The following is a 57,671-nucleotide window of genomic DNA, read 5'->3' as shown; positions in this document are numbered from 1 at the left end:
GAGCGCGAAGTAGCGGAAGTATGGGATGTACTAGACGAAGTAATTCGTGAACATCCAGTATTACTTAACCGTGCACCTACCCTTCACCGTTTAGGTATCCAAGCGTTCGAACCTGTACTAATTGAAGGTAAAGCAATCCATTTACACCCATTAGTATGTGCGGCTTACAACGCCGACTTCGATGGTGACCAAATGGCGGTACACGTACCGTTAACGCTTGAAGCTCAGTTAGAAGCTCGTGCACTAATGATGTCTACTAACAACATTCTATCTCCAGCGAATGGTGAGCCAATCATCGTTCCTTCACAGGATGTTGTATTAGGTCTTTACTACATGACGCGCGATCGCATTAATGCGAAAGGCGAAGGCATTGTATTTAAAGATCCTAAAGAAGCAGAAAAAGCATACCGTAGTGGTAACGCAGAACTTCACGCGCGCGTTAAAGTGCGTATTAGTCAGTCAATCACTAACGAAGCAGGTGTTGTTGAAGACACTGTAACGCTTATCGACACTACTGTTGGTCGTGCAATTCTGTCTCTAATTTTACCTAAAGGTATGCCGTTTGAGTCAATCAACCAAGCATTAGGTAAAAAGCAGATTTCTGGCTTATTAAACGAGTGTTACCGTCGTCTAGGTCTTAAAGACACTGTTGTGTTTGCTGACCAAGTTATGTACACCGGTTTCCACTACGCAATGAAGTCAGGTGTTTCAATTGGTATCGATGACTTAGTTATCCCACCAGTTAAAGCATCAATCATTGAATCAGCTGAAGCTGAAGTAACTGAAATCAACCAACAATTCCAATCAGGTCTTGTAACGGCTGGTGAAAAGTACAATAAAGTTATCGATATCTGGTCACGTGTAAATGAAAACTTATCACGTGAAATGATGGCCAACTTGTCAAAAGACACGGTTATCAATGCCAAAGGTGAAGAAGAAGAGCAACCGTCATTTAACTCAGTGTTTATGATGGCCGACTCAGGTGCTCGTGGTAGTGCCGCTCAGATCCGTCAGCTAGCAGGTATGCGTGGTCTAATGGCACGTCCAGATGGTTCAATCATCGAGACGCCAATCACGGCTAACTTCCGTGAAGGTCTAAACGTACTACAGTACTTCATCTCAACGCACGGTGCGCGTAAAGGTCTTGCCGATACAGCACTTAAAACAGCTAACTCAGGTTACCTAACGCGTCGTCTAGTAGACGTTGCACAAGATTTGGTAATTAATGAAGACGACTGTGGCACAGAAGATGGCTTAACAATGAAACCGCTTATTGAAGGTGGTGACGTTGTAGAAGCACTTCGCGAACGTGTACTAGGTCGTGTTGTAGCTGAGCCTGTGGTTATCCCTAATACAGATACTGTATTAGTAGAACGTAATATCATGCTTGATGAAAAACTGTGTGACCTTTTAGAAGAGCACTCAGTAGATGAAGTTCGCGTACGTTCTGTTATCACGTGTGATAACGACTTTGGTGTATGTGCTAAGTGTTATGGTCGTGACCTTGCACGTGGTCATATCATCAACGCGGGTGAATCAGTAGGTGTTATCGCGGCACAATCAATCGGTGAGCCGGGTACACAGCTTACGATGCGTACATTCCACATCGGTGGTGCGGCATCAAGAGCATCAGCTGAAAACAATGTACAAGTTAAAACTGACGGTACGTTAAAACTACATAACGCTAAGTATGTACTTAATACCGACGGTAAGATTGTAATTACTTCACGTTCAACTGAAATCACTATCATTGATAGCTTCGGTCGTGAAAAAGAGCGTTATAAAGTACCTTACGGTGCGGTACTAACAGTACAAGACAATGCAGAAGTTCAAGGTAACGACATCGTTGCTACTTGGGACCCGCATAGTCACCCAATCGTTCTTGAGCATAAGTCAAAAATCTCGTTCAGCGATGTTGATGACTCAAATACGGAAGCACAAACTGATGAACTAACCGGCTTAACCCGTGTAGTTGTTAAAGACCTTGCTAAAGTAAATGCGAAAGAGCCTAAGCTTATCATCGAAAGTGAAGAGCGCGGCTTGCAAGAAACACGTCTACCTTCATTCACTACGATTGAAGTGACAGATGGCGTTACAGCAAACCCAGGTGACGTACTTGCACGTATTCCGCAAGAAGGTTCGAAAACTCGTGATATCACGGGTGGTCTACCACGCGTAGCCGACTTATTTGAAGCACGTAAGCCAAAAGATCCAGCTATCTTAGCTGAAATCACCGGTACTATTAGCTTCGGTAAAGAGACTAAAGGTAAGAAACGTTTAGTTATTACACCAGCTGAAGGCGATCATTACGAAGAGATGATTCCTAAGTGGCGTCAACTTAACGTGTTTGAAGGTGAGCAAGTGTCTAAAGGTGAAGTTATCGCCGATGGCCCTGAATCACCACATGACATCTTACGCCTACGTGGTGTGACTCATGTTGCTAACTACATTGTTAACGAAGTGCAAGAGGTTTACCGTTTGCAGGGCGTTAAGATCAATGATAAGCACATTGAAACAATTATTCGTCAGATGCTACGTAAATGTACCATCCTTGACGGCGGTGATACTGAGTTCTTAGCGGGTGAGCAAATTGAAGTAGCTCGCGTTAATATCGCTAATCGTGACCTTGAAAAACAAGGTAAAATCCCAGCGAAGTTTGAAATACAACTTATGGGTATCACGAAAGCATCACTAGCAACCGAATCTTTCATCTCGGCAGCGTCTTTCCAAGAAACAACACGTGTTCTTACAGATGCCGCAGTGAATGGTAAGAGCGATGAGCTTCGTGGTCTGAAAGAAAACGTAATTGTGGGTCGTCTGATCCCAGCCGGTACTGGCTTTGCGTATCACCAAGACCGTATGGCTCGCCGCAAGCAGGGTGAAGTTGTTGAAGAGCAAACAGTAAGTGCAGAAGAGGCAACTCAAGCACTAACAGATGCTCTGAACGCAGATTTATCTGGAAATCAATAAACTCTTATTAATCAACAGATTAATAAATCGTAAGACAGTTATCTACTGTCTTACGATGAGTTTAGGTTGACAGGTTAAACTTTGCTCATTAAAATTCCGCCACCCATTTACTTGCATGTATGTTACAAGCTTGTAAAAAGGGCGGATTTTTTTATTTTTTTCAGTAGTAATTTTAATTTCAGGAGCTATTTAAATGGCAACTATTAACCAGCTAGTGCGTAAGCCACGTCGTAGCAAGGTTACTAAAAGTAACTCAGCTGCGCTTAAAGCGTGTCCGCAAAAGCGTGGTGTATGTACTCGCGTATATACAACTACACCTAAGAAACCAAACTCAGCGTTACGTAAAGTAGCTCGTGTACGTTTAACTAACGGTTTCGAAGTAACATCATACATCGGTGGTGAAGGTCATAACCTTCAAGAGCACAGTGTAATCCTAATCCGTGGTGGTCGTGTTAAAGATTTACCAGGTGTGCGTTTTCACACTGTACGTGGTGCACTTGACTGTGCAGGCGTTAGCGACCGTCGTCAAGCTCGTTCTAAATACGGTGCAAAACGCCCTAAAGGCTAATTGTTTTCCGTTAGTAAGGCCAAGCACTAAATATTATTAATTATTGTTTTGGGTGATTGTTCCAAAAGGACAAACCTGAATAAACCGGAGATACAAAATGCCTAGAAGACGCGTAATAGGTCAACGTAAAATTCTTCCAGATCCTAAGTTCGGATCGGAACTTCTTGCTAAATTCGTTAACATCGTAATGTTAGACGGCAAGAAATCTACTGCTGAAAAAATTGTTTATGGTGCGCTAGACGTGGCTGCTGAGAAATCAGGCAAGTCGCACCTAGAAATCTTTGAATCTGCACTTGATAACATCCGTCCACAGGTAGAGGTTAAATCTCGCCGTGTTGGTGGTTCAACTTATCAAGTTCCAGTTGAAGTACGTCCAGTACGTCGCAATGCATTAGGTATGCGTTGGTTAGTAGACGCTGCACGTAAGCGTGGCGAAAAATCTATGGGCTTACGTTTAGCTCAAGAAATCGTTGACGCTGCTGACAACAAAGGCACTGCGGTTAAGAAACGTGAAGACGTTCACCGTATGGCTGAAGCGAATAAAGCATTCGCACATTACCGTTGGTAATCTGTCCTTAACCTTTAAGAGGATCATATGGCACGTACAACTCCACTTGAGCGCTACCGTAATATCGGCATAGTAGCTCACGTAGATGCAGGCAAAACCACCACAACAGAACGTGTTCTGTTCTACACAGGTCTTTCTCATAAGATCGGTGAAGTACATGATGGCGCCGCAACTATGGATTGGATGGAGCAGGAACAAGAGCGTGGTATCACAATCACTTCTGCTGCAACAACGTGTTTCTGGAAAGGGATGGACGCGCAATTTGACGACCATCGTATCAATATTATTGATACTCCAGGACACGTAGATTTCACTATCGAAGTAGAGCGTTCTTTACGTGTACTTGATGGTGCGGTAGTTGTTCTTTGTGCTTCATCAGGTGTACAGCCGCAAACTGAGACAGTTTGGCGCCAAGCGAACAAATACGAAGTTCCAAGAATGATCTTCGTAAATAAAATGGATCGCACCGGCGCTGACTTCTTAACGGTTGTTGACCAGGTGAAATCTCGTCTTGGAGCAACGCCTGTTCCAATCCAGTTGCCAATTGGCGCTGAAGACGACTTTAAAGGTGTTATTGACCTTATAAAAATGAAAGCCATTAACTGGAACGAAGCGGACCAGGGTATGACTTTCTCTTATGAGGCAATACCGGCGGAACTTCAAGAGCTTGCTCAAGAATGGCACTCTCATTTAGTTGAAAGTGCAGCTGAAGCCTCTGAAGAACTAATGGATAAGTACTTAGAAGGTGAAGAGTTAAGTGAAGCAGAGATTAAATCTGCCTTACGTCAACGCACATTAGCGAACGAAATTGTTCCCATTACGTGTGGTAGTGCATTCAAAAACAAAGGCGTTCAAGCTGTGCTTGATGGCGTTGTTGAATACATGCCTGCACCAACACAAGTGAAACAAATCCAAGGTATCCTAGAAAATGGAACTGAGGAAGAACGTCCAGCTGATGATAAAGCGCCGTTTGCTGCACTTGCATTTAAAATTGCAACAGACCCGTTTGTTGGCACTTTAACCTTTTTCCGTGTTTACTCTGGTACTGTTAAACAGGGTGACGCGGTTTATAACCCAGTTAAAAGTAAGCGTGAGCGATTTGGTCGTATCGTACAGATGCATTCAAACTCACGTGAAGAGATCAAAGAAGTTTACGCAGGCGATATTGCGGCAGCTATTGGTCTTAAAGACGTAACAACAGGTGAGACACTGTGTGATCCGAACTCTATCATTACGCTAGAGCGTATGGAGTTCCCAGAGCCAGTTATCTCTGTTGCGGTTGAGCCTCGCACAATCGCTGACCAAGATAAGATGGGTATTGCACTAGGTAAACTAGCCGCAGAAGATCCGTCTTTTCGTGTACAAACTGACGAAGAATCAGGCCAGACTATAATCTCTGGTATGGGTGAACTTCACCTTGATATCATTGTCGACCGTATGAAACGTGAATTCAGTGTTGAATGTAACGTTGGTAAGCCGCAGGTTGCATACCGAGAAGCTATTCGTTCAACTGTTGAAGTTGAAGGGAAGTTTGTACGTCAATCAGGTGGTCGTGGTCAATATGGTCACGTCTGGGTTAAACTTGAACCGATGGATATTTCGGATGATGAAGCACCAATTTATGAGTTCGTTAACGAAACTGTAGGTGGTTCGGTTCCAAAAGAATTTATCCCTGCGGTAGACAAAGGTATCCAAGAGCAAATGTCTCAAGGTGTACTGGCAGGCTACCCATTACTTGGCGTTAAAGCGACTTTATATGATGGTTCATTCCATGATGTAGACTCGAATGAAATGGCATTTAAAATTGCAGGTTCAATGGCAATGAAAGCTGGGGCGCTTAAAGCTGACCCTGTACTTTTAGAGCCAATGATGAAGGTTGAAGTAATCACTCCTGACTCAAACATGGGTGATGTAGTTGGCGACTTAAACCGTCGTCGCGGCATAATCGAAGGCATGGAAGATGCAATAGGTGGACTTAAGCAAGTTAATGCTCAGGTTCCTCTTTCTGAAATGTTTGGTTATGCAACTGCTTTACGATCTGCAACACAGGGCCGTGCTTCTTACTCTATGGAGTTTTTGAAGTACGCTGAAGCCTCTAAAAATGTTGCAGATACAATAATTTCAGCTCGCGCTGTTATATGATTTTAGCTTGTCTGGCTCAATAGTGAGTCAGGCTTTAATTTCTTAATTAGGAATTTTTTAAGATGGCAAAAGAAAAGTTTGAACGCGTAAAACCGCACGTAAACGTTGGTACAATCGGCCACGTTGACCACGGTAAAACTACACTAACTGCAGCAATCACTAACGTACTTGCAAAAGTATACGGCGGTGTTGCTAAAGATTTCGCATCAATCGATAACGCTCCAGAAGAGCGCGAGCGTGGTATCACAATCTCAACTTCTCACGTTGAGTACGATACACCAACTCGTCACTACGCACACGTAGATTGTCCTGGACACGCCGATTATGTTAAAAACATGATCACTGGTGCTGCTCAAATGGACGGCGCTATCTTAGTAGTAGCTGCGACTGACGGCCCTATGCCACAAACGCGTGAGCACATCCTACTTTCTCGTCAGGTTGGCGTACCTTACATCGTTGTATTCATGAACAAATGTGACATGGTTGACGACGAAGAGCTACTTGAGCTAGTAGAAATGGAAGTTCGTGAACTTCTTTCTGAGTACGACTTCCCAGGTGATGACTTACCACTAATTCAAGGTTCTGCTCTTAAAGCACTTGAAGGCGAAAAGCAGTGGGAAGACAAGATCGTTGAGCTTGCAGAAGCACTAGATTCTTACATTCCAGAGCCAGAGCGTGACATCGATAAGCCATTCATCATGCCTATCGAAGACGTTTTCTCAATCCAAGGCCGTGGTACAGTAGTAACTGGTCGTGTTGAAGCTGGTATCATCAACGTGAACGACGAAGTTGAAATCGTTGGTATTAAAGAGACTACTAAGTCTACTTGTACTGGTGTTGAAATGTTCCGTAAGCTTCTTGACGAAGGTCGTGCTGGTGAGAACATTGGTGCACTTCTACGTGGTACTAAGCGTGAAGACGTTGAACGTGGTCAAGTACTAGCTAAGCCTGGTTCAATCAACCCACACACTACATTCACTTCAGAAGTATACGTACTTTCTAAAGATGAAGGTGGTCGTCATACTCCTTTCTTCAAAGGTTACCGTCCACAGTTCTACTTCCGTACAACTGACGTAACAGGTGACGTACAGTTACCAGAAGGCGTAGAAATGGTAATGCCTGGTGATAACGTTAAGATGACAGTAACTCTAATCGCGCCAATCGCGATGGACGAAGGTCTTCGTTTCGCTATCCGTGAAGGTGGTCGTACTGTAGGTGCTGGTGTTGTAGCAACTATCGTAGAGTAATAGTTAACGTTTAAGTTAATTAATACTATAAAAACCCGAGCTTAGCCTCGGGTTTTTTAATGCCTGAAGAAAAGTGATTAGCTATCAGCTTTTAGCTGCTTGGCGTTAATGTAAATAATGTTGGTTGGGTTGGCTTTACAAAGCCCGAGTAGAAGTGGTCACTGGTGTGTAAGGGGGTTTATTGAGTGAATAACTATCGACACTTACAGGGTATTAGCCTAAGCTAAAAATGGCTTAAATTTACAACAGGAAATGGGCGATGAATAATAAAAATAACTATCCGCAAGGTATATTTTGCTGGGCTGAACTGTGTACTCATAATTGGCAAGACGGGAAAGCTTTTTATACCTCGTTGTTTGAGTGGGGAAATGACGATCAGCCCATTGGCGATGATGAGTATTACACTATGCTACAAAAGCAAGGTGACGATATTGCTGCTATGTATCAAATGCCTAAAGAGCAAGTGGGCTCTACGCCTAGCTACTGGCTTACCTATATTGCCGTAGATGATGTTGATGCATGTGCAATTAAGGCGCATGAACTCGGTGCGCAAATTATAGCAGGCCCTCACAATGTTATGGATGCAGGGCGTATGTTAATGCTTAAAGACCCCGCGGGTGCCACGGTGGCATTGTGGCAAGGTAAAGAGCATATAGGATGTAAGCGTCCTTGTGAGCTCAACACGCCTTATTGGCATGAAATGGCAACGCGCGATAGTGAAACAAGCCGACATTTTTACTGTGAACTACTGGGGTGGAAAAGTGAAACAAAGCCTATGGAAGGTATGGATTACACCTTGTTTTTAGTTGCAGGTAAGCCGGTAGCAGGCATGCTACAAATGACTGATGAGTGGCCACAAGACGTACCTCCCCATTGGATGATTTACTTCGCCGTGGATAACTGCGATAGCTATGTAAAAAAAGCGGCGACTCTTGGAGGGCAAGTGTGTGTACCTGCTACAGATATTCCTGATGTAGGGCGTTTTAGTGTTATTTGCGACCCTCAAGGGGCTGTATTTTCTATTATTGAATCGGCAATGGATGATATTAAAGCTTAGTTATTAACAGCGCTTAAGGCTAAATTTTAGACTTTAGTGTGGTTATTTAGGCGCAGTAATTATGTGCTTTTTTGCTATAATGGCGGGTAATTACACCCTCAGTCAGCAAGAGAGCACAATGGAATTTGAACAAGATAGTAAATTAACCTTACCGTTATTTATTTTAAATGAGTCGCTTAGTGAGCGAGATGTAGAAAAGCCCGATTTAGACATTTCATTTGCTCTTGATGATGAGCTACTGACGCAGATATGCCAAAACCCAGCACCTGATAGCAGTATCGCTATTAGTTTAAAAGAGTATGAGCTTGCGCCGCATAGCAGCGAATTTAATGCGTTGTTAAACCAAGAGCACGATGCACAAATAACGCTGATCCACGGCCCACTGTTAAGTGTGGTGTTAAATACCCACGACAACCAAACTTTTGTCTCTCCACAAATGGATATGATGCCAACCTTCGACCTGGGTGATGAGGATGAAGAATGAAAAAAATTCTGATCAGCACATTCGTGCTTATTATCCTCAGCGGGTGTGCTTATTTAGGCAATGCTCACTACAACGACTTATTTGGTGATGAACAAACGCAGCAGCGTATAGTGCCGCATGATACAGGTGCTGGTGCCGAGTTTTTGCAAGAAGTAAAACCTGTGCTAGATACACGCTGTGTAGTATGCCATGGCTGTTATGATGCGCCATGTCAGCTAAAGCTTTCTTCCCCTGAAGGGATAGATAGAGGGCTAAGCAAAGAGCTTGTTTATGATGGTACACGGCTATTAGCAACTACACCAAGCCGGTTATTATTTGATGCAACCAGCACTGAGCAATGGCGTAAAAAGGGCTTTACTCCGGTACTTAACGAACGTGACCAAAACCCAGAAGCAAACCTTGCCGGTGGGGTGTTATTTAATTCATTAGTGCTTAAGCAAAGTGCACCCTTACCAGAGAATGAAATTCTTGATGATGAATTTGACTTTTCACTTAGCCGCTCTCAAACATGCGCCACTATGGGAGAATTCGATCGTTTAGCTGCAGAGCAGCCTCATGGCGGTATGCCTTACGGTTTACCGGGCGTGTCTAGCCAGGAATTTTATCATTTACAAAAGTGGCTTAAAGACGGTGGAAAAATGGCGCATATTAAACCGCCCACCAAAGCCGAGCTAACAAACGTTAAAAACTGGGAAGCGTTTTTAAATCAAGACAGCTTAAAATACCAATTAGCCGCACGTTATATTTACGAGCATTGGTTTTTAGCCCATATTTATTTTGGTTCTGATAAACCACAGAGCTTTTTTAAACTGGTTCGTTCAAGTACGCCGCCAGGCGAAGAAATTAAGTTAATTAATACGCGCCGACCATACGATGACCCTAAAGTAAGCCGTGTGTATTACCGTTTACTACAGGACCGCTCAACTGTTTTATCAAAAACACATTTACCGCTAAAGCTTGATGATGCAAAGCTTGCACGTATTTATGAGCAATTTATAGCTCCCGATTATACGGTTACTAAAATGCCAAGTTATAAGAGCGAGGCGGCATCTAATCCTTTTAAAACGTTTGAAGTAATTCCTATTAATTCTAAGTATCAATTTATGCTTGATGAAGCTGAGCTAATTATTATGGGCTTTATTAAGGGCCCTGTATGCCGCGGCCAAATTGCACTTAATGTGATTAACGATCATTTTTGGGTTGCCTTTGCAGACCCTGAAAAAGTCGCGACTCCAGCAGTGGAAGATATGTTGCTTCAGCACGAAGAAGCCCTTGAATTACCTGCAGCAGAAGAAAGCAATGCATTGCCTATCTCTAGCTGGGTTAAATACTCAGTGCGTGAGAAAAAGTACTTACAAGCCAAAGTTGAACTGGCTAACGAGATGTTTAAAAACGGAGAGCATTTAACAACCGACCTATTGTGGAAAGGTGAAGGGCATAACAAAAATGCAGCGCTTACAATATTTCGCCATTTTGATAGTGCCACGGTAGTGAAAGGCTTTATTGGTCAAGAGCCTAAAACTATGTGGGTATTAGATTATGCGCTATTTGAGCGTATTCATTACTTACTTGTTGCAGGCTTTGATGTATACGGAAATATCGGTCACCAATTAGTGACCCGCCTATACATGGACTTTTTACGTTTAGAGGGTGAGCAAAACTTTTTGGCTTTATTGCCTGAAGCGAAGCGCCATCAAATTAAAAAAAGCTGGTATAGAAAGTCTCCGCCAAGCTTATCTAAGTTTTTTAAAAACAACCGAGAGTTTAGCCAACCTAGCGGTATTGAATATAAAACGGATGATCCACAACACGAGCTGTATGGGCTAATTAAGCAAACTTTAGCGCCAGTACTGAGTGAGCACTACGACTACACAAAAGTATCCTCGCCATTAAATGCACTGAACAATATGCCAGCTAAGGCTATAAATTTATTACCGCAGTTATCGTATATTTTGGTTAAGCAAGACGATGCTTCACATAAAGCTTATACGCTTATTCATCACAACGCGCATTACAATATTTCCAGCTTATTAAATGAAGATGGGCAGCGCGCTTATGATGAAGATACCGCCACCCTAGTGCCAGGCTTTATTGGTGATTACCCTGCGGCTATTTGGTATTTAAATGATCAAAATGAAGTGGGTGAATTTGCACAGCTATTACCTATGATGCAAATTGAAGCAGATTATGCTGCAATAAAAGTAAAATTTGGTATTCGTCGCTCACATCCAGAGTTTTGGAAATACAGCGACATAATGCACCAAGTAGCTAAAGAGTATCGCGGCGTTGAATTTGGTATGTTTGACTACAACCGATTAGAAAATCGCTAACTGGTAATTACAAAAGTGTCGCAAGTATTGCCCTTTTTGCCTCACACTTAATACATTTAGCCCAGTCATGTTACTGGGCTTTTTATTTATATAATTACTAAAGCTGATGTTGAGTTTTCTATATATAGGCTACACTTAAAATAAAAAAGCGGCCTTGTATGTTTAAAATTATTGCCAATGTAAGACAGCGTTACCGATGGGCGCTTATTGCTATTGCTCTGTTAATAAGTGGCTCAGCATTGTTGCTGCAGTATGGCTTTTCTGTACAAAAGTACGATGCTAAAATTATTAATATGGCAGGTAAGCAGCGCATGCTCTCGCAAAAAATTGCTTGGCATAGCAATGCACTTCTTTCATCACGAATCGATGTTGCTACCCATACCAATTCCCTCGAACACTCTCTCGCACAATTTAAAACAGCTCATGAGGTATTACTTACCAAGCAAGGTAGTAGTTACCGTTATTTAACGCCAGAATTAGTAAAGTTATACTTTTCTGAGCCAGCTAATCTAGATAGCGAAGTGAATGAATTTATTGCCCAAGCTAGTTGGCTGCTGTACCAAAAAGGCGAGGTAGACACACAGGTGCTCAACGTAGCACATGTAGAAAACCTGCTAGCTAAGCTTGACCGCGCGGTTACTTTATTTGAGCAACATGCAGTAAAAAAAGTTAACCGCGTGTCTAATTTAGAATTGCTGTGCTGGTTAGTCGCCATGGTGTTATTGCTCGTTGAGCTAAGATTTGTGTTTATGCCGATGGAAAAAGAGGTGGAACGCACCTTAACAGCTCTTCAAAAACAAAAGGACTTTGTAGCGCAAATGAGCCAAAACAAAGAGCACTTTATTGCCAGAGCAAGCCACGAATTTAGAACACCGTTACAGGGATTAATTACGTCGATTGATGAGCTAACCATCAATGCCGAGCAGCAAAATATTAAAACGCAAGCAAGCTACTGTGCCCTTAGACTTCTATCTATGCTTGATGAGCTACAAGACCTACAAGCACTAAGCACAGGAAAGTGGGCGCCAATTCTTAAAAACGAAAACCTTTTAGAATCCATAAACAAAGTGGTGTTGGCGTATGAGTATGCAGCGCAGCAAAAAGGGCTAACATTAATCACTCATTTTGATGAGTCTCTTAATTGTTTTTGTAAATTAGATCATCAGCGCTTACAGCATGTATTAACCGAGCTAATTAGCAATGCAATAAAGTTTACCGACAAGGGCGAGGTTGAAGTTGCTGCAAACATGCAAAACTCGCAATTACAATTAACCGTTAATGATAGTGGGTGCGGTTTTTCTAGCGAAATAACAGAACTAGAGTTTGACTCATTTAAACAAACTAACCACTTTCAAGGCCTGAGAACGGGATTAACACGGGCGCAGTATGTTGTTAAAGCGCTGCATGGTTCGCTTTCATTTAAAAACAACGCAGCGAGTGGCGCTCATGTTACGCTTAACTTGCCGATTGAAATTACTAACCAGCAAACAGAAAGAGAAGTCGAAAAAAAGCTTTTTTGCCTTGTGGTTGAAGACAATGAATTAAACACCTTGTTACTCACACGTATTTTGGCAACGTTAGGTGTGGACTATGAATGCGTTGTAAATGGCCTAGAAGCCTGCGAAAAGGTAGGTAAGGCTGACTATGACGTGGTGTTTATGGATTTAAACATGCCGGTCATGGATGGCTTTGAAGCGACTAAAAAAATACGCAAAGAGCTAAATAAAACCATGCCCATAATCGTTGTGACAGCAAATACCTCAGCCGAAGACATGGACTTAATTTATGAATATGGCGCGAGTGAGCATATTCATAAGCCCATAAGTAAGCAGGCAGTGGCTGATGCATTGGTAAATGTATGCATAGCTAATGAAATAAATTAATACGCAATTAAATACGCTTGCTAAAGCAATTTACTATACGTTAAGTTGTTTATTTAGCTTATGGTGAAGGCAGTATTGTGCAAAGTATTGTATTTGAACAATTTAGTGGTTATTTAAAAGGGCAAGGTAAAAGCTGTTACACAATTAATGACTTAAGTTGGCAAGTGAATGCTGGTGAGCACTGGCTCTTATTAGGCGCTAATGGCGCAGGTAAATCGGCATTGAGCGCCGCATTAACGGGTGAAGCTAAGCAGCAAAGTGGTACTTTTAAAAGTACCTTTAATAGCACGCAGCTTGTGTCATCTGATGTGCAAAAGCAGTTAATCAAAAACGAAATTGAGCATGAACATCACAGCTTAGTAAAAGATTTTATCTTCCCTCAAAATAGTAGCTACAACCATGAGTTACGTACAAAACTAATAGATGCCTTTAATTACAGCGCCCTTTTAGACAGGCATTTTAGAGATCTCTCTACCGGCGAAACCCGTAAACTCCTACTTATAAATGCGCTAAGTAGTCATGCTGATTTAGTGGTACTAGATGAGCCATATGATGGCTTAGATAAACATTCGAGTGAGGTGCTAAACACTTTATTAGAAACACTTAGCTCAACAATTAACTTTGTGTTTGTGTTAAATAGGCTTGATGAAATCCCGCCGTTTATTACTCATTACGCTTATGTAAATCAGGGGCAATTGCTGCATGTACTTAATAATCCAAACGCAGAGCAGCGTGCTGACTTGCTTAAACTACTGCATTTAACCCATACCGCTTTAGAAATACCTCAACCGGATGACTCCCAAGGCCGTGCAGAGTATACCGCCGATACATTGGTTAAGCTTAGTAATACAAAGGTTAGCTACGCTGGGGTTGATGTATTTAAAAATCTCAATTGGCAAATTAATAAACATCAACACTGGCAATTGAGTGGTAAAAATGGCTCAGGTAAAACCTGCTTATTAAATTTAATCACTGGCGATAACCCTCAATGCTACAGCAATGATATTCAGGTATTTGGTTTTAAGCGCGGAAGTGGTGAAAGTATTTGGGATATAAAACAGCATATAGGCTATATATCAAATGCACTGCATATGGATTATCGAGTAAGTATATCGGCATTGAATACGGTTATTTCTGGATTTTACGACAGCATTGGTTTATATCAAAAGCCAACAGAGTCACAAGTAAATACAGCTAAGCAATGGTTAGCGCTGATTGGGTTAGGCGATAAACAAAATAGCTCATTTACGCAACTTTCATACGGCGATCAGCGCATGCTATTAATAGTGCGTGCTATGGTAAAACACCCCACGTTACTTATTTTAGATGAACCTTGCTTAGGGCTTGATGAAGCAAATAGACAGCGAGTACTAATTTTAATAGAGAAAATTTGTGCCGCAAATACCAGCACCGTTATTTATGTAAATCACCATGCGGCAGACAAAATTAAAGGGATTGAGCATTATTTAAAAATGGAAGATTTTAATTAAAGGCTGGGCTGAATATGCCCAACCTTTAACGCCACGTTATAGGCGAGTAATGGTAAAGCCTGCATCAGTTAACTGTTTAATTAAACCATGCTGCTCCGGTAAGTGCAGCGCGCCTACAGCAATAAATAGCTTTTCGTTAGTTAAGCGAGGCACTAATTGCTCCACCCATTTATTATTACGATTAACTAGCATAACTTGCTCGCTTATTTCACCGTAGTTACTCTCGTCAAAACTCATGTTGTAGTATTCAGTCAGCGTATCCATATCACCATTTTTCCAGGCGTTTACTAACTTAATAAAATAAGTATTAATATCGGCAAGCTGTTCAAACGTTTCTTCAATCATTTCATTACTGAGCAAAGCCATGCCATCAAACATTTGCAGTTGCTGCTCTAGCGTTTCTAACTCTCCAATCGTGATATTTTGCTTTTTAGCGTAAGCAAGTACTTGCTTGTCTATGCCTGTTTGGTCAGAAAATCCTGCATTTTGAAATTCAATCTGCATCATGGTTACCATTACAGCCCAAGGTTTGAGGCCATTAAACATAGCTATATCAATCGATTTTTTAGCAAAGTAGTCTTTAAGCTTATTGTAGTTTTGTTTTGAGAGTTCTGTTTGTAATGTTTTGCCATCTTTAAGCATCATAAAGGGCATTGAACGCTGCTGCATTTGCAAAGGCGTGAGTTTACTAATATCTACTTCAACAACAACTTGCTCGCTTTGATCTATAGCCTTAGTTACTTTTTCTGGTAAGCCTTTCATGCTGGCATCGCCTACGTGAACTGTGCCAAACAAGTAAGAGCTAGTACCGTTTTTTTCTACTTTAAATAATGCCGGTGCTGCGACACTATTAAAACTAGTTGCTATAAAAAGTGCCAATATAAAAAACTGACTAATTCGAGTGAGGGCTTGCATGGTTTGTCCTTAAATCTAATTGAGTTGCCTAAATACTAGCTTAAATTAAAGCGCTTTAATAAACCTATTTGGTTATATTCAACACTTTTAAATGCGCTTATGAATTTAGTTGCACTAGGGCACCTTATTTAAATAGGGTGAATGTAATTGAGTGGTGCGTAATAGGGCTTGCGGAGTAAACCTGCCTAATTAGCAAAGTTTTAAGTTATTTACCGTGCTGCGCTGTTATTTGTACTACAATGTATCAAAAATTAATCAAGCCCTATATGGCTATTATGTGGCTAGTGAATTTACTTGATGCAAATTAAGGTATAGATTTTTCATTTAAGCCTTTTTTTGTGAATTTAAAATCCGTTTAAAGTCGCTTTTTGCTCTTTTGTTGAATTAAGTTTGGTGTTGACTTACTCGCCTCAGCACGGTACAAATACATATACAGAGCGAAGAGTATTACTTCGTAACAAATGAACACATTTTGGTATTAATTTCATGCTTACAAATGCACTTAACCTAGTCCTGATTATTATCGTGGTGATTATTCCCGCGAGGGCTTCGTAGTGCTATAAACTTAAGCATTAAAAAGCCCTCCGCACCTAACCGTTCGGAGGGCTTTTTAGTTTTAAGCACAAAGTTTTAAAAATTTTATACCAATTCGCTTAATTAAGTGATCTATTTTGAGGATAGATAAACGTGTTGATAGCTAGGCAAAAAATTCGCTATTTAGTTGTTCTAAATGAGAATTTTTTAACGCAGATAGCGACACTTTTAGCCCTCTAAAAATAATTAAGTATTATTGCGGATTGGTATTAGCTATAAGTTTTTTAAGTAAAGTAGGTAATTGGGTTGTCACTGAGGAATGAGGATTAATTAATGACAGGCGCAGAACTAACAATCGATTTATTAGCCAAGCACGGCGTAAATGAAGTATTTGGCTACCCTGGCGGAGCTATTATGCCCATTTACGATGCGCTGTATGGCGCGCCTGTAAAGCATTACCTTACTCGCCATGAGCAAGGTGCTGGTTTTGCCGCAGTGGGTTATGCTCGCAGCACAGGCAAATTAGGCGTTTGTTTTGCTACCTCAGGCCCAGGCGCTACTAACTTAATAACAGCACTTGCCGATGCAATGATGGACTCAGTGCCATTATTAGCAATTACAGGTCAAGTACCGACTGCCGCTATTGGCTCAGATGCATTTCAAGAAGTCGATGTACTAGGTATGTCACTGTCGTGTACTAAACATAGCTACATGGTAGAGCGCCCAGAAGACTTAGCTGAAATATTACAAGAAGCCATGCACTTAGCTCAAAGTGGTCGCCCAGGCCCAGTGCTTGTAGATATTCCAAAAGATATTCAAATGGCGCAAGTACCTTTTAAACCTTGGTTAGCTGCTGATGAATATTTACCACAACTTGATTTAAACCAAGTAGCCATTGCAAACCAGTTATTAACTGAAGCAAAGCAGCCAGTAGCGTATGTAGGTGGTGGCGTACAAGCCGCCGATGCGCAAAATGAGTTAATGCAGTTTTTAAACAAAACACAAATGCCAGCGGTATCAACATTAAAAGCGCTAGGCAGTGTGTTACCAGATTACGAGCACTACTTAGGAATGTTAGGCATGCACGGCACACAAGCGGCTAACATAGCAGTACAAGAGTGTGATGTACTTGTATGTATAGGCGCGCGCTTTGATGACCGCGTAACGGGCAACTTAGCCAAATTTGCAGCCAAAGCAAAAGTAATTCACTTAGACATTGACGCGGCCGAAGTAGGTAAACGCAAACCTGCTAAAGCGTCCTTAATTGCTGATCTAAAAACCTCATTACCCGCACTTGAGTGTGTTGTAACACCTAAAGCATGGTGCGATACAAATAAGCTCATGAGCGAAAAACACGCATGGCGTTACGACTACCCAGGCGAAAAAGTATTTGCCCCGTATTTATTGAACCAGTTAAGCCAGCGTATGCCAAAAACAGGCGTAGTGTGCTGCGATGTAGGCCAGCACCAAATGTGGGTGGCGCAACATATGAAATTTAACCACCCAAGTAATCACTTAAGTAGTGGTGGCGCAGGCACTATGGGCTTTGGTTTACCCGCGGCTATTGGCGCGCAAGTAGCACGCCCAGACGATTTTGTAATAACGGTGTCGGGTGATGGCTCAATCATGATGAACATTCAAGAGCTTGCCACTATACGTCGTAATAATTTACCAGTAAAAATACTAATATTAGATAACCAACGCTTAGGTATGGTTCGTCAATGGCAGGAACTGTTTTTTGAAGGGCGTTACTCTGAAACCAATCTTTCAGATAACCCTGACTTTGTTCAGTTAGCGGCGGTATTTGGTATTCCTGGGCAAACTATTACTAAAGCCAACGAAGTAGACGATGCAATCACTGCACTGGTAAACAGCGAAGGGCCGTATATTTTACATGCCTGTATAGATGATAAAGAAAACGTATGGCCGCTTGTACCACCAGGGGCTGCAAATGACGAAATGATTACGGAGAAAGCACAATGAAACACAGCTTAACTATTGCATTGAAAAACCAAAGTATTGCGGTGGAGCGCTTTTTACGTGTTGTGCGTCACCGTGGTTTTGACCTTACGCATTTTCAGCTTAATACCGATGAAGCTCAATATACGATAGCAATGACGGTCGATAGCGATAAGCCTATTCATCTATTAACCAGCCAGCTAAATAAGTTGGTAGACGTGAAAGAAATCAGCTTAGAAAATTTACAGCAACAAGCAGTGTAACTGCTAACGAAACACATTTACGCGTTACTGAATATAACCATCAGTAACTCAACAATTTTTAGAATGAGGAATGCCCGCTTACACAGCGGCAAAACAGAGGTAACTATGGCTAAATTAAGAAGTGCAACAACAACTGAAGGACGTAAACGCGCAGGCGCACGTGCATTATGGCGCGCAACAGGCATGACCGACACCGACTTTGGTAAACCTATTATTGCTGTAGTTAACTCGTTTACGCAATTTGTACCAGGGCATGTACACCTTAATCAGCTTAGTGAGCTAATGGCTGAAACAATCACGCAAGCGGGCGGCGTTCCAAAAGAATTTAATACCATCGCAATTGATGACGGCATCGCAATGGGCCACGGTGGTATGCTTTACTCACTGCCTTCTCGCGACTTAATTGCAGACTCTGTTGAGTATATGGTTAACGGCCACTGCGCCGATGCGATGATCTGTATTTCTAACTGTGACAAAATCACCCCAGGGATGATGCTTGCAGCGCTACGTTTAAATATACCGGTTATTTTTGTATCGGGCGGGCCAATGGAAGCGGGTAAAACCAAACTTGCTAACATCGATATTAAACTAGATTTAGTTGATGCCATGGTAAAAGGCGCTGATGAAACAGTAAGTGATGCTGATTCAGAGCAAGTAGAGCGCTCTGCGTGTCCTACCTGTGGCTCGTGTTCGGGTATGTTTACTGCCAACTCAATGAACTGTTTATTAGAGGCTATTGGCCTTGCACTACCGGGTAACGGAACAACGCTTGCAACTCATAAAGATCGTAAGCAACTGTATGTAGAAGCCGGCGCTCGCATTGTTGATTTGTGCCGCGAGTACTACCAAAAAGACAACCACGACGTGTTACCGCGTGCAATTGCAAACAAAACAGCCTTTATGAACTCTATGGTGGTTGATATTGCCATGGGTGGTTCATCTAATACCGTATTGCATTTATTAGCAGCAGCACAAGAAGCTGGTGTAGATTTTGATATGTCGCACATTGACGAGCTTTCTCGTAAAACCCCATTTTTATGTAAAGTAGCCCCAGCTACACCTGAGTACCACATAGAAGATGTGCATCGCGCTGGTGGCATGATGGCAATTGTACGTGAGCTAGGTAAAGCAGGTTTAGTTGATTTATCGGTAAACCACGTAGCGGGTATGACGATGGGTGAGCTTGTTAAAAAGTGGGATGCGACAGATCCTACAAACGAAGCAGCACAAAAGTTTTACCGTGCAGGCCCTGCCGGTATTCGTACTACAAAAGCAATGAGCCAAGAGTGCCGTTGGGATGAAGGCGATAACGACCGAGAGCATGGTTGTATCCGTAGTGTTGAACATGCCTTTAGACAAGATGGTGGCTTAGCTGTGCTTTCAGGTAACTTAGCGGTTGATGGCTGTATTGTTAAAAGCGCAGGCGTAGTGGACGAAATGCTGCATTTTGAAGGCACTGCCGTGGTGTACGAGTCACAAGATGATTCAGTAGAAGGCATTTTAAACGACGAAGTAAAAGCCGGTGATGTTGTGGTTATTCGCTACGAAGGCCCTAAAGGCGGCCCAGGTATGCAAGAAATGCTTTACCCAACGAGCTACTTAAAATCAAAAGGCCTTGCTGAAAAATGTGCCCTGATCACCGATGGTCGTTTCTCGGGCGGCACCTCTGGTTTATCAATCGGCCACGTATCGCCAGAGGCGGCAAGTGGCGGTGCCATTGCGTATGTTGAAAATGGCGACAAAATTATCATTGATATCGCAACACGTGAAATCACCCTTGCATTAAGTGATGAAGAGCTAGAAGCACGTAAACAAAAGCAATTAGCGCGTGGTAAGCAAGCGTATAAGCCGCTTGATCGTGACCGCTATGTATCGTCGGCATTAAAAGCGTATGCATTACTTGCAACCAGTGCCGATAAGGGCGCAGTACGTGATTTAGCCAAACTGGAGGAGCTTAGCTAATTATGGTTTCTCAAGAGCTCGATTATTTTCGCGCTATTATTCAGGCCAATATGGAACCGCTAGCTAAAGTAACTGAGGTCAGCGAAATGCGCGACCTCAGTGATAAATTAGGCAACCATGTTTGGTTAAAGCGTGAAGATCAACAGCCCGTGTATTCGTTTAAGTTACGCGGTGCTTATAATAAATTAAACAAGTTACCAAAAGGGTCTGTTGTTATTACGGCATCTGCGGGTAACCATGCACAAGGTGTGGCGCTTAGTGCTTCACACCTTGGCCATAAAGCCACTATCGTTATGCCAGTTACCACGCCTGAAATAAAAGTAAGTGCGGTACGTGCGCTGGGCGGTGAAGTGGTTTTACATGGCCATCATTTTGATGCTGCAAAAGCACATGCACTTGAACTAACAGAGCAACGCAATGGCGTATTTGTACCGCCTTTTGATGACCCTGACGTAATAGTGGGGCAAGGCACAGTGGCTCGCGAGCTTATGCAGCAACTCAACGAGCTTGATGCGGTATTTATCCCTGTTGGCGGTGGTGGTTTACTTGCTGGTATGGCGGTTTATATCAAATCATTACGCCCCGATATAAAAGTCATTGGCGTAGAAGCTGACGAAAGTGCATGTTTACAAGCCGCGCTTAAAGCGGGCGAGCCTGTTGAGCTTGACCGTGTTGGCAGTTTTGCCGATGGCGTAGCGGTTAAAGTTATTGGCAGCGAAACATTTCGCTTAGCGCAAAAATTTTGCGATGAAGTTGTAACAGTCAGTGGCGATGAAATTTGTGCCGCCATGCAAGATATTTTTGTCTCTACTCGCGCAATTTCAGAGCCCTCAGGTGCACTTGCAACCGCAGGGCTTAAAAAGTGGAGCCAGCAATCGGGCTTAAAAGGGCTGCATTTAGCAGCGGTGCTTTCGGGTGCTAACTTAAACTTTGATCGCTTACGTTATGTGGCTGAGCGTACTGCGCTAGGTGAAAAAAACGAAGCGCTACTTGCGGTGACCATTAAAGAAGAAAAAGGCAGCTTTAAGCAGTTTTGCACCTCTTTAGGTGGTCGGGCTATTACTGAGTTTAACTACCGTTATGCAGGTCCAGGTGAAGCGCAAATATTTGTAGGTATTGCCCTGCGCCAGGGTGAGCAAGAACTCAACGAGCTAAAACAAGACCTAACTAACAACGACTACCAATTTTGCGATTTATCAGATAACGAACTCGCTAAATTACACGTACGTTATATGGTAGGGGGTAAAGCACCGGAGCAGTTACACGAAAGGTTATTACGGTTTGAATTTCCGGAATACCCAGGAGCCCTTGCGCGCTTTTTAGATACCCTAGGTAGCAATTGGAATATTACTTTATTTCATTATCGCAATCATGGGGGGTCTATCGGAAATGTACTGGCGGGCTTTGCTATTGAGCCAAGCCAATTTGATATGTTTAACGAGCACTTAAACCGCTTAGGTTACAGTGTACAAGATGAAACACATAACCCGTGTTTTACGCAGTTTTTAACCTCTCAGCCACAAAGCCCAAACGTTGACAATTTAGCCTCAGCTTAGGGTTTTTATAAGCAAGTATGCACGTTTGCATGCTTGCTTTATCGTGTGTTTTAAATATAGTTACAGCTAATGACTACTATTTGGAACACCCAGTTGCTTATTAAAGGATTAATATTTGTAATTTTGCTTTTTTGCAGCCAACTAATGGCTCAAGAATCAGTCACTTTACAACTAAAATGGACCCACCAGTTTCAGTTCGCCGGCTATTACATGGCTCAGCAACAAGGCTACTACAAAGACGCCGGACTTGATGTAACCATACGCGAAGCCAATCCTAAAATGCCTGACACTTTCACGCCTGTAGCAAGTGGAGAAGCCCAATTTGGCGTAGCGCATTCGGGTATTTTACAACAAAGAGTAAACGGCCAACCGTTTGTAGCAATGGCGGCTATTTTACAGTTTTCTCCGTACTGTTGGATGGTAAAAGACAGCTCTGATATTTTTCACCCTCGCGATTTTACCGCTAAACGTATTACCGAAGTGAGTAAAAAAGACAGTACCGAGCTGCTAGTTATGCTTAAACGCAGCGGTATTGATATTGCCACCTTAGAGGTATACGAAGGCGATGAGCCTGCGCTACAAGCGTGGCAAGAAAACAAACTTGATGCAATGCAAGTGTATGTCACCACTCAGCCTTACTTTATGACTCAGCAAGGGGTATCGCACCGCCTTATATGCCCACAGCGCTATGGCATGGATGTGTATGGTGATGTGTTATTTACCAGCGAATCAATGCTTAAAAAGCACCCGCAAACGGTCGAAAAGTTTTACCAAGCGAGCTTAAAAGGTTGGCGCTATGCGATGATGAATATGGATGAAGCCATTGCAATTACTCAGCAAGTGTATGCGCCAAACAAAAGTTTTCATCAGCTAGCTTATGAAGCCGAAGTATTGAAAGACTACATAATGCCGCCTACGACCCATTTAGGGAATATGTCGATGGCTAAGTGGCGCTTAATTGCAGATTATTATGGCATTAAGCAAACGCAATTTGACGAGCACAAAGCTGGGTTTGTTTATAAATACCAAGAGCCAGAGCGATTACAACTGTCGTGGATGCTAATAGCCGCCTTTATTGTGAGTATTATTTCGATCCCCCTTTATTTGCGTTTAATACTTGGAAAAAAATAACCGCTTAATGCTGCTCTGCGCAACTGGTATAATTAAACGTCTTTTTACTATTTTAAGTTGTTATGAACCTAGCTGAGCAGTTTGCAGCACTCGATGCAGTGCTAATGAATACCCGCGAATATTGGCAATGTACAGCATTTGATTTTGATGAATTACCGTGGCCTGAGCTACAAGCGGCGTTAAATAACTTATCAGATGAAGATGTTGCAAGGCTTGATAACGATCAGCAACAGCTTTATCAATTTTTTAGCCCGTTTATTGCTGGGGTAGAGCAGCTACCTGAGCTGTGCAATTTACCAAAAAGTCAGCAGCAACGCGGTGAATACCCGTTTTGGATAAGTAACGGTATTAAAGGGCGTAAGTTTGAGCAACTGCAAGACTTTGTTTCAGCATTAACGAGTAGCACGCAGCCTGTACTAGAATGGTGCGCAGGCAAAGGGCATTTAGGCCGAATGCTTGCTTATAACGGCGCGCAAAGCGTACATAGTGTTGAGCTACAAGGGCATCTTTGCGAGCAAGGAGAGCACAGTGCACGCAAGCAAGGTTTGGCGATGAAATTTAGCCAAGCTAATGTGCTTGAAGATGAAACACGCCATTTTTTTAATACCGACACACATGCGGTTGCACTGCATGCATGTGGCGCATTGCACCAAACATTTATGCAACACGCCAGCGCCGCTAGGGTAAAACGTATTAGTTTTTCGCCGTGCTGTTATCACTTATTTACCGATAGTCGTTATCAGGCAATGAGTGAGCTTGCCCTTGCTAGTAAGCTTAATTTAACGCACCGCGATCTCAAACTGGCGCTGCAAGAAACAGTTACAGCCCCTTCACGTGTAGCTAAAATACGAAAAACTGAGGTGGAATGGCGCTTAGGGTTTGACGCACTTCGAAAGTCACTCACTCATGAACAATATTACGTGAGTGTGCCTTCAGTTAACAAAGCCGTGTTTTCTGATACGTTTGCACAGTTTTGCGCTTGGGCGGGGGATAAACAGTCTATAATTATCCCTCAAGACACTGATTACGATAAGTTTTTATTAATTGGTAAGGCGCGTAAAAAAGTAACAGAGCGAATCGAACTGGTTCGACATGTGTTTAGAAGAGCAATAGAAGTTTGGCTTGTGCTCGATCGTGCTTTATATTTGCAACAGCAAGGTTATCACGTTTCAGTTACCACCTTTTGTGAGAAACAATTAACTCCTCGCAATATTTTAATTCTTGCAAACACCAACTAAAAAGGCGCTCATTATTTGTCTTTTCTGGGGTGTAATTTCTATCCCGTCCTAAATAAGAGATGCAATGAGAAAGCTAAAAAATTTATTCGAAAACAACAAACGTTGGGCTGCACGTACAACCGAAGCCAACCCTGAGTTTTTTAAAATATTATCAATGCAACAAAACCCAGAGTACTTGTGGATTGGCTGCTCAGACTCCCGTGTTCCTGCCAACCAAATTGTAGATTTACTGCCGGGTGAATTATTTGTACACCGTAATGTAGCTAATGTGGTGGTACATACTGACCATAACTGTTTATCGGTAATGCAATACGCGGTAGAGGTGCTTAAAGTAAAACATATTATGGTGGTTGGCCACTACGGCTGTGGCGGTGTACAAGCGGTATTAAATAACGCCAAATTTGGTTTTATCGATAACTGGTTACGCCATGTTGGCGACGTAAAAGAAAAACACTTAGAACAGCTTAATGCAATGGATGAGCAACAGCGTTTAAGCCGCTTAATAGAGCTAAACGTTATTGAGCAAGTACGCAATGTGTGCAGAACAAACATAGTTCAAGATGCATGGGATAAAGGCCAAGAGCTCACGATTCATGGTTGGGTGTACGGATTAGAGAACGGCCACTTGCACGACTTATCATCGGTTGTAACCTGCGCCGATGAAGAAGGCGATGTGTATAAAAAAGCCGTTGCACATGTACTCGCTAAAGCCGGTTGCGAGTAATTTAAACAATGACTAAAACGGCGATAATCATAGGGGCAACAGGGGTTGTGGGGAGTGAGCTATTAACGCTTTTACTGCAAAACCCTGCGTTTGGCCATGTGATTGCTATAACTCGCCGTAAGCTGGACGTTGAACATACTAAGCTCACTAATCAGGTTATTGATTTTGATTGTTTAACCAACTACTGCGCGTTATTTAAAGGGGATGTGTTTTTTTCGTGTTTGGGCACTACTAAAAAGCAGGCTGGCTCAACCGCGGCGCAGCGTATAGTTGATTTTGATTATCAGTTTATTGCGGCGCAAATGGCGGCAAACAATGCAGTGAGCCATTATTGCTTAGTGTCATCAAGCGGCGCCAATGCGCACAGCATCAGCCCTTACTTAAAAATGAAAGGCGAGCTTGAGCAGCACATAAAAACGCTGGGCTTTGCAAAAGTAAGTATATTCCAGCCGTCTTTATTAATTGGTGAGCGAAACGATACACGAATAGCTGAGCAAATAGGCGCATTTGTGTTACCTGTTATTACTCAACTTCCTTTTTTAAAACGTTATAAACCCATTACGGGTAAGCAAGTGGCGCTAAAAATGTGCGCTGTAAGTTTGGCGCAGCAACAACCACTGCAATACTATGTATTAGAGGCACTTTTTAATACATAGTGGGTAAATGTTAAAACTAAAAGCAAAAAAGCAGCCTTGGCTGCTTTTTTTGTGGCTGAGTATACAGACGTAATACGTGCTACTCGGCGTTATTTTTAGCATTTAGTTGTTGCTCTAGTAACACAACTTTTGCTTCAAGCTCTGTGAGTTTTTCACGAGTACGAATAAGTACTTGGCTTTGCACATCAAATTCTTCGCGGCTAACAAAGTCCATTTCAGCCAGCTTATTTTGTAAAACTTGTTTGGTTTTACCTTCCAGTGTATCTGCTAGGTTTTTTACACCTTGCGGCATGTTGTTGGTGATTTGCTTAGCAATTTCTTCAAGTTTTGCTGGATTGATCATAATCGTCCCTTGCTGTTGCCCTAAAATGATAATGACTAATATTACCTTATACCTAAGGTATTTAATACATGATCACCACAATGGAATTAATTAATCTAATGGCTATGCCTGTATCTGTGGTTACGGTAAAATTAGCTGCCTTTTAAAACTCCATGGTCGTTATGAAACTCAATCCAAAACAAGATGAAGCAGTAAAATATATTAGTGGTCCGTGTTTAGTACTCGCGGGTGCAGGCTCAGGTAAAACGCGCGTAATCACTAACAAAATTGCTTATTTGGTGCAAAAGTGCGAGTACAAAGCACGTAATATTGCTGCGGTAACGTTTACGAATAAAGCGGCCAAAGAGATGCGCGAGCGTGTATTACAAACGCTTAATAAGCAAGAGGCGAAAGGGCTGTGGGTATCAACTTTTCATACCCTAGGGCTTGAAATAATTAAAAAAGAGCTCAAAACGCTTGGCTTTAAAGAAGGTTTTTCGCTGTTTGATGACCAAGATACTAACCAGCTGTTAGGTGATTTAACCGAAGACGAGCTTAAAAAAGACAAAGACCTACTTAATCTATTAAAAATGCAAATAGGCAGCTGGAAAAACGAATTAATTTTACCAGAGCAAGCTATACGCGAAGCACGTGATGCGCAAAAGGCGTTATTTGCGCAGCTTTACGCGCGTTATCAAAATCAGCTGCGAGCATATAACGCACTGGATTTTGACGATTTAATAATGATCCCCACCTTATTACTGAGTAGTAATGCCACCTCACGAGAGCGTTGGCAGCAACGATTTAGGTATTTGCTGGTGGATGAATATCAAGATACCAATACCAGCCAGTACCAGCTTGTTAAGTTATTAGTAGGCGAGCGAGCGCGTTTTACTGTGGTAGGGGATGATGACCAATCTATTTATTCATGGCGCGGAGCCCGCCCCCAAAACTTGGTACTGTTAAGTAAGGATTACCCCGGCCTTAGGCTCATAAAGCTTGAACAAAACTACCGTAGTGCCCAGCGCATTCTAAAAGCAGCAAATATTTTAATTGCCAATAACCCGCACGATATCGAAAAAAAGCTATTTAGTGAGCTTGGTTACGGTGAGCCGATTAAAGTGATTGGCTGTAGGGATGAAGAGCATGAGTGCGAGCGAGTTGTTGCTGAAATAATTTCTCATAAATTTATGAAGCGCACCAGCTATAAAGATTACGCTATTTTGTATCGCGGTAACCACCAGGCACGCGGTTTTGAAAAATCATTAATGAGTAACCGCATTCCCTATAAAATTAGTGGCGGAATGTCGTTTTTTTCGCGTTCAGAAATTAAAGATATTATGGCGTATTTACGCTTGTTGGTTAACCAAGACGACGATAACGCCTTTTTACGCATAGTTAATACGCCGCGCCGTGAAATAGGCACCGTTACACTTGAAAAGCTAGGCACACTTGCAAACGAAAAACACCAAAGCTTATTTGCCACCTGTTTTGATAACGACCTAGGCTACCGCCTTAAAGGGCGTGGCTTAAATGCGCTTTCGGGGTTTGCACGTTGGGTTGTTGAGCTTTCAGATAATGCAGTGCGTAGCGATACACTCGAAGCGGTAAAAGACTTGGTACGTAATATTAACTACGAAGCGTATTTATATGAGTCATCGCCAAGTGCCAAAGCGGCAGAAATGCGCATGAAAAACGTCTCTGAGTTGTATCGTTGGATCACCGATATGCTCACCGGAGATGCCGATAACGAACCGATGACCTTACCTGAAGTGGTCAGCAAATTAACGCTTCGCGATATGCTAGAGCGTAACGAGGAAGAAGACGAGTCTGATGCGGTACAGTTACTTACTTTGCACGCATCTAAAGGCTTAGAATACCCGTATGTGTTTATGGTTGGTATGGAAGAGGGGTTATTGCCACACCAAGTAAGTATTGACGAAGAAAACGTAGATGAAGAGCGCCGTTTAGCATACGTAGGGATCACACGGGCCCAGCAAGAGCTGACACTAACATATGCAAAAATACGTCGTCAGTTTGGCGAAACCTCACAAACAGAGCTAAGTCGCTTTGTGCAAGAGTTACCGCAAGATGACCTAGCGTTTGAAAACAAAAAAGCCCCAAGCTCGCAAGCTGAGCGCATGGAAAAAGGCCAAGCACGGGTCGCTAACTTAAGGGCGATGCTGAAAAAACCTAGTTAATAGACTGTGCGGCGTTGTTATTAGCCGCTACTGACTCCGATAAGCCTTGCTGCTTAGCAACAAATAAGTTTAGTCCGTATTTATCTAGCAAGGCTCTAAAGTTAAGTATAGAAGGGCCTTTGGCAATGACTTTTATGCCTTTTAGCTGAGTGATTGCCAGTACACCTTGTAATTGCAAGTTAAAACTTTCTTGTTGCAGTACGCGTTTACTAAAGGTTGAGCTAAGTAGTACATAATCGAAGGTAATGTCGGTCAGTGCATTTAGCTCACAGCGGTCTTTTGCAAAGTTATTTAAGCCAATGCTGTAGCCAAGCTGCGAGAGCTTTTTAAGGTTTTCTAGTTGAGTTGCACAGGCGTAACGTATTTCTTGGTCGTCAAACAATAAACACAGTTGGCTTTGCCCTTGCAGCTTACTTAATACCTCAGTAAATAAATTGAATTCAAGCGCTTCTAACAGTAACCCTGAGCATGGCAATAATACCATGGCTACATTTGCCGCTAAGGCATGGGAATAGGCGTGTTGTAATAGTTCTAATTCAACTTGGAGGTGCTGCTCTTTATCGGTTGCAAACTTTTTCAGCACTTCAAAACTGGTATAGCCTAATACAGGGTGTTCACCAAAGGCTTCAAACAGTGATTCTGATTGCTGTTGTTCATCAAGGTTTATAATATCTGCACTTCTAAAACTCATCGGGAGTGAATCAAGATGGTGCTGTGCTGGAGATTCTGCACTTGTTAGTGTTTGCGTTAATAACGGGTGGAACAGCTCATAGCGGTCGCGCCCTGCATTTTTAGCGTAATACATAGCAGCATCGGCATCGCGAATAATTTCATCGGTATGCTGATAACTTGAATTTGAGTACGTTATACCAATACTTGCACCACTTTGAATGCAGGTACCTTTGCTGCAAAATGGCTTTTTCATTATATTAATAATGCGATCAGCTACATCTTCTGCTTGTTGTAGCTCTGTTAAGTGGGTAAGCAAAATTACAAATTCATCACCACCAAGGCGAGCGAGTAAATCGTGTTCGCGAATACAATGCGAAAATAAATCAGCCACACTTATTAAAAATTGATCGCCGGCATGGTGACCTAGTTGATCGTTTATATCTTTAAACTTATCTAAATCAATAAATAACACAGCAAAGTGATGATCAGGAAAACGATGGTAATGCTGCAGTGTTTTTTCTAGCTGGGTTAAAAACAAGCTGCGGTTAGGGAGGCCCGTTAATGAGTCGTGATGCGCATCATGATAAAGCTGCTGCTCTACTTTTTTACGCTCATCAATTTGCATTTGTAAATGTAGGTTAGCTTGTTGCAGCGCCTTTGTTTTTTCGTTAACTCGATACTCTAACTCTTGGTGGCTAGATTTAAGTGCTTGAGTGGCTAATTTAGTTTGTAAAACCGTGGCAATTTGGTGTGATACAAATGTAATAAGCTCGCAGTCGTCTTTGCTAAAAATATGATTATTATTATACGCTTGGCATGCAATTAAGCCGATAACCCCTTGCGATGTTTTAAGCGGAGCACCTAGCCAGCTGGTGGCCATTTGCTCCTCTGGTACTGGCTTATTTCGTTGTACATCACCACTTTCTAATAGCTCTTTGGCTCTACTAGGGTGTATAAGTTGGGTCTGCTCGCTGCTAATAACCAGTTCGCTATAACCTTTTGCAAACGGCCTTGGCTCGGTGTTGTCTTTAAATTCATCCACACAGTACGGGAAGCTAATCCAACCAGTCTCTTTGTTATAAAGTGCAATGTATAAGTTTTCTGCGTATGTAATGGTTTTTATTATTTGATGAATTTTTACATAGGCATCATCTAAGTTTTGCGCTTGCGTTGCCAACTCCGATATTTTAAACAAAATTTGTTGGCGTTGTAGTGCGCGTTTTCGTTGTTCAATTTCTAGGTTTAGCGCATCATTACTTTGCGTGAGCGCGCGGGTGCGAATTTTTACTTCAGATTCGAGCAGCTCTCTTTTTTTAACTCGCTCTATGGCTGTGGCTAAGTATAAAGACATTACTTCGAGTAAATGCACTTGCTGGCTGCTGTAATCTTGGTGTTTATCGTAACTTTGCGCAGCAAGTACGCCAATAATGTTTTGCTCTTGATAGATAGGAACACCAACCCAGTACTCAGCAGGTGAGCCTAGTGCTTTAAACAAGCCGTTTTGTGCAGCGCTTTGCATTTCTTGTTTGGTAAAGCAGGTGGTTTTACCAAGCTTATAAACGTAGCCTGTAGCGCCTTCTTCAAAACTATTATCTTGATTGAGGGCGACTGATATACCATCTTTTTCATCGCAAAAATAAGAAAGTTCCAAGGCATGAGTATATTGATTAGCAAGCACCACGTAAAAGCTTTTACTAGGTAGGTATGCTTGTAAAATGTCATGGATAGCGGGGTAAAGTAAGGTTAATTCGGCAACAGAGCTTGCTTGCTCTGATAGCTGGATCAGGGCATTTTGTAAGTGGTGAGATTGCTTATACTTTTCTAATAGCGCTTTAAGACGTTTATTTTGGTGCGCTAGTTTACTCGGTGCCGCGGGCTTATCTTCCGATGACATGAATCATATTATTTTATTATTGTATGTTTATTAAACGTATAATTTCACTTTTAGTTGCGATCGTCAAGTAACTAATGCCCTAAAACAGCAACTAAAAAGTTTATTTTAGGAATAAAAAAAGGCCTATTATAAAAATAGGCCTTTTTAAATTAATCACCCTAGTTATCAGGGGTTTAATTAAATTATTTAGATGTCATGAAATCAATAGCTGCGCTAATCTCATCATCAGAACAATCCATACATGTTCCTTTTGGCGGCATCGCATTAAAACCGTTGATAGCGTGATCAAGCAGTACATCTTTACCTTTAGCGATACGCGGTGCCCAGTCATCAGCTGATTTAGGTGCACCTAGTGCGCCAGTACCGTGACAGGCAAAACATGCGCCTTGGTACACTTGCTCACCAGAGCGAGGGCCAGTAGGAGCTGCGGCTGCAGCAGCTTTCTCGCCTTCAAGATAAACAGCGCCAACTGGTGCTAAACGTTTTTTAATCGCATCTTCAGTCATAGAGTTATCATATGGCTGTGCGTATGCGGTGGTTGCTAGCACTAATAATGCTGCAGCTGATAGTTTTTTCATTTTGCCTTGCTCACTTCGATTTGAACGTGATCAATCACGATTATAGATGACGGAAATTAAACCGATTATACCTTTGTGTAACAATTTATAAAACGCCCACTGGTGTTTTTATCAATAAAACTGACTAATTTTTGCGTTAACGCAATAAAATTGCATGTTTCAGTTAACAAACATTTATAATCGGTGGCTTAGTAAATCACTATTTAAGCTAATGCTAGTACGTTTTTAACCAATTTCTCGATCCCCGCATCGGCATCTAAAATAGACTGCGCCAGCATATATGCAGGGGTGGTAACGAGTTTATTGTCCTCATCAATCACAATATCATCAACCGCACAGGCTGCGTGAGTAGAGCCTAGCTGGGTTAAAGCGCTTGCGGTCTGTTCATCATTACCTATGGTTAAAGTAGCATTGGGATATATAAACGGAATTAAAGCCGGCGCAATACACATGTAGCCAGCGGCTTTTTGTGCATTAGCAAATTGTTTACAGGCCTCTAATACTAGGTCGTTTATCTGCGCATCAGCGCCTTTAACGGCAAAATCACATAAGTTTTTAGCGGCACCAAATCCCCCTGGTACTATTAACGCATCAAATTCAGATGCCTTTAATTCGCTTAATGATTTTATATCACCACGGGCAATGCGTGCTGCCTCAGTGAGTACATTACGGTTGCTTGGCATTTCTTCACCGGTGAGGTGATTAATAGTGTGAAGTTGTTCTATATCAGGAGCAAAACATTGATATGCAGCACCGTTTTTAGCTATGTGCAGCAGTGTTAATACTGCTTCGTTTATTTCACTGCCATCGTACACACCACAGCCGGCTAATATTACAGCTATCTTTTTCATGCTTTTGTGCTCCTTAAGTATTTTAAATAAGTCGTTTGGATGAAGTTTAACACGGGCCAAAACACACACTAAAATAATTTTTTAGTTTAAAAAGTATTCGCAGTGCAAGTTGTATTGCGGTTTATGCCATTTTTGCCAGTGCGCTTGTAAAAAAAATTATAAAGGATCGCTATGATCTTTGATCCATTATGCTAGAATACTCCTCCGGTTATTTAAATGGATACAAATAACTAAAGTGACTAACAGCGGATGTATCAGTTAGAAAACCTTTTTCCACATTGGTTTTAAAATAATAAAAAAAGAACCTCGTATTATCTTTTTTAAACAAAACAAGCAGTTATTTATTTTTCTAAGCATTTTATTATGCATTGGAGGAATAGCTCGTGGCTGTTATCTACAAAGTTATCCACAGGTTGCTCCGCAATAATTATGGCTACTAAGCGTAATTCACTGTCGTTTTATTCACAACCTTATGGCATGCTTGTAATAATATTACTTTTTTGTATTTAGGATCCAAATTCACCATGGCTCAGATCCCCGAAAACCCGCTAATTTTAGTTGATGGCTCTTCATATTTATTTCGTGCTTATCATTCTCCACCGCATTTAACCAATTCTAAAGGTGAAGCAACTGGCGCTATTTATGGCGTGGTAAACATGCTTAAAAGTTTGATCAAACAATATGATCCGAGCCACATGGTGGTGGTGTTTGATGCCAAAGGCAAAACGTTCAGAAACGATATGTATAGCGAGTATAAAGCTAACCGTCCGCCGATGCCTGACGATTTGCGAACGCAAATAGCGCCACTGCACAGTATTATTAAAGCGATGGGCTTTCCGCTAATTAGTATTGAAGGGGTTGAAGCAGATGATGTTATTGGTACGTTTTCACGAATAGCAACTGAGCAAAAGCGCCATGTATTGGTTTCTACAGGCGATAAAGACATGGCTCAGCTAGTTAACGAGCATGTTACGCTAATAAATACCATGACCGACAGCATTTCAGATCCTCAAACCGTTGTTGAAAAATTTGGTGTGGGTCCTGAGCTAATCATCGACTATTTAGCGCTAATGGGTGATAAGGTTGACAACATCCCAGGTGTTGAAGGCTGTGGACCTAAAACAGCTGTTAAATGGCTACAAAAATATGGATCGCTTCAAGGTGTAATTGATAATGCCGGCGACATTAAAGGCAAGATTGGTGAGAAGCTTGCAAACGCCCTTGATCATTTACCACTTAGTTATGAGCTTGCCACCATTAAATGTGATGTTGAGGTAGAGTCAGACCTAGATACCTTTAAAGTACAAGAGCCAAATAAAGATGAGCTTATTGCACTGTATGGTGAGTGTGAGTTCCGCCGCTGGTTAGCTGAGCTGCTTGATAATCCAAAAGATGCAGAAAAAGCGCTCCCTACTGAGGCAAATGAACTGCCAAAAGTAGAAGATGCACATTACGAAACTATCTTAACCGAATCACAATTTGATACGCTTATTGAGCAGCTAAATAGCGCTGAGTTATTTGCCTTTGATACCGAAACAACCAGCCTTGATTACATGCAAGCGCAGTTAGTAGGTATGAGCTTTGCTGTAAAAGCAGGCGAAGCTGCTTACTTACCAATTGCACACGACTACCCGGGTGCACCAGAGCAATTAAGCCTTGAATATGTAATGCAAAAGCTTGGGCCAATCCTCGCCGATGCTAACAAAGCTAAAGTAGGGCAAAACCTAAAATACGACAAGAGCGTACTGGCTAATGCAGGCTATGAGCTCAATGGCATTAAGTTTGATACTATGCTTGAGTCGTACGTATTTAATAGCGTGGGCACTCGCCATGACATGGATTCATTAGCGCTTAAATACTTAGGCCATAAAAACATTAGCTTTGAAGATATAGCCGGCAAAGGGAAAAAGCAGCTTACCTTTAATCAAATTGAGCTTGAGCAAGCTGCGCCTTACGCAGCAGAAGATGCCGATATTACACTGCGTTTACACCAAGTACTTTGGCCAAAATTAGAAGCTGATGAGAAGTTAAAGTCAGTATTTGAAACAATAGAAATGCCATTAGTGAATGTTATTTCTGATATTGAACGCACCGGCGTAGCAATTGATAGCAACATGCTGGCGGCGCACAGCCAGCGTTTAGGCGAGCGTTTACTTGAGCTTGAAAAAGAAGCGTTTGAGATAGCTGGCGAACCATTTAACCTAAGCTCGCCAAAGCAGCTGCAAGTACTTTTATTTGAAAAACTTGAGCTGCCAGTCATTAAAAAAACACCTAAGGGCGCGCCTTCAACGGCTGAAGAAGTGCTACAAGAACTTGCCCATGACTACCCATTACCTAAGGTGATTATTGAGCACCGTGGTTTATCTAAGCTTAAATCAACCTATACCGATAAATTACCACTGATGGTTAATGAGAAAACACAGCGCGTGCATACTTCTTATCATCAAGCTGTTACGGCCACAGGGCGTTTGAGTTCTACCGATCCTAACTTACAAAATATCCCTATTCGTTCTGAAGAAGGACGTCGTATACGTGAGGCATTTGTAGCGGCACAAGGCTATAAAATTGTGGCTGCCGATTACAGTCAAATTGAGCTGCGTATTATGGCGCATTTATCGCAAGACAAAGGGCTACTAAATGCCTTTGCTAATGGGTTAGATGTGCACAGTGCAACCGCTGCTGAGGTATTTGGGGTTGAGCTAGAGGATGTAACCACAGATATGCGCCGTAAAGCTAAAGCAGTAAACTTTGGGTTAATTTACGGCATGTCAGCCTTTGGTTTAGCGCGTCAGCTTGATGTACCACGCCACGAAGCGCAGCACTACATAGATAAATACTTTGAGCGTTTCCCTGGGGTACTTGAGTACATGGAAACAACCCGCGAAAAAGCGGCCGAGAACGGGTACGTAGAAACTATTTTTGGGCGTCGATTACACTTACCAGAAATTAATGCACGTAATGGAGCTCGTCGTAAAGGCGCCGAACGCGCAGCAATCAATGCACCAATGCAAGGCACAGCCGCTGATATTATTAAAAAAGCAATGCTGAGCGTGCATAGCTGGGTTAATCAACAAGCTCCCAATACCATTAAGTTACTAATGCAAGTACACGATGAATTGGTGTTTGAGATTAAAACCGATTGTGCGCAAGCATACACAAAGCAGATTTGTGAGCTAATGTCGCAAGCGGCTAGCTTAGATGTCCCTTTAATTGTAGAAGCTGACGAAGGTGAAAACTGGGAACAAGCCCACTAACCTAAAACATGCTTACATTTTAAAAGCGCCGCAAGGCGCTTTTTTATTGCCTCTAAATAACTCACTCAATTAAGCGAATCGATATAAGTATTTCTACGCGTAAACAAAGTTTAGTTAAAAGTAGGTTAATTTAAGCAACTATTTGTATTAAATAGTTATATGTTCGTCAATTCGAACTATTTTGGCGGAATATCATTGTATTTTTATGCGCGCTTTTGCTAAAGTGCGCGCGTCCTCATCCTGTAGGACATCCTGTTGATGATGCATCTGAAAAGGTGCAACAAATTGATAGCTTCTCCCCAGTTTGCTATATCGGCCTGCTTGTTTTAAGCAGGCTGCTTTTTCTTCCTCATTAGATTGCCCTTTAAAGCTAAATGGCACCGCTAAGCGCTTTTTTACTATTCACACTTTATGCTCATTTATACTTATTATTTTTTGTGCCATACCTTGCACGCCCTCAAACGGGTATATGTATAAAGCGGTTATAAAGCAAACGTAGGCAAGTAAAGCTATCTCACGCAATTATTAGCGTGGATGTTGCGCTACGCCCCTAAAAAGCATCAGTTATAGGCTGCTATATCGTTATTAATTTTTTAATAACAGTACGGGCTAAGTAATTTAGCGCCGTCTTTAATTTGAGGTGGTTTGCCCCTATTTCAGGTGATAGTATCGAAAGCGCTATTATTCTCATTTTATTTTAGGAGTGCGTTATGTTTAAAACGTTAGCCATTATCGGTTTATCGTTATCAAGTGTTGCTTTGTCTAATGCCGCTCATGCAGATTGGCAGCTAGTCAATGACAAGAGCCAATTAAGTTTTGTTTCTATCAAAAAAGACTCGATTGCTGAGGCACATCATTTTACTAACCTAGAAGGAACACTTTCAGACAGTGGTGCTTTTAGTGTAAATATAGACTTAACCTCTGCAGAAACACTGATCCCTATTCGCAATGAACGTTTAACTCAATTTGTATTTGAAGCGACTAAATTTCCTCATGCAGTTTTAACTGCGGATTTAAAAAAGCAATTAAGTAATATTAAAAAACCGGGCCAGCATGTATTAAAAGAGGTTGATGCGCAGCTTGATTTTCATGGTAATAAAAAGCCATTAAAAATAAATGTACTTGTTAGCAGTGCCGAAAATGGCGATTTAAGCGTGTCGTCGTTTACGCCTGTGATTGTAAATAGCCAAGATTTTGGTGTGACTGAAGGCGTTAAAAAGCTACAGCAATTAGCTGGTTTACCTGCTGTTGCTACAGCCGTACCAGTTACTTTTGCGCTAACACTTAAAAAACAGTGATCTCGTTAACGGCGCTTAGTAAGCAATTAAGCGAGCCTAGCAAACCGTTTGATAGTTGGCGGCCTACCGAGTGTGGTGAGCTGCCGATTATGATTAACGAGCATGGGCAGTGGTTTTACGATGGCAGCGAAATTACTCGCCCCGCGATGGTAAAACTGTTTGCCAGTGTTTTATGCAAAGAAGGTGAGCAGTTTTATTTAAAAACACCCATCGAAAAAATAGCGATAGAGGTGCAAGATGCGCCTTTCGTTATCGTAAGCTGGCATATTGAAAGCACAGCGCAAGGGCAGGTTATGTGTTGTGTAGATAATTTAGCACGGCAATGGTTAATCAGTGCTGAGCAGCCTCTTTATATAAAAAACTATAAAAATGCAGCGGTGCCTTATTTGCAATTACCTTATGGGTGTAGCGCGCGGGTATCACGAAGTGTGTTTTATCAGTGGGCTGAAATAGCCGACGCAGATGAGCGCGGCTATTTTATAAAATCAGCAGGGGGAAAGTTTTATCTTTCGTAGGTACTTATTTTTAAGCGTCTGAGCTGTCTTCATCGCTTTGCGGCGGTGCAACAGCCACAATTGGCCCTAAATACCACTCATCTAGCTTTTTAGCGACTTCTGGTAAACCTGTTCCCTTAAGTGATGAAAAAGCGTGTACAGTGATGTCACCGTCTAGTTCACTTAATTCGCGGCGTACTTGCAGTACTTGTGCTTTACGCGCGCCTTGCTTGAGCTTATCGGCTTTAGTTAAAAGCGCCAGTACCGGGATTTCGCTGCCAATAGCCCAGTTAATTAAATCTTTGTCTAAATCTTTTAATGGGTGGCGAATATCCATTAATATAACAATACCTTTTAAACTTTGACGTTTTTGTAGGTACTCACCTAGTGACTTTTGCCACTTCTTTTTCATTTCAATAGGTACTTTAGCAAAACCATAACCGGGTAAGTCGATTAAGCGCATATCATCTACTTCACCTAATTCAAAGGTGTTGATTAACTGCGTACGACCTGGCGTTTTACTGGTACGTGCAAGTTTTTGATCTGTCAGTGCGTTAAGAGCACTTGATTTACCTGCATTAGAGCGACCTGCAAACGCGACTTCAATTCCCGTATCAGCAGGTAATTTAGTGATGTCTGGCGCGCTTGTTACAAAAGACGCAGTATTATATTTGATACGAGATTTGAGCACAGGCTCTCCTAAAAACGTAAAAGTTAATCTTATTGAGCTAAATTCACTCAGGGCGCGTATTTTATACTATAAAGGATGTATTAAAAAGCGTATTTAAACACCTAAAAACTCTATAAATGGCACTATTAAAGCTGCTTAAAGGTTAATCTAGGTCAAAACCCTATAAATTATAAGCTTAATATGAGTAGAAAACGTGCCAGAGAATTTTTTATCGTGTAGAATACATGAATTACAACATCCATATTGTAGATGATACAGGGTCGGAAACAGAGAATTCACCATGAAAAAAATAGCACTATCTTTAACAATATTGCTTGGTGCGTTGTCAGCAAGCAACGCAACAGCATTTGATGGCGATGTAAACGCAGGTAAAGAAAAATCAGCAACGTGTGCGGCTTGTCACGGCCCAGACGGTAATGCACCGGTTAATATTTACCCTAAACTTGCAGGCCAGCACCCAGATTACATCCTTAAACAACTTAAGGATTTAAAATTAGGTATGACTTCAGGCGGTAAAGAAGGCCGTATGGATCCTGTAATGAGCGCGATGGCTATGCCACTTAGCGAACAAGACATGAAAGACCTATCTGCTTATTTTTCTTCATTGAACATGACTGAAGGCGCCACCCCTAAAGACGTGGTTGAAGTTGGTCAGATGCTTTACAAAGCAGGCGATGCTGAACGTGGTATTCCAGCTTGTGCGGCGTGTCATGGTCCGCGAGGCAATGGTTCGTCTCTTGCTAAGTTTCCTAAAATTTCTTTTCAGCACCCAGAGTACATTAAAGCTCAGCTAGAGAAGTTTCGTGATGGAACCCGTAAAAACGACCATAACGGTATGATGCAAGATATAGCGAAAAAGCTAACTGATAAAGATATTGAAGTACTATCTCAATACTTAGGTGGCTTACACTAAAGTCGTATTTATCTAGTATTAGCTAGTGTAATATGATTAAAAAGCAGCTTACGCTGCTTTTTTTGTGTCCACATTTTAACGATATCACCCTTTAGTTTGTGAGACATTTGCTATACTATTTTGTAAGAAATAACTTATTTTAAAAATATTTTTACAGTTAAACTTATGTTTATTATAGTTTTTTTGTTTTTTATATATGCTCTATGTAAGAAAAATTATATAAACCAGTTGTAACAAAAATATTAACGGGTAAATTAACCACTGTCGCAAAACAACAATAACAACATGGATTATGCTAAAGGAAAATGGCGCGACACGACTGAATAGCACATTGAAGGTGCTACAAAAGGAAATAACAAGAAAGCGTCAGGATGACCGTAAATAATAAAATCTCAAGGAAGTTTAATAATAAAAACAAAATGGAATGTAACAAGGAAGGTTAAAATAATAACAATACGGACTGATAATAATAAAAATAATAAAGACTAAAAAAAGTCGAAGGGAGAAGTGTCCAGATAATGGCGCTCAGATTAGTAGGCGGTAGAGATGTTTTCTCTACCGCCTTTTTATTTGTCCTGTTACAATACCCACCGTTTAGCAATAAGCTAATGCGCTAATTCAACGAGCAACCCAAGCTTTAATGCGCAAATCGAATTCTTCTGGCTAGGCCAGCACTGCGATGCTCATGTTATGTGCCTCGCTCAAAACCTCTTAAGTGAGATGATCAAGATATGAGTAGAAAGAAAAAATCACGCAAAATTCCTTCAAACGGCCCTGTTCGTTTAAGCCAAGATAAGCTTAAAGAAATGCGTGCGTTAAAAGAGCAACGAGTTAAAAAGCCAAAGGGCGCTAAGCCTGGTTCTCGTAATGCGCCTGAGCTATTAGATAGCGATACTAAAAAAGCAAACTCAGCGCCAAAAGATAAGCGCGTCGGCAGTAAAAAAGCCGTGCCTTTAGTGGCTAGTGCACCACAGCCGCAAGTAGAAATGAAGCGTAACTTAAAGCCAACAGTTGAGCTTAAAAAGGTTACAGAGCCAGAGCTTACGCCTGAGCAAGAGTTAGAAGCGCTTGAAAACGATGAGCGTTTACTTAAGCTCGTTGAGCGCCATGAGCAAGGTGAAATGCTGACGGGTAAAGATGCGAAGTACTTTAATAGCCGTATTGCTCGCCACCAAGTACTTTGTAAGTTACTAGGTATCGAAGATGAAGACGAAGACGAGTTTGAAGATGATTTTGAAGATAACTTCGAAAGCGACGGTAACTCAGATTTCGATAAGTACCTTTCAGATGATTTAGCCAATGAGTGGCTAGATGATGATGACGACAAATAGTAAGGGCGCTTAATGAGTACCGCAGTGATTGTAGCCTTGTTTGTAGGTGCTGTTATTATTGCTGGCTTAGCATTTTATGCAGGTCAGTTGCTCTATAAGCTTAACGCGCAAAAAAAGTTAATTGCGCAAAAGCAAGCTGAGCAACAGCAAAAGCTTAAGCAGTCGCGCTTAAAGCGTAACGCTAAACTTGCAGATAGCATTCATCTAATTGCTCGTGCAATGGCTGAAGAGCAATGTGAGTACTCTGAAGGCTGTTTACGAATTTGGGTTTTAATGTCTCAGTACGCTTTTGAAGATGAGCGAGATTTAACGCTAGCGTACCCAGGCATTTATAAAATGTATAACGTTGTGAAAGAAATGCCGACTCACGATGCACGCAAAAAATACTCTAAAAAAGAGATTTTTAAGCAAGATACAGCACGTTGGCGAGCTGAAGAAAACTTTAGTGATGAGATTAAAGCAGATTGCGACAAAATCATTGTTGAGTTTAAAGCTGCGCCGGGCAGCGAAAACATCGTGTTTAATTAAACCCTATAGAAAATACAAAAAGCAGACTCAGGTCTGCTTTTTTTATGCCTGCTTATCGACACGTTTTTACCACCTCAAACGTGATAAGCGAATTGGTATAGCACTAATTAAATCACACGTGAGAAACGGGTTTTACTTATTTGCTTTTGTAAGTGAGCATCAAAGCACATACATATAATACGAATAAATAGATTTCCGCGAGGCGTGACGCGTATTACCTTATCGTTTATATGCACCATGTCATCGTCTATTAAAGGCTTTAGCGCTAACAGCGCATCCGCAAAATACTCATTAAAATGTATAGAATGCTTTTTCGAAAATGCGTGCGTGTCTAATTCAAACTGGCAAATAAGTGATTTAATAGCCTCCGCGCGTATTACATCATCGTGCGTTAAATGCATTCCTTTATGTATAGCACTGCCGGCTTGCGTTTCAATTGCGTGATAATAATGCTTAAGCACTTTTTGGTTTTGTAAAATGGCCGTGCCAATTTGCGAAATAGACGAGACCCCTAAACCTAATAAGTCGCAATTACCGTGAGTGGTATAGCCCTGAAAGTTGCGATGTAGCTGCCCTTTATTTTGCGCGACTGCAAGTTCGTTGACGGCTTTTGCAAAATGATCCATACCAATAAACTGATAGCCTGCAAAGGTCATTTGCGCCAAGGTGTTTTTAAACATGGTTAGCTTGTCGTGGGCACTGGGTAAGTCAGCCTCTTTTATTTTACGTTGCGCTGCAAAGCGCTCTGGTAAATGTGCGTAATTAAATACAGAGACTCTATCTGGGCTTAAGGCAATTAATTGCGCTATTGTTTTTTCAAAGCTTTGGGGTGTTTGTTTAGGTAGGCCATAAATCATATCTGCATTTATAGACTTAAAGCCAAGCTCGCGGGCTTGGGTTATCAGTGCTTTAACGGTATCTACTTGCTGTGTGCGGTTAACCGCTTGTTGTACTTCATCGTTAAAATCTTGAATACCAAAGGATACGCGGTTAAAGCCTAAAACCCGTAAGTGTATAAGCATATCTTTAGCAAGGGAGCGTGGGTCTATTTCAATGCCTCGCTCAGTGTTGCGGGTAAAGTGAAAGTGCTGCTCTAATAAGTTAATTAAGCGCGTCATTTGCTTTACAGTTAAAAAGGTTGGCGTACCACCCCCTAAATGCAATTGCTCCACTGTGTAGTGTTTAAATAAAGGGGCATGTGCTGCTATTTCTTTTGTTAAATAATCTAAATATACATCGGCTTTAGACTGATGGCGTGTGATCACCTTGTTACATCCGCAGTAATAGCAAAGCTCACTGCAAAATGGGATATGAATATATAAAGAAAGAGAGCGACTAGAGGATGATTTTATAGCGCTAACAAGGGCTTGTTGCTGATACCCCTCGCTTAAAGATAAAGCGGTAGGGTAGGAGGTATAGCGCGGCCCTGACACGTTATACTTATTTATAAGAGTTTGATCCCATTTTGGAAGCTTTATCATCACGCGCACCTTATGTATTAATGAGGTGTTGAGTATAAAAAGCTTTTAAGGGAGGGGTTTTGATCTACAACAAAAAAGGTGCCTAAGCACCTTTTTAAAATAGTATTTTTTGCTAATACGTTATGTTGTGGGCATCTTTTAAGTATTGAAACAATTCTTTATAGCCCTTGCCTGGCTTTTCAGCTTTAACTTCTTTAGCGGCGTTGCGTACCAATTGGCGCATTTTTTGGCGCTCTAGGGTTGGGTATTGCTCAATAGTTTCGTTAATTAAATCATCGCCTTGCTCAATTAAGTCGGTACGTAATTGCTCAATTTTTTTAATTAAAACCTCAGCTTGGTTATTTTTATTAAGCATTACGTCAATAATGGCTTTAATTTCTTCAACGTTTTCTACTGTGCGTAGCGTTTTAGCAATGTAATTTAAGTGGCGGCGGTACGCATCGCTTTTATTACTGATTTTATCAGCAACTACCATGGCTGCTTTCAAATCGTCATTGAGTGGTAAGCGTTCGCGTTGCTTTTTCCCCATTTTAGCAATTTCAGAACCTAACTGATGAAACTCTTGCGCGTCGCGCTTTAGTTCACTTTTTGATACGTAAATAATTTCTTCTTCAATTTCAGCAGGCTTGCCTTTTTTCTTCGCCATGGGGTGCTCTTAAGTAAAAATAACTTTTGCCATTATACGCGATTCTTTTAGTGATTAATATTAGCTGATGTGGTGCAGTGAGTGTGTTAGCATTTAAAGATAAGAAATGCGTGCAATATTGCCTTAAGGCTCAGGACTTAATTTATGAAAAGCCAACAACACGATCCAATTTATTCTCAAATCTCTCAAGTAAAAGATGCCGTAGCTGAAGTGCTCGAGCATGCTAAAAAATTGGGTGCCACTGCCGCAGAAGCTGCTATGTCTAGTACATCGGGTTTATCGGTAAGCACACGCATGGGTGAAGTAGAAACCATAGAGTTTAACCAAGATGGTGGTTTAGGTATCAGTGTTTATGTAGGGAATAATAAAGGCTCGGCGTCTACTGCTGATCTAAACCCAAAAACACTGCGCACGGTAGTAGAAAAAGCCATTGATATTGCCAAATTTACCTCAGACGACCCTTTTAATGGTATTGCCGATAAAGAATTACTCGAGTTTGCCCCTAAGAACCTTGATTTATATCATCCGTGGGATGTAAGCCCTGAGCAAGGTATTGAGCTATGTCACGCTGCAGAGCAAGCCGCTTTAAATGCTGATGAGCGTATTGTTAATTCAGATGGTGCAAGTTTTTCATCGCACCAAGGCTTACGTGTGTATGGTAATAGCCATGGTTTAATTGCTGGTTTTCCACGTACGCGCCACAGCATTAGCACGATGGTAATAGGCAAAGAAGGCGAGCACATGCAGCGCGACTCTGCTTATACTGTTGCTCGCGATCAGGGCGGACTTAACGACGCTGCTGCGGTAGGCCTAGAAGCCGCCACCGAAACTCTGGCTAAACTAAATAGCCAAAAGCTGGGTACTATGAAAGTCCCTGTTATTTTTAGAGCCGATATTGCCAACTCATTGTTTGGCCATTTAGTGTCGGCAATTGGCGGCGGGGCGCTTTATCGTAAATCGAGCTTTTTACTCGACAGCCTAGGCACCCAGGTATTTAGTAAGAACGTTAATATTGCTGAGCGTCCTCACATATTAAAAGGATTAGCGTCGTCGCCTTTTGATAGCGAAGGGGTAAAAACGATTGACCGTGAAATTATTCAAGGCGGTGAGCTGCAAACGTACTTATTAGCAAGTTATGCAGCGCGTAAACTAAATATGGCTCCAACAGGCCATGCAGGCGGTATTCATAACTGGTTAGTTGAGCAAACGCACAGCGATTTATCGGCTTTATTAAAAACCATGGGAACAGGCTTATTAGTTACCGAGCTGATGGGGCAAGGCGTAAACACCGTGACGGGTGACTACTCGCGTGGAGCTGCTGGTTTTTGGGTAGAAAACGGTGAAATTCAGTACCCTGTTAGTGAAATTACCATTGCCGGAAATTTAAAAGACATGTTTAAAGGTATTTCGGCCATAGGGGGCGATATTGAGCGCAGAGGCGGCATTCAAACCGGCTCAGTACTTATAGAGCAAATGCAAGTAGCAGGCGCATAATAGCAATTTGCAATAATACGTAATTAAGCGAATTGGTATAATATAAAAGCACATATTAAAGCCGAGCATTTAAACGCTCGGCTTAAACGTGCTTTATTTAAATTTTTGAGGTGTTGAATGGCTAAAGATAGGTACGCACCAAAACCCCTGACTGACATTATGGCAGGCCTTAATAATCGCTTATCGGCTTATGCAGGTAAAAGCCAAGCGCTTGACAAGCAACAGGTGTTGCTCAAAGAGTTTTTAGGGCCAAAGCTTGCTGAAAAATGCCGTGTGAGTAATTACCGCGATGGCACGTTGATGATTGAAGCTGTATCGGCGGCAATTGCCCTTAAACTTAATTATTTAAAAATGGATATGCAGTCGCATTTTAGAGCGGCAGGCATGGCAGAGCTCGGACAAATTAAAATTGTTGCAAACCCTCAAGCAACAGCGCGCTTAAGCCCAACAACAGATAAACCCGGCCCCGCAGGTAAAGCACCTGGCAATTCGAGAAAAATGAGCCAGCAAACTTCAGATTACCTTAATGCCATTGCCGCATCAGCGCCTCCTTCGCTGAAAGAAAAGCTAGAGCGCCTTGCTCGCCATGGTAAAAAATAACTCCCAAAAGCGCGATTATGGTTGTTGGTAGGGCTATTTTGTTACCTCGTCTCATAGAAAATACTTTGTTACATATTCTATTTTATTGTTTCTTTAATGGGGTTTATCATACAAATTCGGCGTGTTGTTTTAACCGCCTAAATATTAATTTCATTAAGTGAAAGCATCGCAGGGCGCTTTTATTTTTTCTCTGGCATGCAATAGTTTAATGAAATAGATATTTTATTCTTTACTAACAAACGGAATAATTATGAAAAAAGTAACTATTACCGCTGCAAGTATCGCACTTGCACTGGGCCTAGTAGGTTGCGGTGAAAAACAACAAGAAACGCAAGTGGCCGAGACCGCTGCTGTTACAGCACCTGCAGAAAAAACGCTTGAGCTAGGTGTAAACCTTGCCAATATGGATGAGTCGGTTCGTGCACAAGATGACTTTTATTACCATGTAAATGGACAGTGGCTTGCTAAAACAGAGATCCCTGGCGATAAGTCGAACTACGGCTCGTTTACACAGTTATACGACGAGTCGCAAAAAGCGATGAAGACAGCGCTTGAAAGTGCCGCTAATAATAGCAGTGCTAAAAAAGGCAGCGATGAGTACAAAATTGGTGCTTTTTACAAAAGCTACATGGATAAAGACACACGTGATGAGTTAGGTATTACACCTTTACAACCTTCACTTAATACCATTGATAGCCTAGATTCAAAAGCTGATCTTGCTCCTTTAATGGCTAAAATTCAGCAGCAAGGTGCGAGCTTACCATTTGGCTGGTTTGTAAATAACGACGCTAAAAATTCAAGTGAATACGCGCTGTACTTATCGCAATCTGGACTTGGCTTACCTGATCGTGACTATTACTTAAAAGATGATGAAAAATTTACTAAAATTCGCGCATCTTACGAGCAATACATAACCGATATTTTAGCTAAATCTGGCGTTGAAAATGCCGCTGATGCCGCGAAAAGCGTTATCGCATTTGAAAGCGCTTTAGCTGAGGCGCAATGGAGTAGAGTACAAAGCCGTGATGCAACTAAGTCATACAATAAAATGACCGTAGCTGAGGCAAATAAGCTAACAGGCGACTTTGATTTAGCAGCATTTTTCAAAAGTGCTGGGGTAGATACCTCAGACATTATTGTACGTCAGCCAAGCTACTTAGAAGGGTTTGCTGATGTGTACAAAGAAACAGATTTAGCAACATGGAAAAACTACTTAAAGTTTCATTTTGTAAGTGGTTACGCGCAGTTACTGAGCACTGACTTGGTTGATCTTAAATTTGATTTTTACAGCACCACATTACGCGGCGTAAAAGAGCAAGCGCCACTTTGGAAAAAAGCGGTTGATGCATCTAACAGCGTACTTGGCGAAATTTTAGGTAAAGTATACGTAAAAGATAACTTCCCGCCTGAAGCAAAAGCACGTATGGAAGAGCTGGTAGATAACGTTATTAAAGGTTACGGCGTTGCTATTGAAAACCTTGAGTGGATGAGCCCTGAAACCAAGCTTGCAGCCCAAGAAAAGCTAAACAAATTTACCCCAAAAATTGGCTACCCAGATAAGTGGAAAGACTACTCACAGCTGAGCATTAACCCTGATGAATTAGTGGGTAACTACATACGTTACAGTCAGTGGGCTTATAGCGACATGATTGCTAAATTAGGCAAGCCAGTGGACCGCTCTGAGTGGCATATGACGCCACAAACAGTGAATGCTTACTACAATCCAGTAAATAACGAAATTGTATTCCCAGCTGCTATTTTACAGCCACCGTTCTTTAACTTAGAAGCCGATGACGCTGTAAACTACGGTGCAATTGGCGCAGTAATTGGCCACGAGTTAGGCCATGGTTTTGACGACCAAGGTGCTAAATACGATGGTGACGGTAACTTACGTAACTGGTGGAGTGAGTCTGATCTTAAACAGTTTGAAGAGCGTACCGGCGCGTTAGTAGCGCAATACAACGAATATAAACCGTTTGAAGATGCGGGTGTTAACGGCGAGCTTACCCTTGGCGAAAACATTGGCGACCTAGGTGGTTTAACGGTGGCTTATAAGGCGTATCAATTATCGTTAGGTGAGAACAAAGCGCCTGTTATTGATGGCTACACCGGCGATCAGCGTTTCTTTATGGGTTGGTCACAAATTTGGCGTCGTAAGTACCGCGATGAAGAGCTACGTAACCGCTTAATGACAGACCCGCATTCACCAAGTCACTACCGTGTTATCGGTATCTTGTCGAATATGCCTGAGTTTTATCAAGCGTTTGACGTAAAAGAAGGCGACAAAATGTATATCAAACCAGAAGACCGCGTGAAAATTTGGTAATTGATAGCCTGTTAGTTAACTTGAATCTGGTTAAGAGATAAATTAGCCAGCATTCAGGTTAGTAAATAAAAGCCAGTAAGTGTTTAGCTTGCTGGCTTTTTTATATTTAAATACTGAGTACTAATACCAATGCGCAATAATACTTAATTTAGGGCTACTGCATGAGTGTTTTATGCATCCAGCTTTGATTACTTAAAATATTTTTATACAAAGCCAGCTGGTTTTGCGCACGTTCTAAATTATGTTCTGCATGGGTGGTTTTAAAGTACACGTCGTTATTTAAGTAATCAGTTAAAAACCGCACACTGAGCATTAACGGCATAACTTTAGCGCCTAGCAGCAAACTTGCTTGCTCTTTGTTGCTAATAGCCGATTTAAGGGGGGCAAGGTAGCCTTTAACAAGGGCTGTAAATACCTCTTTGCGAATAACCACTTTCTCAAGATTAATTGAATCTTCTGCCTCAGCGCAGCAAAATGTGCGCACCATGTCTCCAAAGTCATACAATAAAAAGCCTGCCATACACGTATCTAAATCGATAACTGCTTTAGCTTTATATGTATTGCTGCAATACAGCATATTATTTATTTTAGTATCGTTGTGGCACACCCGGGTGGGCAAATCGGCTGTCACGTCAGCGAGTTCTTTTACTAAATGCTGTTGTGCAATGCAGTAGTCAATGTCGTTTTTACACTGCTGCAGCCGCTCTTTAGTGGCGGTGCTAATGGCTGTATTAAGCTGCTCAAAGCGCATGGCTAAGTTATGAAAGTCAGTAATAACAGGGTAGAGGCTTGATGCGTCAAAATCGAGCAAGGCACGTGTAAAGGTGCCAAATGCAAATGCGGCTTGCTGTGCGTGATGGGGCTCTGTAACCACATCTTCGCTAATACTTTGGCTAATAAAATTAAGCACGCGATAGTACGCGTTGTTAATTGTAATAAGGTATTCACCTTGGCAAGTACTTATATGCTTAACAATGTCGAGCGGGTAAGTATTTGCTTGTTGTTTAGCGCTTAGGTGCTGCTCAATTAACTGGGCGTTATTGACCAGTTGTGCTGGGTTTTTAAATACATGAGTATTGAGCTTTTGAACAACAAATTGCTGCGCAGCATTAGTTAACAGCCACGTGGTGTTTATATGTCCGCTGCCTAAAGAGCTCACCTGAGTAAGCTCAAGGTTTAGCGCTAATAGCTTACTTAATTTATTTTGTATTGCTGTATTCATGTACTTTAGGCGTATCGCGCTTGTATTTTTTCGATAATCTCGGCGTTAGCAGCAGGGAACTCATAGTTACTAAGCTCATTAATAGCGACCCATTCACTTGGTTGCCCTTCGGCGCCATGTGCTTCACCGCTAAAGTTACTCACAACGTGAATATCAAGTTTTACACATTTATCGCCATAGTCATGTTCAATCACCATCAGTTGGCTAGAGCTGTGAATGGTAATGCCAACTTCTTCACTTAGCTCACGTTTAAGTGCAGCAAATACGCTCTCGCCAGCTTCTACTTTCCCGCCTGGAAATTCCCATAAGCCACCTTGATGTTGCTCATCAGCGCGCTTGCAGATAAAGATGGCGTTATTTTTTTTTATTACGCCTACCGCTACATTTACAATTTTTGTTGTCATGTTTTTTCTCCATAAAAAAAGCGACGCTAGCGTCGCTTTTTAATTACATACAATGCGTCGTTACTTTAATTTACCACAACATTGCTTAAACTTTTGTCCTGATCCACACGGACACGGATCGTTACGGCCAACTTTAGGCGCTGTTCTTGCCATTACAGTTGCGCTTTGAGGTGCTTCACCGCCTACATGTTCAGCTTCTTCGTGTTGGTACTCGCGAGGGGCATTTTCACTTTTACGGTGTTGCTCTTCTACTTTTTCAACATCTTCTTCGGCACGAACTTGTACTTTACTTAAAATGCCCACTACATCAACTTTTAAGTTTTCAAGCATTTCGGTGAATAGCTCAAACGACTCGCGCTTGTATTCTTGCTTAGGATTCTTTTGTGCATAGCCACGTAAGTGAATACCTTGGCGTAAATGATCCATTGCAGCAAGGTGATCTTTCCAGTGCTGATCAAGACTTTGTAGCATAATCGCTTTTTCAAACTGGCGTAGTACAGAGTCGCCAACTTGCTCTTCTTTTTGCTTGTAAGCTTGCTCAACCGCTTGCTCAATACGCTCACGAAGTTTTTCTTCGTATAGTTTATTGTCATCAGCTAACCACTGCGTGATAGGCAGCTCAATCAGGAAGTCTTGTTTTAAGCGCTCTTCAAGGCCTGGGATATCCCACATTTCAGCAAGGCTTTGTGGTGCAATGTATTGATCAATAACACCTGCAAGTACATCACCACGGATTGCTGTAATGGTTTCTGAAATATCGCCTTCTTCAAGCAGCTCGTTACGTTGAGAGTAAACAACACGACGTTGATCGTTTGCTACATCATCGTACTCAAGCAATTGTTTACGTACATCAAAGTTACGTGCTTCTACTTTACGCTGAGCGTTTTCAATTGCACGGTTAACCCAAGGGTGCTCAATGGCTTCGCCGCGTTGCATGCCTAGTTTACGCATCATGTTAGTCATGCGCTCGCCGGCAAATATACGCATTAGCGCATCATCCATCGATAAGTAAAAACGGCTAGAGCCGGCATCACCCTGACGACCAGCACGGCCACGTAATTGGTTATCTATACGGCGCGATTCATGACGCTCAGTACCAATAATGTGTAAACCGCCAGCGTCAATTACTGCATCGTGGCGAATTTTCCACGCCGCTTTAATTTCAGCAATTTGCTCATCTGTTGGGTTTTCTAGTTTTTCAACTTCGCTGTTCCAGTTACCACCAAGCACAATATCGGTACCACGACCGGCCATGTTGGTTGCAATTGTTACAGTACCTGGTAAACCTGCATCCGATACGATGTCAGCTTCTTGCGCGTGGAATTTAGCATTAAGTACGTTGTGCTTAATTTTTTCTTTGCGTAAAAACTGCGATAAATACTCAGAGCTTTCAATCGAAATAGTACCTACAAGCACAGGCTGTCCGCGCTCTTGGCAATCTTTAATATCGGCTAAAATAGCTTCGTATTTTTCTTCTTGTGTTAGGTAAACTAAATCGGCGCGATCATCACGGATCATCGGCTTATTAGTTGGCATAACAACCGTGTCTAGGCCGTAAATAGATTGAAACTCAAATGCCTCAGTATCGGCTGTACCAGTCATACCGGCTAAAGTTTCGTATAAACGGAAGTAGTTTTGGAAAGTGATTGAAGCCAGTGTTTGGTTTTCGTTTTGAATTTTTACGCCTTCTTTAGCTTCAACAGCTTGGTGTAAACCTTCAGACCAACGACGACCTTCCATTGAGCGCCCTGTGTGCTCATCGATAATGATAACTTCGTTTTCTTTAACAACGTAATCAACATCTTTTTGATAAAGCTTGTGGGCACGAAGTGCGGCATACACATGGCTCAGTAAGGTAATGCTACCGGCTGAGTAAAGCGAGTCGCCTTCTTCAATTAAGCCACGTTCAGTAAGTAGGTCTTCTACTTTAATTTGACCGCGCTCAGTTAAATGAACTTGCTTAGACTTTTCGTCGATTGTGTAATCGCCATCGCCTTCAATGCCTTCTTCGTCTTCTTTTTCTTGAAGCTCTAAAAGCGGCACAATTTTATTGATTTCGATGTATAGCTCAGAGCTATCTTCAGCTGGGCCTGAAATAATAAGTGGTGTACGCGCTTCATCAATTAAGATTGAATCCACTTCATCCACTACCGCATAAAACAGTGGGCGTTGTACACGCTCATCAATGCTAAATGCCATGTTGTCACGTAGGTAGTCAAAACCAAACTCGTTATTAGTACCGTATGTAATATCGGCACTGTAAGCTTGTTTTTTCTGTTGTGGCATCATGCCTGGTACGTTACAGCCCACAGTAAGGCCTAAGAACTCAAATAACTCGCGGTTTGTTTCAGCATCACGTTTAGCAAGGTAGTCGTTCACGGTAATTACGTGCACGCCTTTGCCTGTTAAGCCATTTAAATAGGCTGGAAGTGTGGCTGTGAGGGTTTTACCTTCACCGGTGCGCATTTCTGCAATACGACCTTGATGTAAAACCATGCCGCCTAATAGCTGTACGTCAAAGTGACGCATGCCATTTACACGCTTTGACGCTTCGCGTACCACAGCAAATGCTTCTGGTAGAATGTCGTCAAGGCTTTGTCCGTTATCGTAACGTTCTCTAAACTCAGCTGTCTTAGCTCTTAAATCTTCATCAGAAAGCGCTTCTAATTGCGTTTCTAGCGCATTAATTAGCGCGACCGTCTTTCTTAGGTTTTTAATAGTGCGGTCATTGCGACTACCAAAAATCTTGGTAAATAAATTAGATATCATGATAAAACCGTTACAATGTATTCTTTGTTAACCGAGTGTCGGCTAACCCATTTTTTACAATTGGTAATTAATATGTACTTTTACATAACCTGTAGAACATATTAATTAGCAATTTTGTATTAAAGAGCCTCAAAGCACTGTTTAATACGTGTGCTACTATACCAGACTCTGCCAAACAACAAACTATCTCAACTAAAAGATGTGTATTAAAAACAGAAAAATTTGATCTGATGCGTAAAAACCACTTTAACTGATTTAATTACGCTAAAAAATAGCAGCAAGTTGTGAAGATATGGTGTTAAAAAATTTAAAAACAAGAGTGCTAGGGCATGCAGGCCTTGGGTGATTGAAATTCATTCAATCCACAAAGCTCAACACGCCCTAGATGGGTTAATTTTATACTTAGTTACCCACCTTATTACGCTGTGTATTTAAAGCTTAAACTGATTAACCGTTTTGTTTAAGGCAACAGCAAGATCGCTTAAATCGCGCGCTTCATCTGCTAAAATGTGTGCGTGATCAGCGGTGCTGTTTACTAAGCCATTAATTGCTGCAAGGCTGGTATTAATATCCTCTGCGACAACGGTTTGTTGCTCAGTTGAAGTGGCAATTTGGTGGCTTTGGTCTTGTACTTTAGTTACCGACTGAGCAATGTTTTGTAATGAACTTAGTACTTCTTTTGTTTGCGATACTGAGCCTTCAGTTTGCTCTTGTCCTTGTAGCATCATTACCGACGCTTGTTGGGCAATTTGCTGTAAGCGAGAAATCATATTACGAATATCGTCTGTTGATTCTTGCGTACGGCTTGCCAGTGAACGTACTTCATCGGCAACTACCGCAAAACCACGGCCATGCTCACCTGCTCGGGCAGCTTCAATGGCGGCATTTAGAGCAAGTAAGTTGGTTTGATCGGCAATGGAGTTAATTACATCCACCAATGCACCAATGTTATTACTTTCTTGCTCAAGCCCTGCTACCACTTTAGACGCTTCACCTATGTGTAGCGCAAGTTCGGTCATCACACGTTGTGCTTGAGTTGAGCGGTCAGCCCCTTCGGCAGTAATAGCTTGTACTTCTTCGGCGGCGCTGTTGGTATGCTGTGCGTTACGCGATATTTCAAGTACAGTGCTGGCCATTTCGGTCACGGCGGCACTTACGCTGTCTACTTGTTGTTTTTCTTGCTGTATTTCGGTGTTGGTTTGAGCAGACACGTTTTTAAGTTGCGCTGCGGCATTGGTTAACTGCTCAGCTTGTGCGGCTGTTTCTAGCATCATGGCGCGCAGCTTATCAATGAATGTATTCATGTGATTGGCAAGCTGGCCGACCTCATCCTGGCTGGTAATATTAATCTTTTGGGTTAAATCGCCTTCGCCCGATGCAATATCACGCATTATATTAGTTAAAGTGGTAATAGGCTGCGAGATCATGTGGGTTGCCCATAATATCATCGCTAGAATGATCACTAAAATAATCACCACTGCGGTGGTTGTGGTGGTAACCGCCTCATTAACGGGGGCTTCAATCATGCTGGTTGGGATCAGTATACCTACATACCAATCTAGATAAGGTTGCTCTAGTTGTAAGCGATGATACACCACATAATACTCTTCTCCTTTTAAGGTCACCAATTGGCTGCCTTCGAGGTTATTACGCATTTGTGCATTAAGCTCTGTAAAGCCTGAAGTATTATTAAACTGGCTTTCAAGGCCATCTAGCCCTTCTTTACCTTTAGGGCCTTCGTCGGTGTTAGACAGCTTATGGCCGGTAGCATTTGAAAAGTGTACAACCTTTTGATTGCCATCAAGTAAAAAGCCATAGCCTTGGCCGTTAAAGCGAATACCTTCAACCATATCGTTGATTTTATTAAGCTGTAAATCAACGCCGCCCATACCAATAAGTTTACGCTGTGCGTTGTATACCGGCTGTTGTACAACTGCTGAGGCAACCCCAGTGGTTAAATCGACCGATATAGGGCCTACGTAAAGTTTATTAATTTGCAGGGCTTCTTGCCACCAACCACGTTTATAGGCGTAGTAAGGTTGGCCATTGTAATGACTGGTACGCTCGTTTTCTTTAAAGTATTCACCGGTGGTTGCTGATGCGAAAAACGCCGACAGTACATTTTCGTCATTTGAGCTAATGCGTACAAAGTCTTGATTAACTTCGTTGTAGCCGGGGGCATTTTTAATCGGCTGATCGCGAGTATCCCAATTTTCAAAAAAATTAACTAAATGCGGGTTATTAACAAACGTAGAAACCAGCTTGCCATACTTTGCAAAGTAGCTTTGCATTGAAAGTTGTTCGCTTTGTAGGTAGCTTTGAGCTTCGCGCTCAATGTTTACTCTGGAAAGGTTCGCGATGTGATTTACAAAAAATGTTGAAGCAATAATTAGCAAAATGGTGATGGTGCCACCAATCAATAATAATATTTTCTTCCGTAATGATAAATTATTTAGCATAAGTGCACGTATTATTGTTTTTTAGTAGGTTGTATCTAATCATATCTTACTTTAAATCTCTATGAAGTTAGATAAAAAGCACTAATTATGCGTTTAAAATGAAGGGTTATGCAAAAATGGAAACAAAAGCTAATAAATTAGTAGTATTAGGCGCAGGCTGGTTGGGTCATACTTTGTGCCTACAAGCTAAACAGGCGGGTTGGCAGGTACAAGGTACGCATAGAAGTGATGAGCACACAGACGATTTTCAGCGTCAATTTGTCTTGATTGATGGGCAACTAATACACCAAATAGATTTACACGATGCTTACTGGGTGTGTGCAATCCCCCCACGAAGCAGACACTGTGAAAGTAACTACCCAGAAACACTAAGCGCTGCACTTTCACTTTCTAAACAATTAAATGCAAAGGGCTTTATTTTGTGCTCATCTACCGGTGTGTACGACCAAGAGCCAGGTGTTTACACTGAAAGCAGTGAAATAAGTTGTACCAATGAGCGACAAATAAAACTATACGATGGCGAAGAAAAGGTGCTTGAGCAAGATGGTAAAGTACTGCGTTTAGCAGGGTTATTAGGGCCTAACCGCGAGCCGGGGCGCTTTGTTGCTGGTAAAGAATTAAATTCATCGAGCCAGCAGGTGGTTAATATGGTGCATCAACAAGATGTGATAAACGCCATTTTTGCGGTAATAGAAAACTATAATTCGGGGCAAAATATTTATAACGTGGTAAATCCATCGCACCCAACTAAAGCGAATTATTATGCACAAAAATGTGCAGAGCATGGCGGCGAAATGCCAACCTTTACCAGTAATGAAAGTGCTGAGCGCAAAGTACTTGGCTCAGCAATTGAAGCGTTAGGTTTTAGCTATCAGCATGGAATTTAAAATGCGATGGTAGTGGGTTGTGGTGAATAAAGTCGCACAATGCCCCTTGTGCTAAAAGTGTATTGGTTGCGTCTATATCGGGGGCAAAGTAGCGGTCTTTATCGTAGTAACTTACATGCTCGCGCAGCAGAGCTTTTGCTTTTTCTACTTGCGGTGAAGGTTTAAGTGGGGCTCTAAACTCAAGCCCTTGAGCAGCTCCAAGCCATTCAATTGCTAATACCCCGCGGGTGTTATTGGCCATTTCCTTTAAGCGCCTTGCTGCAAAGGTTGCCATAGAGACATGATCTTCTTGATTTGCTGATGTTGGCAGGCTGTCTACCGAGGCGGGATGAGCAAGCGATTTGTTCTCGGAGGCAAGCGCAGCTGCGGTTACTTGGGCAATCATAAAACCTGAGTTAACTCCGCCGTTTTCAACTAAAAAAGGTGGCAGTGTAGAGAGGTTTGAATCAATAAGTAGCGCGATTCTTCGCTCTGCCAGCGCGCCTATTTCGGCAATCGCAATAGCTAAGTTATCAGCTGCCATAGCAACGGGCTCTGCATGAAAGTTACCACCGGATATAATATCGCCCACATCGGCAAATACTAGTGGGTTGTCGGTAACGCCGTTTGATTCACATAACAACACATCTGCGGCGTGGCGAATTTGTGTTAAACACGCGCCGAGTACCTGAGGTTGGCAGCGAAGGCAGTAAGGGTCTTGTACTTTTTCGCAGTTTACGTGAGATTGGCTAATTTGTGATTCAGTACTAAGTAGCTCTCTAAATACACTGGCCGTATCAATTTGGCCGCGTTGCCCCCGTATTTCGTGAATGCGTGCATCAAAGGGTGCGCGGCTGCCCATTGCAGCTTCTATGCTAATAGAGCCTATAACACAGCTTTGTGCATACAAATCCTCTGCTTTGAAAAGCCCTTGTAACGCAAATGCGGTAGAGGCTTGTGTACCATTTAACAGTGCCAGTCCTTCTTTTGCGCCTAATGTAATAGGTGAAAGATTGGCAATTTTCAGCCCTTGCTCTGCACTTATAATTTCACCTTTGTGGCGCATTTTGCCTTCACCTAATAGTGGAAGGCACATATGAGCAAGAGGCGCTAAATCGCCCGAAGCACCCACAGACCCTTTTTGTGGTACGCACGGGTACACTTCACTGCACAGTAGTTGCATAAAAAATGCGATCACCTCTAGGCGTATCCCAGAGTAGCCCCGAGACAAAGAGTTTACTTTTAAGGTCATCATTAGTCTTACAGTGCTGTCGTCCATGAACTCCCCAATACCGGCAGCATGCGAAAGCACAATACTGCGCTGCAGTAGCTCAAGCTCGTCATCTGCTATTTTTGTATTGGCTAATAAGCCAAAGCCGGTGTTAATACCGTACACCGTTTGGCGTTTGTTTATTACGTTTTGAACAGTTTGTGCGCTGGCCGCTATTTGTGTACTGGCGCCATCGACTAAGTTAAGTGTGACAGCTGAGTCATTAATTTTTCTTAGGGTGCTTAAGTCTAACTGCCCTGGTGTGAGAGTGTGTGAAATCATGACTATTCCTTGTTTAGCATAGGGAGATCTAGGTGGTGCTCTTGCGCGCAATTTTTTGCAATATCGTAGCCTGCATCAGCATGGCGCATAACGCCGGTAGCAGGGTCGTTCCAAAGCACACGAGCTATGCGTTGCGCAGCTTGTTCACTACCATCTGCAACAATAACCACGCCTGCGTGCTGGCTAAAGCCCATGCCCACTCCGCCGCCATGGTGCAGCGACACCCACGTTGCGCCACCCGCAGTATTAAGCAAAGCATTAAGTAACGGCCAATCAGAAACGGCGTCTGAGCCATCTTGCATACTTTCGGTTTCACGGTTGGGGCTTGCTACAGAGCCAGAGTCGAGATGATCGCGACCAATTACAACCGGCGCTTTAAGCTCGCCATTTTTAACCATGTCGTTAAAGGCCAGTGCAAGGCGAGCCCGGTTTTTTAAACCTACCCAGCATATACGCGCAGGCAAACCCTGAAATTGAATGCGCTCACGCGCCATATCAAGCCAGTTATGTAAGTGAGTATCTTCTGGGATAAGCTCTTTCACTTTTGCATCGGTTTTATAAATGTCTTCGGGGTCGCCTGAAAGCGCAACCCATCTAAATGGGCCAATTCCTTCACAAAATAACGGACGGATATAAGCAGGCACAAAGCCCGGAAAATCAAACGCGTTAGTAACGCCTTCTTCAAATGCCATTTGGCGAATGTTATTGCCATAGTCGGTAGTGGCAGCACCGGCTTTTTGAAGTGCTAGCATGGCGTTTACTTGCACTGCCATAGATTGCTTAGCGGCTTTAACCACTGCCTGTGGGTTTTGTTCACGCATTTTTGCTGCATGTTGCATGTTCCAACCTTGCGGTAGGTAGCCGTTGAGTGGGTCGTGCGCTGAGGTTTGGTCGGTCACTATATCAGGGGTAATATTGCTGTTTGCCAGTGCAGTAAAAATATCGGCAGCATTACCTAATAAGCCTACCGATAATGCCTTGCCTTTAATGCAAGCATCGGTAACTAGCTCAAGCGCGTGCTCAAGTGTCGTGGCTTTTACATCAACGTAGCCGGTTTTAATTCGAAAATCGATGCGGGTTTCGTCGCATTCCACAACTAATGCGCTAAAACCTGCCATCGTCGCGGCGAGTGGTTGCGCACCTCCCAT

General features: G+C 42.1%; 43 protein-coding genes (2 of these 43 running past the window's edge). 29 read left to right on the top strand and 14 right to left on the bottom strand.

Features of this window, described 5'->3' with window-relative positions:
* The 10 genes from rpoC to SJY38_RS13460 all read left to right on the top strand — a co-directional run.
* A protein-coding gene (rpoC, locus tag SJY38_RS13505) for a DNA-directed RNA polymerase subunit beta' (protein WP_054983402.1) crosses the window boundary here: on the top strand, nt 1–2,970 show its 3' portion. It extends 1,203 nt beyond the left edge of the window; only the last 2,970 of its 4,173 coding nucleotides appear in the window; the start codon falls outside the window, past its left edge; the stop codon is at nt 2,968–2,970.
* Nucleotides 2,971–3,163: 193 nt separating this feature from the next.
* The gene (rpsL, locus tag SJY38_RS13500; RefSeq protein ID WP_002958885.1) at nt 3,164–3,538 is read left to right on the top strand and encodes a 30S ribosomal protein S12; all 375 of its coding nucleotides are present in this window, start codon (nt 3,164–3,166) and stop codon (nt 3,536–3,538) included.
* Between the two features lie 97 nt (nt 3,539–3,635).
* Nucleotides 3,636–4,106, top strand: a complete 471-nt coding sequence (rpsG, locus tag SJY38_RS13495) for a 30S ribosomal protein S7 (protein ID WP_004588211.1) — start codon at nt 3,636–3,638, stop codon at nt 4,104–4,106.
* 27 nt (nt 4,107–4,133) lie between these two features.
* On the top strand, nt 4,134–6,248 hold the full coding sequence (fusA, locus tag SJY38_RS13490; RefSeq protein ID WP_024032049.1) for an elongation factor G: 2,115 nt from the start codon (nt 4,134–4,136) through the stop codon (nt 6,246–6,248).
* A 62-nt stretch (nt 6,249–6,310) separates the two neighbouring features.
* Entirely contained in the window at nt 6,311–7,495 is a 1,185-nt protein-coding gene (gene tuf / locus SJY38_RS13485) for an elongation factor Tu (RefSeq protein ID WP_004589660.1), read from the top strand.
* A gap of 259 nt (nt 7,496–7,754) precedes the next feature.
* On the top strand, nt 7,755–8,552 hold the full coding sequence (locus SJY38_RS13480; RefSeq protein ID WP_377109971.1) for a VOC family protein: 798 nt from the start codon (nt 7,755–7,757) through the stop codon (nt 8,550–8,552).
* 118 nt (nt 8,553–8,670) lie between these two features.
* Complete coding sequence (locus SJY38_RS13475) at nt 8,671–9,036, top strand: hypothetical protein (protein ID WP_377110219.1); 366 nt, start codon at nt 8,671–8,673, stop codon at nt 9,034–9,036.
* On the top strand, nt 9,033–11,366 hold the full coding sequence (locus tag SJY38_RS13470) for a fatty acid cis/trans isomerase (RefSeq protein WP_377109970.1): 2,334 nt from the start codon (nt 9,033–9,035) through the stop codon (nt 11,364–11,366). The genes SJY38_RS13475 and SJY38_RS13470 overlap by 4 nt, the downstream gene beginning before the upstream one ends.
* Before the next feature lie 158 nt (nt 11,367–11,524).
* Nucleotides 11,525–13,249 (top strand): response regulator, encoded by a 1,725-nt coding sequence (locus SJY38_RS13465; protein WP_273589779.1) that lies wholly within the window; start codon nt 11,525–11,527, stop codon nt 13,247–13,249.
* Between the two features lie 77 nt (nt 13,250–13,326).
* On the top strand, nt 13,327–14,739 hold the full coding sequence (locus tag SJY38_RS13460) for an ATP-binding cassette domain-containing protein (protein WP_273605464.1): 1,413 nt from the start codon (nt 13,327–13,329) through the stop codon (nt 14,737–14,739).
* Nucleotides 14,740–14,775: 36 nt separating this feature from the next.
* Here the strand turns inward: SJY38_RS13460 and SJY38_RS13455 are convergent, their stop codons facing one another.
* Complete coding sequence (locus SJY38_RS13455) at nt 14,776–15,654, bottom strand: TraB/GumN family protein (RefSeq protein ID WP_138577667.1); 879 nt, start codon at nt 15,652–15,654, stop codon at nt 14,776–14,778.
* Between the two features lie 867 nt (nt 15,655–16,521).
* Here SJY38_RS13455 and ilvG point away from each other — a divergent pair.
* From ilvG to SJY38_RS13415, 8 genes are all read left to right on the top strand, one after another.
* Nucleotides 16,522–18,171 (top strand): acetolactate synthase 2 catalytic subunit, encoded by a 1,650-nt coding sequence (gene ilvG, locus SJY38_RS13450; RefSeq protein WP_004589294.1) that lies wholly within the window; start codon nt 16,522–16,524, stop codon nt 18,169–18,171.
* Nucleotides 18,168–18,410, top strand: a complete 243-nt coding sequence (gene ilvM / locus SJY38_RS13445) for an acetolactate synthase 2 small subunit (protein ID WP_004589295.1) — start codon at nt 18,168–18,170, stop codon at nt 18,408–18,410. The genes ilvG and ilvM overlap by 4 nt, the downstream gene beginning before the upstream one ends.
* A 105-nt stretch (nt 18,411–18,515) precedes the next feature.
* Nucleotides 18,516–20,372 carry a dihydroxy-acid dehydratase gene (ilvD, locus tag SJY38_RS13440; RefSeq protein ID WP_024032149.1) on the top strand — a complete coding sequence of 619 codons (1,857 nt, stop codon included), beginning with the start codon at nt 18,516–18,518 and terminating at the stop codon, nt 20,370–20,372.
* Between the two features lie 2 nt (nt 20,373–20,374).
* The gene (gene ilvA, locus SJY38_RS13435) at nt 20,375–21,928 is read left to right on the top strand and encodes a threonine ammonia-lyase, biosynthetic (RefSeq protein ID WP_064386299.1); all 1,554 of its coding nucleotides are present in this window, start codon (nt 20,375–20,377) and stop codon (nt 21,926–21,928) included.
* Between the two features lie 144 nt (nt 21,929–22,072).
* Nucleotides 22,073–23,059 carry an ABC transporter substrate-binding protein gene (locus tag SJY38_RS13430; RefSeq protein ID WP_036963445.1) on the top strand — a complete coding sequence of 329 codons (987 nt, stop codon included), beginning with the start codon at nt 22,073–22,075 and terminating at the stop codon, nt 23,057–23,059.
* 62 nt (nt 23,060–23,121) lie between these two features.
* Nucleotides 23,122–24,297 carry a methyltransferase gene (locus SJY38_RS13425; protein ID WP_377109969.1) on the top strand — a complete coding sequence of 392 codons (1,176 nt, stop codon included), beginning with the start codon at nt 23,122–23,124 and terminating at the stop codon, nt 24,295–24,297.
* A 64-nt stretch (nt 24,298–24,361) separates the two neighbouring features.
* Nucleotides 24,362–25,021 (top strand): carbonate dehydratase, encoded by a 660-nt coding sequence (gene can, locus SJY38_RS13420; RefSeq protein WP_024032154.1) that lies wholly within the window; start codon nt 24,362–24,364, stop codon nt 25,019–25,021.
* Nucleotides 25,022–25,029: 8 nt separating this feature from the next.
* Nucleotides 25,030–25,677 carry an NAD(P)H-binding protein gene (locus tag SJY38_RS13415; protein WP_264390192.1) on the top strand — a complete coding sequence of 216 codons (648 nt, stop codon included), beginning with the start codon at nt 25,030–25,032 and terminating at the stop codon, nt 25,675–25,677.
* A 79-nt stretch (nt 25,678–25,756) separates the two neighbouring features.
* Here the strand turns inward: SJY38_RS13415 and SJY38_RS13410 are convergent, their stop codons facing one another.
* Nucleotides 25,757–26,020 carry an accessory factor UbiK family protein gene (locus tag SJY38_RS13410; RefSeq protein WP_004589302.1) on the bottom strand — a complete coding sequence of 88 codons (264 nt, stop codon included), beginning with the start codon at nt 26,018–26,020 and terminating at the stop codon, nt 25,757–25,759.
* A gap of 161 nt (nt 26,021–26,181) precedes the next feature.
* Between SJY38_RS13410 and rep the strand changes: the two genes are divergently transcribed.
* Nucleotides 26,182–28,200: a DNA helicase Rep gene (gene rep / locus SJY38_RS13405; RefSeq protein ID WP_004589303.1), complete on the top strand. Its 2,019-nt coding sequence runs from the start codon at nt 26,182–26,184 to the stop codon at nt 28,198–28,200.
* Here rep and SJY38_RS13400 read toward each other — a convergent pair.
* From SJY38_RS13400 to elbB, 3 genes are all read right to left on the bottom strand, one after another.
* On the bottom strand, nt 28,193–30,766 hold the full coding sequence (locus SJY38_RS13400; protein ID WP_096738961.1) for a diguanylate cyclase domain-containing protein: 2,574 nt from the start codon (nt 30,764–30,766) through the stop codon (nt 28,193–28,195). The two genes, rep and SJY38_RS13400, sit on opposite strands and share 8 nt — an antisense overlap.
* A 182-nt stretch (nt 30,767–30,948) precedes the next feature.
* A complete protein-coding gene (locus tag SJY38_RS13395; protein WP_004589305.1) occupies nt 30,949–31,344 on the bottom strand; it encodes a cytochrome c5 family protein in 396 nt (131 codons plus the stop codon).
* Between the two features lie 203 nt (nt 31,345–31,547).
* Nucleotides 31,548–32,195, bottom strand: a complete 648-nt coding sequence (elbB, locus tag SJY38_RS13390) for an isoprenoid biosynthesis glyoxalase ElbB (RefSeq protein WP_029773398.1) — start codon at nt 32,193–32,195, stop codon at nt 31,548–31,550.
* Between the two features lie 524 nt (nt 32,196–32,719).
* Here elbB and polA point away from each other — a divergent pair.
* The 3 genes from polA to SJY38_RS13375 all read left to right on the top strand — a co-directional run bounded on the left by polA (nt 32,720) and on the right by SJY38_RS13375 (nt 37,262).
* Nucleotides 32,720–35,449, top strand: coding sequence for a DNA polymerase I (polA, locus tag SJY38_RS13385; protein WP_029773397.1), 2,730 nt, complete (start codon nt 32,720–32,722; stop codon nt 35,447–35,449).
* 710 nt (nt 35,450–36,159) lie between these two features.
* On the top strand, nt 36,160–36,747 hold the full coding sequence (locus SJY38_RS13380) for a YceI family protein (RefSeq protein WP_377109968.1): 588 nt from the start codon (nt 36,160–36,162) through the stop codon (nt 36,745–36,747).
* The gene (locus SJY38_RS13375) at nt 36,744–37,262 is read left to right on the top strand and encodes a DUF1285 domain-containing protein (protein ID WP_377109967.1); all 519 of its coding nucleotides are present in this window, start codon (nt 36,744–36,746) and stop codon (nt 37,260–37,262) included. The genes SJY38_RS13380 and SJY38_RS13375 overlap by 4 nt, the downstream gene beginning before the upstream one ends.
* Nucleotides 37,263–37,272: 10 nt before the next feature.
* On the opposite strand, the gene yihA is transcribed toward SJY38_RS13375, so the two are convergent.
* Nucleotides 37,273–37,932: a ribosome biogenesis GTP-binding protein YihA/YsxC gene (yihA, locus tag SJY38_RS13370; RefSeq protein WP_004589310.1), complete on the bottom strand. Its 660-nt coding sequence runs from the start codon at nt 37,930–37,932 to the stop codon at nt 37,273–37,275.
* A gap of 280 nt (nt 37,933–38,212) precedes the next feature.
* Here yihA and SJY38_RS13365 point away from each other — a divergent pair, with 280 nt between their 5' ends.
* The 3 genes from SJY38_RS13365 (at nt 38,213) to SJY38_RS13355 (ending at nt 40,704) form a co-directional block, all read left to right on the top strand.
* Entirely contained in the window at nt 38,213–38,845 is a 633-nt protein-coding gene (locus SJY38_RS13365; RefSeq protein WP_004589311.1) for a cytochrome c, read from the top strand.
* A gap of 731 nt (nt 38,846–39,576) precedes the next feature.
* A complete protein-coding gene (yihI, locus tag SJY38_RS13360) occupies nt 39,577–40,176 on the top strand; it encodes a Der GTPase-activating protein YihI (RefSeq protein WP_004589312.1) in 600 nt (199 codons plus the stop codon).
* A 12-nt stretch (nt 40,177–40,188) separates the two neighbouring features.
* Nucleotides 40,189–40,704, top strand: coding sequence for a DUF2489 domain-containing protein (locus SJY38_RS13355; RefSeq protein WP_004589313.1), 516 nt, complete (start codon nt 40,189–40,191; stop codon nt 40,702–40,704).
* Nucleotides 40,705–40,811: 107 nt separating this feature from the next.
* On the opposite strand, the gene hemN is transcribed toward SJY38_RS13355, so the two are convergent.
* Nucleotides 40,812–42,185, bottom strand: a complete 1,374-nt coding sequence (hemN, locus tag SJY38_RS13350) for an oxygen-independent coproporphyrinogen III oxidase (RefSeq protein WP_377109966.1) — start codon at nt 42,183–42,185, stop codon at nt 40,812–40,814.
* Nucleotides 42,186–42,297: 112 nt separating this feature from the next.
* Entirely contained in the window at nt 42,298–42,831 is a 534-nt protein-coding gene (gene yjgA / locus SJY38_RS13345; RefSeq protein ID WP_004589315.1) for a ribosome biogenesis factor YjgA, read from the bottom strand.
* Between the two features lie 144 nt (nt 42,832–42,975).
* On the opposite strand from yjgA, the gene pmbA reads away from it, so the two are divergent.
* The 3 genes from pmbA to SJY38_RS13330 all read left to right on the top strand — a co-directional run bounded on the left by pmbA (nt 42,976) and on the right by SJY38_RS13330 (nt 47,251).
* On the top strand, nt 42,976–44,325 hold the full coding sequence (gene pmbA, locus SJY38_RS13340) for a metalloprotease PmbA (protein ID WP_377109965.1): 1,350 nt from the start codon (nt 42,976–42,978) through the stop codon (nt 44,323–44,325).
* 117 nt (nt 44,326–44,442) lie between these two features.
* Complete coding sequence (locus SJY38_RS13335) at nt 44,443–44,925, top strand: DUF721 domain-containing protein (protein WP_121636872.1); 483 nt, start codon at nt 44,443–44,445, stop codon at nt 44,923–44,925.
* 250 nt (nt 44,926–45,175) lie between these two features.
* Nucleotides 45,176–47,251 (top strand): M13 family metallopeptidase, encoded by a 2,076-nt coding sequence (locus SJY38_RS13330; protein ID WP_377109964.1) that lies wholly within the window; start codon nt 45,176–45,178, stop codon nt 47,249–47,251.
* A 154-nt stretch (nt 47,252–47,405) separates the two neighbouring features.
* On the opposite strand, the gene SJY38_RS13325 is transcribed toward SJY38_RS13330, so the two are convergent.
* The 4 genes from SJY38_RS13325 to SJY38_RS13310 all read right to left on the bottom strand — a co-directional run bounded on the left by SJY38_RS13325 (nt 47,406) and on the right by SJY38_RS13310 (nt 54,105).
* The gene (locus SJY38_RS13325) at nt 47,406–48,473 is read right to left on the bottom strand and encodes a phosphotransferase enzyme family protein (protein ID WP_377109963.1); all 1,068 of its coding nucleotides are present in this window, start codon (nt 48,471–48,473) and stop codon (nt 47,406–47,408) included.
* 5 nt (nt 48,474–48,478) lie between these two features.
* Nucleotides 48,479–48,877: an 8-oxo-dGTP diphosphatase MutT gene (mutT, locus tag SJY38_RS13320; protein WP_004589320.1), complete on the bottom strand. Its 399-nt coding sequence runs from the start codon at nt 48,875–48,877 to the stop codon at nt 48,479–48,481.
* Nucleotides 48,878–48,937: 60 nt separating this feature from the next.
* Entirely contained in the window at nt 48,938–51,646 is a 2,709-nt protein-coding gene (gene secA, locus SJY38_RS13315) for a preprotein translocase subunit SecA (protein WP_064386276.1), read from the bottom strand.
* Between the two features lie 431 nt (nt 51,647–52,077).
* Nucleotides 52,078–54,105 carry a methyl-accepting chemotaxis protein gene (locus tag SJY38_RS13310; protein WP_029773386.1) on the bottom strand — a complete coding sequence of 676 codons (2,028 nt, stop codon included), beginning with the start codon at nt 54,103–54,105 and terminating at the stop codon, nt 52,078–52,080.
* Nucleotides 54,106–54,221: 116 nt separating this feature from the next.
* Between SJY38_RS13310 and SJY38_RS13305 the strand changes: the two genes are divergently transcribed.
* Nucleotides 54,222–54,992, top strand: a complete 771-nt coding sequence (locus tag SJY38_RS13305; RefSeq protein ID WP_286741772.1) for an NADP-binding protein — start codon at nt 54,222–54,224, stop codon at nt 54,990–54,992.
* On the opposite strand, the gene hutH is transcribed toward SJY38_RS13305, so the two are convergent.
* Together hutH and hutU are read right to left on the bottom strand one after the other, a co-directional pair.
* The gene (gene hutH, locus SJY38_RS13300) at nt 54,970–56,523 is read right to left on the bottom strand and encodes a histidine ammonia-lyase (RefSeq protein WP_286741773.1); all 1,554 of its coding nucleotides are present in this window, start codon (nt 56,521–56,523) and stop codon (nt 54,970–54,972) included. The two genes, SJY38_RS13305 and hutH, sit on opposite strands and share 23 nt — an antisense overlap.
* A gap of 2 nt (nt 56,524–56,525) precedes the next feature.
* Nucleotides 56,526–57,671, bottom strand: the 3' portion of a protein-coding gene (gene hutU / locus SJY38_RS13295) for a urocanate hydratase (RefSeq protein ID WP_377109962.1). 528 nt of this gene lie beyond the right edge of the window; 1,146 of the gene's 1,674 nt are visible here — the last part of the coding sequence; the start codon falls outside the window, past its right edge; its stop codon occupies nt 56,526–56,528.

This window comes from Pseudoalteromonas sp. R86517 (assembly GCF_042466295.1).
Lineage (GTDB): Bacteria > Pseudomonadota > Gammaproteobacteria > Enterobacterales > Alteromonadaceae > Pseudoalteromonas > Pseudoalteromonas atlantica.
This window is presented reverse-complemented; position numbering and strand designations above follow the sequence as displayed.

Bases quoted from the DNA above. Each gene is read 5' to 3' on its own strand.
- SJY38_RS13380 (WP_377109968.1), top strand. From the start codon at position 36,160: ATGTTTAAAACGTTAGCCATTATCGGTTTATCGTTATCAAGTGTTGCT.
- SJY38_RS13330 (WP_377109964.1), top strand. From the start codon at position 45,176: ATGAAAAAAGTAACTATTACCGCTGCAAGTATCGCACTTGCACTGGGC.
- SJY38_RS13305 (WP_286741772.1), top strand. From the start codon at position 54,222: ATGGAAACAAAAGCTAATAAATTAGTAGTATTAGGCGCAGGCTGGTTG.
- rep (WP_004589303.1), top strand. From the start codon at position 26,182: ATGAAACTCAATCCAAAACAAGATGAAGCAGTAAAATATATTAGTGGT.
- SJY38_RS13465 (WP_273589779.1), top strand. From the start codon at position 11,525: ATGTTTAAAATTATTGCCAATGTAAGACAGCGTTACCGATGGGCGCTT.
- elbB (WP_029773398.1), bottom strand. From the start codon at position 32,195: ATGAAAAAGATAGCTGTAATATTAGCCGGCTGTGGTGTGTACGATGGC.
- yihI (WP_004589312.1), top strand. From the start codon at position 39,577: ATGAGTAGAAAGAAAAAATCACGCAAAATTCCTTCAAACGGCCCTGTT.
- can (WP_024032154.1), top strand. From the start codon at position 24,362: ATGAGAAAGCTAAAAAATTTATTCGAAAACAACAAACGTTGGGCTGCA.
- ilvM (WP_004589295.1), top strand. From the start codon at position 18,168: ATGAAACACAGCTTAACTATTGCATTGAAAAACCAAAGTATTGCGGTG.
- hemN (WP_377109966.1), bottom strand. From the start codon at position 42,185: ATGATAAAGCTTCCAAAATGGGATCAAACTCTTATAAATAAGTATAAC.
- ilvG (WP_004589294.1), top strand. From the start codon at position 16,522: ATGACAGGCGCAGAACTAACAATCGATTTATTAGCCAAGCACGGCGTA.
- SJY38_RS13410 (WP_004589302.1), bottom strand. From the start codon at position 26,020: ATGATCAATCCAGCAAAACTTGAAGAAATTGCTAAGCAAATCACCAAC.
- rpsG (WP_004588211.1), top strand. From the start codon at position 3,636: ATGCCTAGAAGACGCGTAATAGGTCAACGTAAAATTCTTCCAGATCCT.
- SJY38_RS13310 (WP_029773386.1), bottom strand. From the start codon at position 54,105: ATGCTAAATAATTTATCATTACGGAAGAAAATATTATTATTGATTGGT.
- SJY38_RS13355 (WP_004589313.1), top strand. From the start codon at position 40,189: ATGAGTACCGCAGTGATTGTAGCCTTGTTTGTAGGTGCTGTTATTATT.
- ilvA (WP_064386299.1), top strand. From the start codon at position 20,375: ATGGTTTCTCAAGAGCTCGATTATTTTCGCGCTATTATTCAGGCCAAT.
- secA (WP_064386276.1), bottom strand. From the start codon at position 51,646: ATGATATCTAATTTATTTACCAAGATTTTTGGTAGTCGCAATGACCGC.
- SJY38_RS13325 (WP_377109963.1), bottom strand. From the start codon at position 48,473: ATGAATACAGCAATACAAAATAAATTAAGTAAGCTATTAGCGCTAAAC.
- SJY38_RS13425 (WP_377109969.1), top strand. From the start codon at position 23,122: ATGAACCTAGCTGAGCAGTTTGCAGCACTCGATGCAGTGCTAATGAAT.
- SJY38_RS13335 (WP_121636872.1), top strand. From the start codon at position 44,443: ATGGCTAAAGATAGGTACGCACCAAAACCCCTGACTGACATTATGGCA.
- hutH (WP_286741773.1), bottom strand. From the start codon at position 56,523: ATGATTTCACACACTCTCACACCAGGGCAGTTAGACTTAAGCACCCTA.
- mutT (WP_004589320.1), bottom strand. From the start codon at position 48,877: ATGACAACAAAAATTGTAAATGTAGCGGTAGGCGTAATAAAAAAAAAT.
- tuf (WP_004589660.1), top strand. From the start codon at position 6,311: ATGGCAAAAGAAAAGTTTGAACGCGTAAAACCGCACGTAAACGTTGGT.
- SJY38_RS13415 (WP_264390192.1), top strand. From the start codon at position 25,030: ATGACTAAAACGGCGATAATCATAGGGGCAACAGGGGTTGTGGGGAGT.
- SJY38_RS13480 (WP_377109971.1), top strand. From the start codon at position 7,755: ATGAATAATAAAAATAACTATCCGCAAGGTATATTTTGCTGGGCTGAA.
- SJY38_RS13475 (WP_377110219.1), top strand. From the start codon at position 8,671: ATGGAATTTGAACAAGATAGTAAATTAACCTTACCGTTATTTATTTTA.
- rpsL (WP_002958885.1), top strand. From the start codon at position 3,164: ATGGCAACTATTAACCAGCTAGTGCGTAAGCCACGTCGTAGCAAGGTT.
- SJY38_RS13430 (WP_036963445.1), top strand. From the start codon at position 22,073: ATGGCTCAAGAATCAGTCACTTTACAACTAAAATGGACCCACCAGTTT.
- yjgA (WP_004589315.1), bottom strand. From the start codon at position 42,831: ATGGCGAAGAAAAAAGGCAAGCCTGCTGAAATTGAAGAAGAAATTATT.
- fusA (WP_024032049.1), top strand. From the start codon at position 4,134: ATGGCACGTACAACTCCACTTGAGCGCTACCGTAATATCGGCATAGTA.
- polA (WP_029773397.1), top strand. From the start codon at position 32,720: ATGGCTCAGATCCCCGAAAACCCGCTAATTTTAGTTGATGGCTCTTCA.
- SJY38_RS13400 (WP_096738961.1), bottom strand. From the start codon at position 30,766: ATGTCATCGGAAGATAAGCCCGCGGCACCGAGTAAACTAGCGCACCAA.
- ilvD (WP_024032149.1), top strand. From the start codon at position 18,516: ATGGCTAAATTAAGAAGTGCAACAACAACTGAAGGACGTAAACGCGCA.
- SJY38_RS13395 (WP_004589305.1), bottom strand. From the start codon at position 31,344: ATGAAAAAACTATCAGCTGCAGCATTATTAGTGCTAGCAACCACCGCA.
- SJY38_RS13365 (WP_004589311.1), top strand. From the start codon at position 38,213: ATGAAAAAAATAGCACTATCTTTAACAATATTGCTTGGTGCGTTGTCA.
- SJY38_RS13455 (WP_138577667.1), bottom strand. From the start codon at position 15,654: ATGCAAGCCCTCACTCGAATTAGTCAGTTTTTTATATTGGCACTTTTT.
- pmbA (WP_377109965.1), top strand. From the start codon at position 42,976: ATGAAAAGCCAACAACACGATCCAATTTATTCTCAAATCTCTCAAGTA.
- SJY38_RS13470 (WP_377109970.1), top strand. From the start codon at position 9,033: ATGAAAAAAATTCTGATCAGCACATTCGTGCTTATTATCCTCAGCGGG.